This window comes from Streptomyces sp. NBC_00210, assembly GCF_045160975.1.
Classification (GTDB): Bacteria; Actinomycetota; Actinomycetes; order Streptomycetales; family Streptomycetaceae; genus Streptomyces.
This window is the reverse complement of the sequence record NZ_CP108120.1, coordinates 7240499-7297565: the sequence shown is the minus strand read 5'-3', so window position 1 is coordinate 7297565 and position 57067 is coordinate 7240499. Positions and strand designations below refer to the sequence as shown.

General features: G+C 70.3%; 53 protein-coding genes (2 of these 53 cut by a window edge). 10 read left to right on the top strand and 43 right to left on the bottom strand.

What is annotated here, in order from left to right; genetic code table 11:
- Positions 1 to 143 carry the 3' end of an MFS transporter gene (locus tag OG729_RS33115; protein WP_405809588.1) on the top strand. Its footprint begins 1069 nt before the window's first position, so only the last 143 of its 1212 coding nucleotides appear in the window; its start codon lies off the left edge, out of view; it ends in the stop codon at positions 141 to 143.
- 77 nt (positions 144 to 220) lie between these two features.
- Here the strand turns inward: OG729_RS33115 and OG729_RS33110 are convergent, their stop codons facing one another.
- Entirely contained in the window at positions 221 to 1507 is a 1287-nt protein-coding gene (locus tag OG729_RS33110; RefSeq protein ID WP_405809586.1) for an alginate lyase family protein, read from the bottom strand.
- A 129-nt stretch (positions 1508 to 1636) separates the two neighbouring features.
- Between OG729_RS33110 and OG729_RS33105 the strand changes: the two genes are divergently transcribed.
- Positions 1637 to 2341: a DUF5995 family protein gene (locus OG729_RS33105; protein WP_405809585.1), complete on the top strand. Its 705-nt coding sequence runs from the start codon at positions 1637 to 1639 to the stop codon at positions 2339 to 2341.
- A gap of 84 nt (positions 2342 to 2425) precedes the next feature.
- On the opposite strand, the gene OG729_RS33100 is transcribed toward OG729_RS33105, so the two are convergent.
- Together OG729_RS33100 and OG729_RS33095 are read right to left on the bottom strand one after the other, a co-directional pair.
- On the bottom strand, positions 2426 to 4120 hold the full coding sequence (locus tag OG729_RS33100) for an NAD(P)/FAD-dependent oxidoreductase (protein ID WP_360883543.1): 1695 nt from the start codon (positions 4118 to 4120) through the stop codon (positions 2426 to 2428).
- Positions 4121 to 4202: 82 nt separating this feature from the next.
- Complete coding sequence (locus tag OG729_RS33095) at positions 4203 to 5000, bottom strand: carbon-nitrogen hydrolase family protein (RefSeq protein ID WP_405809583.1); 798 nt, start codon at positions 4998 to 5000, stop codon at positions 4203 to 4205.
- A 308-nt stretch (positions 5001 to 5308) separates the two neighbouring features.
- Here OG729_RS33095 and OG729_RS33090 point away from each other — a divergent pair, with 308 nt between their 5' ends.
- Positions 5309 to 5863: a Repetin gene (locus tag OG729_RS33090; RefSeq protein ID WP_360883536.1), complete on the top strand. Its 555-nt coding sequence runs from the start codon at positions 5309 to 5311 to the stop codon at positions 5861 to 5863.
- A gap of 19 nt (positions 5864 to 5882) precedes the next feature.
- Here OG729_RS33090 and OG729_RS33085 read toward each other — a convergent pair whose 3' ends face one another.
- The 5 genes from OG729_RS33085 to OG729_RS33065 form a co-directional block, all read right to left on the bottom strand.
- Entirely contained in the window at positions 5883 to 6338 is a 456-nt protein-coding gene (locus OG729_RS33085; protein ID WP_360883533.1) for an Lrp/AsnC family transcriptional regulator, read from the bottom strand.
- A gap of 10 nt (positions 6339 to 6348) precedes the next feature.
- Positions 6349 to 7827 carry an amino acid permease gene (locus OG729_RS33080; RefSeq protein WP_360883530.1) on the bottom strand — a complete coding sequence of 493 codons (1479 nt, stop codon included), beginning with the start codon at positions 7825 to 7827 and terminating at the stop codon, positions 6349 to 6351.
- Between the two features lie 242 nt (positions 7828 to 8069).
- Entirely contained in the window at positions 8070 to 8438 is a 369-nt protein-coding gene (locus tag OG729_RS33075) for a DUF742 domain-containing protein (protein WP_360883527.1), read from the bottom strand.
- Positions 8435 to 8863, bottom strand: coding sequence for a roadblock/LC7 domain-containing protein (locus OG729_RS33070; RefSeq protein WP_360883524.1), 429 nt, complete (start codon positions 8861 to 8863; stop codon positions 8435 to 8437). Before OG729_RS33070 ends, OG729_RS33075 begins: the two co-directional genes overlap by 4 nt.
- Positions 8856 to 11162 carry a nitrate- and nitrite sensing domain-containing protein gene (locus OG729_RS33065; protein ID WP_405809581.1) on the bottom strand — a complete coding sequence of 769 codons (2307 nt, stop codon included), beginning with the start codon at positions 11160 to 11162 and terminating at the stop codon, positions 8856 to 8858. Before OG729_RS33065 ends, OG729_RS33070 begins: the two co-directional genes overlap by 8 nt.
- Before the next feature lie 221 nt (positions 11163 to 11383).
- Here OG729_RS33065 and OG729_RS33060 point away from each other — a divergent pair, with 221 nt between their 5' ends.
- Both OG729_RS33060 and OG729_RS33055 read left to right on the top strand, forming a co-directional pair.
- Positions 11384 to 12439: a GDSL-type esterase/lipase family protein gene (locus OG729_RS33060; protein WP_405809579.1), complete on the top strand. Its 1056-nt coding sequence runs from the start codon at positions 11384 to 11386 to the stop codon at positions 12437 to 12439.
- Positions 12440 to 12485: 46 nt separating this feature from the next.
- Positions 12486 to 12887, top strand: coding sequence for an ATP-binding protein (locus tag OG729_RS33055; RefSeq protein ID WP_360882202.1), 402 nt, complete (start codon positions 12486 to 12488; stop codon positions 12885 to 12887).
- Positions 12888 to 12966: 79 nt separating this feature from the next.
- Here OG729_RS33055 and OG729_RS33050 read toward each other — a convergent pair whose 3' ends face one another.
- The 4 genes from OG729_RS33050 to rpe all read right to left on the bottom strand — a co-directional run bounded on the left by OG729_RS33050 (position 12967) and on the right by rpe (position 17547).
- Complete coding sequence (locus tag OG729_RS33050; protein ID WP_360882204.1) at positions 12967 to 13842, bottom strand: RNA polymerase sigma factor SigF; 876 nt, start codon at positions 13840 to 13842, stop codon at positions 12967 to 12969.
- A gap of 189 nt (positions 13843 to 14031) precedes the next feature.
- Positions 14032 to 15474 carry a GuaB1 family IMP dehydrogenase-related protein gene (locus OG729_RS33045; RefSeq protein WP_405809576.1) on the bottom strand — a complete coding sequence of 481 codons (1443 nt, stop codon included), beginning with the start codon at positions 15472 to 15474 and terminating at the stop codon, positions 14032 to 14034.
- Between the two features lie 276 nt (positions 15475 to 15750).
- Positions 15751 to 16785 carry a sugar-binding domain-containing protein gene (locus tag OG729_RS33040; RefSeq protein WP_360882208.1) on the bottom strand — a complete coding sequence of 345 codons (1035 nt, stop codon included), beginning with the start codon at positions 16783 to 16785 and terminating at the stop codon, positions 15751 to 15753.
- A gap of 75 nt (positions 16786 to 16860) precedes the next feature.
- A complete protein-coding gene (gene rpe / locus OG729_RS33035) occupies positions 16861 to 17547 on the bottom strand; it encodes a ribulose-phosphate 3-epimerase (protein ID WP_405809574.1) in 687 nt (228 codons plus the stop codon).
- A gap of 135 nt (positions 17548 to 17682) precedes the next feature.
- On the opposite strand from rpe, the gene OG729_RS33030 reads away from it, so the two are divergent.
- Together OG729_RS33030 and OG729_RS33025 are read left to right on the top strand one after the other, a co-directional pair.
- Positions 17683 to 19935 carry an MMPL family transporter gene (locus OG729_RS33030; protein ID WP_405809572.1) on the top strand — a complete coding sequence of 751 codons (2253 nt, stop codon included), beginning with the start codon at positions 17683 to 17685 and terminating at the stop codon, positions 19933 to 19935.
- 346 nt (positions 19936 to 20281) lie between these two features.
- Positions 20282 to 21508, top strand: a complete 1227-nt coding sequence (locus OG729_RS33025; protein ID WP_360882214.1) for a branched-chain amino acid ABC transporter substrate-binding protein — start codon at positions 20282 to 20284, stop codon at positions 21506 to 21508.
- A gap of 170 nt (positions 21509 to 21678) precedes the next feature.
- On the opposite strand, the gene OG729_RS33020 is transcribed toward OG729_RS33025, so the two are convergent.
- From OG729_RS33020 to OG729_RS33010, 3 genes are all read right to left on the bottom strand, one after another.
- Positions 21679 to 22377 carry an alpha/beta hydrolase gene (locus tag OG729_RS33020; protein WP_360882216.1) on the bottom strand — a complete coding sequence of 233 codons (699 nt, stop codon included), beginning with the start codon at positions 22375 to 22377 and terminating at the stop codon, positions 21679 to 21681.
- A gap of 143 nt (positions 22378 to 22520) precedes the next feature.
- Positions 22521 to 24752 carry a catalase/peroxidase HPI gene (katG, locus tag OG729_RS33015; RefSeq protein ID WP_360882218.1) on the bottom strand — a complete coding sequence of 744 codons (2232 nt, stop codon included), beginning with the start codon at positions 24750 to 24752 and terminating at the stop codon, positions 22521 to 22523.
- 33 nt (positions 24753 to 24785) lie between these two features.
- Positions 24786 to 24926: a hypothetical protein gene (locus tag OG729_RS33010; RefSeq protein WP_405809569.1), complete on the bottom strand. Its 141-nt coding sequence runs from the start codon at positions 24924 to 24926 to the stop codon at positions 24786 to 24788.
- Between the two features lie 159 nt (positions 24927 to 25085).
- Here OG729_RS33010 and OG729_RS33005 point away from each other — a divergent pair, with 159 nt between their 5' ends.
- On the top strand, positions 25086 to 25496 hold the full coding sequence (locus tag OG729_RS33005) for a Fur family transcriptional regulator (protein ID WP_360882220.1): 411 nt from the start codon (positions 25086 to 25088) through the stop codon (positions 25494 to 25496).
- Positions 25497 to 25553: 57 nt separating this feature from the next.
- On the opposite strand, the gene OG729_RS33000 is transcribed toward OG729_RS33005, so the two are convergent.
- Entirely contained in the window at positions 25554 to 26987 is a 1434-nt protein-coding gene (locus OG729_RS33000; protein ID WP_405809567.1) for an RsmB/NOP family class I SAM-dependent RNA methyltransferase, read from the bottom strand.
- Between the two features lie 34 nt (positions 26988 to 27021).
- Positions 27022 to 27966 (bottom strand): methionyl-tRNA formyltransferase, encoded by a 945-nt coding sequence (fmt, locus tag OG729_RS32995; RefSeq protein WP_405809566.1) that lies wholly within the window; start codon positions 27964 to 27966, stop codon positions 27022 to 27024.
- A gap of 250 nt (positions 27967 to 28216) precedes the next feature.
- On the opposite strand from fmt, the gene OG729_RS32990 reads away from it, so the two are divergent.
- On the top strand, positions 28217 to 28753 hold the full coding sequence (locus OG729_RS32990; protein WP_405809564.1) for a hypothetical protein: 537 nt from the start codon (positions 28217 to 28219) through the stop codon (positions 28751 to 28753).
- A gap of 185 nt (positions 28754 to 28938) precedes the next feature.
- Here OG729_RS32990 and OG729_RS32985 read toward each other — a convergent pair whose 3' ends face one another.
- The 14 genes from OG729_RS32985 to pyrR all read right to left on the bottom strand — a co-directional run bounded on the left by OG729_RS32985 (position 28939) and on the right by pyrR (position 45630).
- Positions 28939 to 31083 (bottom strand): primosomal protein N', encoded by a 2145-nt coding sequence (locus OG729_RS32985; protein ID WP_405809563.1) that lies wholly within the window; start codon positions 31081 to 31083, stop codon positions 28939 to 28941.
- A 146-nt stretch (positions 31084 to 31229) separates the two neighbouring features.
- Positions 31230 to 32438, bottom strand: coding sequence for a methionine adenosyltransferase (metK, locus tag OG729_RS32980; protein ID WP_360882230.1), 1209 nt, complete (start codon positions 32436 to 32438; stop codon positions 31230 to 31232).
- 253 nt (positions 32439 to 32691) lie between these two features.
- Complete coding sequence (gene coaBC, locus OG729_RS32975) at positions 32692 to 33894, bottom strand: bifunctional phosphopantothenoylcysteine decarboxylase/phosphopantothenate--cysteine ligase CoaBC (RefSeq protein WP_405809562.1); 1203 nt, start codon at positions 33892 to 33894, stop codon at positions 32692 to 32694.
- A 91-nt stretch (positions 33895 to 33985) separates the two neighbouring features.
- Positions 33986 to 34258 (bottom strand): DNA-directed RNA polymerase subunit omega, encoded by a 273-nt coding sequence (rpoZ, locus tag OG729_RS32970; RefSeq protein WP_005319902.1) that lies wholly within the window; start codon positions 34256 to 34258, stop codon positions 33986 to 33988.
- A 53-nt stretch (positions 34259 to 34311) separates the two neighbouring features.
- Positions 34312 to 34884: a guanylate kinase gene (gene gmk / locus OG729_RS32965; protein WP_405809560.1), complete on the bottom strand. Its 573-nt coding sequence runs from the start codon at positions 34882 to 34884 to the stop codon at positions 34312 to 34314.
- A 38-nt stretch (positions 34885 to 34922) separates the two neighbouring features.
- Positions 34923 to 35246, bottom strand: coding sequence for an integration host factor (locus OG729_RS32960; protein ID WP_005319887.1), 324 nt, complete (start codon positions 35244 to 35246; stop codon positions 34923 to 34925).
- A gap of 290 nt (positions 35247 to 35536) precedes the next feature.
- The gene (gene pyrF / locus OG729_RS32955; RefSeq protein WP_405809558.1) at positions 35537 to 36385 is read right to left on the bottom strand and encodes an orotidine-5'-phosphate decarboxylase; all 849 of its coding nucleotides are present in this window, start codon (positions 36383 to 36385) and stop codon (positions 35537 to 35539) included.
- 92 nt (positions 36386 to 36477) lie between these two features.
- Positions 36478 to 37587: a quinone-dependent dihydroorotate dehydrogenase gene (locus OG729_RS32950; RefSeq protein WP_405809557.1), complete on the bottom strand. Its 1110-nt coding sequence runs from the start codon at positions 37585 to 37587 to the stop codon at positions 36478 to 36480.
- A gap of 55 nt (positions 37588 to 37642) precedes the next feature.
- Positions 37643 to 40951, bottom strand: coding sequence for a carbamoyl-phosphate synthase large subunit (gene carB / locus OG729_RS32945; RefSeq protein WP_405809555.1), 3309 nt, complete (start codon positions 40949 to 40951; stop codon positions 37643 to 37645).
- Positions 40944 to 42080 carry a glutamine-hydrolyzing carbamoyl-phosphate synthase small subunit gene (carA, locus tag OG729_RS32940; RefSeq protein ID WP_360882242.1) on the bottom strand — a complete coding sequence of 379 codons (1137 nt, stop codon included), beginning with the start codon at positions 42078 to 42080 and terminating at the stop codon, positions 40944 to 40946. The genes carB and carA overlap by 8 nt, the downstream gene beginning before the upstream one ends.
- A complete protein-coding gene (locus OG729_RS32935; RefSeq protein ID WP_360882245.1) occupies positions 42077 to 42640 on the bottom strand; it encodes a hypothetical protein in 564 nt (187 codons plus the stop codon). The genes carA and OG729_RS32935 overlap by 4 nt, the downstream gene beginning before the upstream one ends.
- Positions 42637 to 43923, bottom strand: coding sequence for a dihydroorotase (locus OG729_RS32930; RefSeq protein ID WP_405809553.1), 1287 nt, complete (start codon positions 43921 to 43923; stop codon positions 42637 to 42639). The genes OG729_RS32935 and OG729_RS32930 overlap by 4 nt, the downstream gene beginning before the upstream one ends.
- Positions 43924 to 43925: 2 nt before the next feature.
- Positions 43926 to 44906: an aspartate carbamoyltransferase catalytic subunit gene (locus OG729_RS32925; protein WP_360882249.1), complete on the bottom strand. Its 981-nt coding sequence runs from the start codon at positions 44904 to 44906 to the stop codon at positions 43926 to 43928.
- 145 nt (positions 44907 to 45051) lie between these two features.
- Complete coding sequence (gene pyrR / locus OG729_RS32920; RefSeq protein WP_360882251.1) at positions 45052 to 45630, bottom strand: bifunctional pyr operon transcriptional regulator/uracil phosphoribosyltransferase PyrR; 579 nt, start codon at positions 45628 to 45630, stop codon at positions 45052 to 45054.
- Between the two features lie 222 nt (positions 45631 to 45852).
- Between pyrR and bldD the strand changes: the two genes are divergently transcribed.
- Positions 45853 to 46353 carry a transcriptional regulator BldD gene (gene bldD, locus OG729_RS32915; protein ID WP_266489365.1) on the top strand — a complete coding sequence of 167 codons (501 nt, stop codon included), beginning with the start codon at positions 45853 to 45855 and terminating at the stop codon, positions 46351 to 46353.
- 189 nt (positions 46354 to 46542) lie between these two features.
- On the opposite strand, the gene nusB is transcribed toward bldD, so the two are convergent.
- The 12 genes from nusB to alaS all read right to left on the bottom strand — a co-directional run.
- Positions 46543 to 46971, bottom strand: coding sequence for a transcription antitermination factor NusB (nusB, locus tag OG729_RS32910; RefSeq protein ID WP_355836572.1), 429 nt, complete (start codon positions 46969 to 46971; stop codon positions 46543 to 46545).
- Between the two features lie 2 nt (positions 46972 to 46973).
- Positions 46974 to 47540, bottom strand: a complete 567-nt coding sequence (efp, locus tag OG729_RS32905) for an elongation factor P (RefSeq protein ID WP_360882253.1) — start codon at positions 47538 to 47540, stop codon at positions 46974 to 46976.
- A 60-nt stretch (positions 47541 to 47600) separates the two neighbouring features.
- Positions 47601 to 48707: an aminopeptidase P family protein gene (locus tag OG729_RS32900; RefSeq protein WP_360882255.1), complete on the bottom strand. Its 1107-nt coding sequence runs from the start codon at positions 48705 to 48707 to the stop codon at positions 47601 to 47603.
- A gap of 69 nt (positions 48708 to 48776) precedes the next feature.
- Complete coding sequence (locus OG729_RS32895; protein WP_405809552.1) at positions 48777 to 49886, bottom strand: AAA family ATPase; 1110 nt, start codon at positions 49884 to 49886, stop codon at positions 48777 to 48779.
- A gap of 123 nt (positions 49887 to 50009) precedes the next feature.
- A complete protein-coding gene (gene aroQ, locus OG729_RS32890) occupies positions 50010 to 50450 on the bottom strand; it encodes a type II 3-dehydroquinate dehydratase (RefSeq protein ID WP_405809550.1) in 441 nt (146 codons plus the stop codon).
- The gene (aroB, locus tag OG729_RS32885) at positions 50447 to 51562 is read right to left on the bottom strand and encodes a 3-dehydroquinate synthase (RefSeq protein ID WP_360882261.1); all 1116 of its coding nucleotides are present in this window, start codon (positions 51560 to 51562) and stop codon (positions 50447 to 50449) included. The genes aroQ and aroB overlap by 4 nt, the downstream gene beginning before the upstream one ends.
- Entirely contained in the window at positions 51559 to 52077 is a 519-nt protein-coding gene (locus OG729_RS32880) for a shikimate kinase (RefSeq protein WP_360882263.1), read from the bottom strand. Before OG729_RS32880 ends, aroB begins: the two co-directional genes overlap by 4 nt.
- Positions 52074 to 53258: a chorismate synthase gene (gene aroC, locus OG729_RS32875; RefSeq protein WP_405809549.1), complete on the bottom strand. Its 1185-nt coding sequence runs from the start codon at positions 53256 to 53258 to the stop codon at positions 52074 to 52076. The genes OG729_RS32880 and aroC overlap by 4 nt, the downstream gene beginning before the upstream one ends.
- 233 nt (positions 53259 to 53491) lie before the next feature.
- Complete coding sequence (locus OG729_RS32870; RefSeq protein WP_405809547.1) at positions 53492 to 54322, bottom strand: shikimate dehydrogenase; 831 nt, start codon at positions 54320 to 54322, stop codon at positions 53492 to 53494.
- On the bottom strand, positions 54319 to 56001 hold the full coding sequence (gene mltG / locus OG729_RS32865) for an endolytic transglycosylase MltG (protein WP_405809546.1): 1683 nt from the start codon (positions 55999 to 56001) through the stop codon (positions 54319 to 54321). Before mltG ends, OG729_RS32870 begins: the two co-directional genes overlap by 4 nt.
- 116 nt (positions 56002 to 56117) lie before the next feature.
- Positions 56118 to 56570: a Holliday junction resolvase RuvX gene (ruvX, locus tag OG729_RS32860; protein ID WP_360882271.1), complete on the bottom strand. Its 453-nt coding sequence runs from the start codon at positions 56568 to 56570 to the stop codon at positions 56118 to 56120.
- A gap of 94 nt (positions 56571 to 56664) precedes the next feature.
- Positions 56665 to 57067, bottom strand: partial view of an alanine--tRNA ligase gene (gene alaS / locus OG729_RS32855; protein ID WP_360882273.1) — the final stretch only. 2282 nt of this gene lie beyond the right edge of the window; 403 of the gene's 2685 nt are visible here — the last part of the coding sequence; its start codon lies beyond the right edge, outside the window — the gene reads right to left on this strand; the stop codon is at positions 56665 to 56667.

Genomic DNA, 57067 nt, shown 5'->3' with positions numbered 1-57067 from the left:
ACGCGACGAGTCTGGTGGTGTCGTTCGGCCTGGTTACGGCGCTCGCCTGCGGGCTGGTGGTAGGGGCGGGGGTGCTGCGGTCGAGAGGCGGCGGGAGCGTGAAGTCGGGCGCGGCGGAGGCGGTTGCGGAGCCGCGGCGCTGAGCGCCCTTCCCACAACTGAGCTCCGCCCCAGACCTCGCGCCTCAGACGTCGGCGAGGCTTGTTTCCGAGGGTTTGGGTCAGCCCGCGATCGAGTCGAGCTGTTCCGCCGCCGGGCGCAACGCCCACACATCACCCCCGGGTGGCGCCTCCAAGCGCAAAACCGCCGCCCGCGCCCCGACGTCGCCCGCGTCCGCCGCCGCGTGGACCACGTCGCTCGCCGCGTACCGGTAGAACTCCAGCTCCGGATGCGGCCACGCAGCCGAACCCGTCGCCGCCGGGAGCAGGTAATCCACCGCCTTGAACAGGCTCTGCCCCCGCGGCCCGCGATAGGCCCACAGGTCCACGCCCGCGTGCGACCCGATCGCCGCCAGCCGGGTGTACGCGACCAGATCGAAGGTCGAGTAGTGCCAGCTGCGGGTCCGCGCGAGCTCCTGCGGCTGGCTGCCGTCCGCGGCGATCTGCGGGTCGATCCGCTTGGCGCGCGCGTCGAGGACGACCTTGCGCGCGAGTTCCTTGTCCCCGGTGGCCAGCGCGAGCGCGGCGACCTGCATGTCGTGGAACGTTCCATGGTTGTTCTTCGCCGCCGCCTCCTCCTTGCCGAAGCGCGAGTTCACCAGCCAGTCCAGGAAGGCGGTGTTCCATGCCCGTATCCCGGCCCGGTCGCCCTTCGACCAGCCGGGCGCCCCGGTGTCGAGGATCGCGATGGCGTCCAGGACGCTGGTGTACTGCTGCGAGAAGTCGATGATGCCGATCGCCCGGCCGTCGTACTTGCAGGGGATGAACTGCCCGTGGTTCAGATTGGGATTCATCCGGGTCGCCGGATCCACGAACCAGGTGCGCAGGATCTTCGACGCGTGCGCGGCGTACTGCTTCTTGCCCGTGTAGTACCAGGCGAGGCTCAACGTGGTCACCGAGTTCACGACCTTGCCGATATCGGGGCGGTCGGTGCCGGTGTCGACCTCGGGATTGCGCTCGCCGTCACGCTGAACGTACGGACAACCCCAGGGATTCTCCGGCGTCTTGGGCTGGGAGGGCCACCAGTAGGGCGCCTGGCTCAGATAGTCGTGCATGTCGCCGCTCGGCGCCGGCTTGGGCTTGTCCACAACGGTCCAGGGCCCCTGCCCGAGCCAGCCGTCCGCGCGGACGACCAGACTTCTGGCCGCCTTCCGCAGTGCCGGATCGCCGTGGCCGAGCCGCACCTTGGCCTGCTGGAGCCGACTTCCGTCGATCACCACCGTCTTCGGCACCCGGTGCGAGCCGGACGCGGCGGCGGCCTGGGACGATGCGATCGGCAGCAGGACGGCGACACAGGCGGCCGCGGCGGTGAGCAGAACTCCCGGGCGCCGTCGGGGTCTTCCGGTCATCGAGCACTCCCATCAGATATGTGAACGGGATTCATGAACGAGACCGTGCGAGCGTAGACCACTCCCCCGTTCCGGGGAAGCCCCGGCCCGTCACCGCGTCATCGGGCGGTCGGCTGGGACGCTGCCTGAATGGCACAGACGGAACAGTTCGACACACGGGCCGACCACCGCCCGGCCCCGGTCGGCTCCGTGGTGGAACGCATGCGCTCATTGCGCGCGAACTGGCCGGCGACGGACGGGATCGCGGTCTTCAACCGGGTCTATCTGGCGGTGACGGAGGAGATCGGCCGGCGCATCGACGGTGGCGACTTCGCCGACCGGCGGGCCGCCGTCACACTCGATGTCCTCTTCGCCCGGCGCTACCTCACGGCCGTGGACACGGCGGCCGCCGGACGCCGCCCGCCGGCCTGCTGGCGGCCGCTGTTCCAGTACCGGCGCCATCCCGGCGTACGGCCCCTGCAGTTCGCGCTCGCCGGGATCAACGCCCATATCGGGCACGATCTGGCGCTCGCCGTGGTGGACACCTGTCGTGCGCTGGGCTGCGAACCGGCCGATCTGGAGGGAGAGTTCGACCGCGTCGGCGACATCCTCACGCTCCTCGAGGAGCGCATCCGCGAGGATCTGATGCCGGGCCCCGACCTGCTGGAGATCGCCGATCCGCTCACGCATCTGCTCGGCTCCTGGAGCCTTGAGCGGGCCCGCGACGGAGCCTGGTCGGCGGCGCGGCTGCTCTGGGGAGTGCGCAAACTCCCGGATCTGGCCCAGGAGTTCACGCAGCGCCTCGACGCCGGCGTCGGCCTCGTCGGGCGCTGCCTGCTCACGCCCTGGCCGTAAACCGCGCTGACGCGCGGCCGGCGTCTGAGCAGTTGAACACCGTCCGGGAGCGGCCGGATCGCGGCCGGCCCCGGACGGTTGGTCTCAGTCCTCCGGCAGCTCGACCGGGGCAAGCTCGTCGTACAGGTCACCGGGGCCGGGGTTGCTCGGGTCGGTTGTACCGCCGAGGTGGGCCATCACGCCCCACACCGCGTTCAGCGCGGTCTGCACGGCGCCCTCGGCCCAGCCCGCCGTCCAGGAGATGTCGTCACCCGCGAGGAAGATGCCGCGCTTGTCCTCGGGCAGCCGGTCCTGCATGAAGTGGGTGAACAGCCGCCGCTGGTAGCGGTAGTGACCGGGCAGGTTCGCCTTGAACGCACCCATGAAGTAGGGCTCGTTCTCCCAGGACACGGTGACCGGGTTGCCGATGATGTGGCTGCGGATGTCGACCTTCGGGTAGATCTCGCCGAGCGACTTGAGCATGACCTCCATCCGCTCGTTCGCGGACAGCGGCAGCCACTTGAGGCTGTCGTCACACCAGGTGTACGAGAGGCAGATGACGGCCGGCTTGTCAGGACCGTTGTCCAGCAGATACGTGCCGCGCGTCATACGGTCGGTCAGCGTCATCGACATGACGTCCCGGCCGGTGTGCTCGTCCTTGTCCAGCCAGAAGGGCCGGTCGACCGGGACGAAGAGCTTGGACGACTCCATGTAGTGGGTCCGCTCCATCGCCGTCCAGTGGTCGATGGGGAAGAGCGAGTCGTCACAGGCGATCTTGGAGAGCAGCATCCAGGACTGCGCGGTGAAGATGGCCGCCTGGTAGGTACGGATGTCGCCGGCGGCGTCGGTGACGGTGATCCGGTTGCCCGCGGTGCGGTGCAGCCGGGTCACGGCCGGCTTCGGCTCACCGTCGTGCAGGGAGGACAGCGAGGTGCCCTGCGCCCAGTGCACGATCTTCTCCGGCTCGCGCTCCCAGAGCCGCAGCGGCAGCTGCTGGCTGCCCTCGACGATGCCGCGGTGGTGGTCGTCCGCCTCGGAGTAGACGACGCGCAGGATCTCCAGGATGGAGTTGGGGAAGTCGGTGTCCCAGCCGCCGGTGCCGAAGCCGACCTGACCGAAGATCTCGCGGTGCCGGAAGGACTTGAACGCCTCGGACTCGCAGAGGAAGCCGTAGAACGTCTGGTTGTCGAGCTTCTCGACCAGCTTCGCCCAGATCTCGCGGATGCGCGGCACATCGCGCTCACGCATGGCGCGGTTCATGTCGGAGAAGTCTGCGCCCTCTTCGAGGCAGGCGTTCCACGCGTCCATCACATCGCGGTAGACCTGCGGCAGGTCGTCGATGGTCTCCGCGTAGTGCGACTCGCCCTTGAGGTCGACGACGGTCGACGGGGTGATGGGGGCGAGCGGGTTGGGGAAGGGCTGTGTGGTCAGGCCGACCAGGTCGATGTAGTGCTGCAGCGCGGTGGAGGAGGGCGGGAAGCGCATGGCGCCCATCTCGGCGCTCAGCTCGCCGTCACAGCCGTCGAAGCCGACAGTGCGCAGCCGGCCGCCGATCTGGTCGGCCTCGTAGACGACGGGCTTGAGGCCCATCTTCATCAGCTCGTACGCGGCGACGATGCCGGAGAGACCACCGCCGATGACCGCGACCTCGGTGCCGTGTTCCGTCGCCGGTATCTGGCCCAGGCCGGCCGGGTGGGCGAGGAAGTCGTCGTACGCGTACGGAAAGTCCGGACCGAACATGGTGATCGGCGGCTGCTCATCGGTGTGCTGGACAGCAGTGGTGGGCAACGTGGACGTCATGGGGTACGGACTCCTTGCGACAAAGCGTGTGCGGCGAGCGGGGAGGGCTTCCGGGCGGGGAGGGTTTCCGGGCGGGGAGGGTTCAGATCAGGGACGCGTACAGCCCGGGGCGGCGGTCATGCAGATACGGATTGGTCTTGCGCGAGGCGCTCAGCAGGGCGAGGTCCACCTCGCCGACGACCAGCTCCTCGCCGCGGCCTGCCCGGACGCGGGTCGTTCCGTCGGGGCTCGCCAGACAACTGAGGCCGACGAACTCGAACTCCCCTTCCGGGCCCGTCCGGTTGACGTACGCGATGTACATCTGGTTCTCGAAGGCCCGCACCGGCACGACGGACTCGGCGACGAACTGGAAGGGGTGCATCTGCGCGGTGGGCACCAGCAGCAGATCGGTGCCCGCGAGTGCATGCGCCCGTACGTTCTCCGGGAACTCCACGTCGTAGCAGATCAGCATGCCGATCCTGACCCCGTCCAGCTCCGCCTGGACGACGGGCTGCTCCCCCGGGGTGAACCACTGCTGCTCGAAGCAGCCGAAGAGATGAGTCTTGCGGTAGTTGGCGAGGCTCACGCCGTCGGGGCCGATCAGCTGCCCGGCGTTGAAGATCTTCTCGCCGTCCCGCTCGGGGTATCCGTACATCACCGCGATGCCGTGGCGGCCGGCGATCTCCGCGACGGCCCGGGCTCCGGGGCCGTCGGCGGGCTCGGCCAGCACCGGCACCTCGTCGCCGATCGCGTACCCGGTCAGAAACATCTCGGGGCAGATCAGTAGCCGGGCGCCGGCGGCAGCGGCATTGCTCGCGGCATCGTCGAGCACCTTGAGGTTCTCGGCGACCGAGCCCGGTCGGCCGGAACTCTGGAGCAGTGCGGTGCGCAGCGGCGGCATGGGCTGACCTCGGCGGTGTGCAGGGGTGGGGAAGACATTTACGACGGTACGTTCGGGCGTCTGCCCGGACAAGGCGCGAGCGTTGCGCGCCGATGGTCGATCCATTGCGCAATCAGAGGCACTGCCGGTGATTCGTTGCGCGCTGCTCCGTCAGACCACGGTCGTACGCCCCTGCGGCTGCGGTGGCAGACGGTCCGGGGGCTCCCCCGCCGGACGGCGGAGGGCCCCTGCCGCCTCTGGCGCGATGTGCGCGGACCCTCTCACCGGAAGAGTGATGGGCGTTGGATCACCTGCCGAAAGGGCCTGTCATGAGCCGCATCGCTCACCGTCGTACGAAGATCGCCGCCATCGGGGCGGCGCTGCTGATCACCGCCGGAGCCGCGGGCTCCGCCGTCGCCTCGGGGGATGGCCACGGCGGGGTCCGCGAGGCTGCCGCGCTCACCGGCTCGGCGAAGCTGTACCGATCGCTCGGCGACGACATCACCTTCTCCTTCGACGCGCATCTGGCCGCGAAGGACAACGACGATCCGGCCAAGGCCACCGGCACCTTCCGCTTCAGCCACTATCTGAACGGCAAGGGCGCCTGGGCCGAGGCCAAGGTCGACTGCCTGCTGACCGGCGGCAAGGTGGCCGTGGTGAGCGGCGTGATCACCGACACGGATCTGCCGGGCGCAAAGGGCAACCGGGTCGGCATCACCGTCCACGACTTCGGCAACAAGGACCGGCTGGGCTACAGCTGGGCCTCCACGGGCAGCCCGGTGGAGACCAAGGATCTGCCCAAGTGCGTGGGCTCGGCACCCTTCGAGAAGGTCAGGGCGGGGACGGGCGACTTCTCGGTGCTGCCCTGGAACCCGAAGCTCTGACGCCTCGGGTTCCCTCGGATCAGGCGGGCGCGCCCGACGAGAACCGCCGTAGCAGTGGCGAGAGCACCAGTACCGACTTGGTGCGCACCACGAACGGCTCGCCCGCGATCCGCTCGAGCACCCGCTCGAAGTGGCGCATGTCGGAGGCGAATACCTGGACGATCGCGTCCGCCTCACCGGTGACGGTGGAGGCGGACACGACCTCTGGGTAGCGCTCCATGCCGCGGCGGATGTCGCCCGGCGACGTGTTGTGGCGGCAGTAGATCTCGACGTAGCCCTCGGTCTCCCAGCCGAGGGCCGCCGGGTCCACCCGAACGGTGAATCCGGTGATGGCGCCTTCGGCGCGCAGTCGGTCGACCCGCCGCTTGACGGCGGGCGCGGATAGGCCGACCTCGGAGCCGATGTCCGCATAGGAGCGGCGGGCGTCCTCGGCGAGGGCGTGGACGATGCGTTCGTCGAGATCGTTCAGTCGCACTGCGGGTGGATCACTTCTCTGCCGTGGCCAGTCGGGAGCGGCGCATGCCGTAACCGAAGTAGAACACGAGGCCGACGATCATCCAGCCGCCGAAGACCATCCAGGTGGTGCTCGGCATCGTGTACATCAGGTAGGCGCAGAAGAGGAAGCCGAGGATCGGGGTGACGGGGAAGAGCATCACCTTGAACGTGCGGTTCATGTCGGGGCGCCTGTAGCGCAGGATCACCACGGCGACGTTGACCAGTGCAAAGGCGAAGAGGGTGCCGATGCTGGTGGCGTTGGCCAGTTCGCCCAGCGGGATGAAGGCCGCGAGGGCACCGCAGAAGATCGAGACGATGACGGTGTTGGCGCGCGGGGCACCGGTACGCGGGTTCACCTTGGCGAACAGCTTGGGGACCAGGCCGTCACGGGACATGGCGAACAGGATGCGGGTCTGGCCGTAGAGCACGGCGAAGACCACGGAGGCGATGGCGACGACCGCGCCCGCGGCGAGCACCACGCCCCAGACGCTCTGGCCCGTGACGTCCTTCATGATCTGGGCCAGGGCAGCCTCGGTGCCCTCGAAGTCCTGCCACGGCATGGCGCCGACGGCGACGAGCGCGACCAGGCAGTACAGCACGGTGACGATCAGCAGCGACAGCATGATCGCGCGCGGCAGGTCCCGCTTGGGGTTCTTGGCCTCTTCACCGGCGGTGGAGGCCGCGTCGAAGCCGATGTACGAGAAGAAGAGGCTGGCCGCGGCGGCGCTGATCCCGGTGACGCCGAGCGGGGCGAGCGGGGTGTAGTTGCCGGCCTTGATGCCCATGAAGCCGATGCCGATGAAGAGCAGCAGCGTCACGATCTTCACGCCGACCATGATCGAGTTGATCCGGGCGCTCTCCTTGGCGCCGCCCATCAGGAAGACCATGGCGAGCAGCACGACGACCAGCGCCGGCAGGTTGATGAAGCCGCCCTCGCCCAGCGGAGCGGAGATCGCCGCGGGGATGGTCACGCCGATGGTGCCGTCGAGCAGCTCGTTGAGGTATTCGCCCCAGCCGACGGCCACGGCCGCGACCGAGACGCCGTACTCCAGGATCAGACACCAGCCGCAGATCCAGGCGACGACCTCGCCCATGGTGGCGTACGAGTAGGAGTACGAAGAGCCGGAGACCGGTATGGAACCGGCCAGTTCGGCATAGGAGAGCGCCGAGAACAGGGCGGTCAGGCCTGCGATGACGAACGAGATGGCGACGGCCGGGCCGGCCAGCGGCGTGGCCTCGCCGAGTACGACGAAGATGCCGGTGCCCAGGGTGGCGCCGATGCTGATCATCGTGAGCTGCCACATGGTGAGCGAGCGGCGCAGTGTGCCGCCCTCACCCTGGCCGCCCTCGGCGACCAGGGCCTCGACGGGCTTGCGCCGCATCAGCCGGGCGCCGAAGCCTTGGCTCGCGCCCTGGCTCGGGGCGGTGGCCTGCTCGGTCGTGGGTGGGGCTTCGCCGTGGTCCAGCACTGCGGGGCTCCTTCATGGCTGCGGGTCGGCGACGGGTGACCGGCTGCGGCCCAGAGGCATGACGGATGTGCCCGTGCATGAGGGGACCGCCGAGCAGACGGTCACCGCCACTCCAGGTTCGGGGCCTGAGCCTATGAGCCGTCGGCTACAGCCCGTAATGCATCGTTGTTGCGCATCCGCGGACGATCATTGCGCGCTGACGGGCGCCACGGGGAAACATTGCGCTCGGATGAACGAGACCCTCACAGCTCCCGAAGACGATCCACGATTTCGCGCAGCAGGTCGGGATCGTCGAGGCCCTCGTGGGTGACCGGGGCGCTGACCTTGACGAGGCCCGCGTCGACGAGGTCGGCGAGGAGGACGCGTACGACGGTCAGCGGCAGGTCCGCGTCGGCGGCGACCTCGGCAACGGGGCGCGGTTCACGGCGCACCAGCTCCAGCAGCGACCTGCGGGCATGGTCGAGCCGTGGCTCGGGATCGACCGTATCGAGGGCCGTGACCTGGGACATCAGATCGATGTGGTGCTCGGAGGCGGGACGGGTCCGGCCCCGGGTGACGGTGTACGGCCGTACCAGGGGCCCGGTCTCGTCCTCGTACCAGTGCTCGCTCACGGGTCGGGCGTGGTTGCCTCGGCGGCCGACCGCGTCGGGACGGCCATATGCCGTCCCACTCGCTTGACCAGCAGCGCCATTTCGTGGGCGAGCTGTCCGACGTCGGTCTCGATGTCGGACAGCACCGCGAGCCGGCTGCCGTCACCGGCCGGGGTGATGAAGAGGAAGGCGTTGTCGAGCATGACCATGGTCTGCCGGACGTTCCCGGCCTGGAAGCGGTCGCCCGTCTCCTTGGCGAGGCTGTGGAAGCCCGCACACACGGCGGACAGATGCTCAATGTCCCGGCGGACCATGCCCCGGGAGGCACAGTTGACCAGGCCGTCCGCCGTCAGCAGCACCGCTTGGCGGACGTGGTCGGTTCTGGCCAGCAAATCGTCGAGGAGCCAGCCGAGGCCCGACTGGTCGCCGGTGTTTTCGTCAGCCATCGTCGGCCGTCCCTTCATCTGTCGTACGGGGGCGCGGTGCGGAACCCGCCGACTCGGAGCCGACCGTATCGCCCTTGCGGCCGCGGTCGAGACCCCGTTGGAAAGCCCCGAAGATCGAGCGCATCTCTTCCGCGGACACCTCGCGTTCGGAGCCTTCCGGATCGGTGGCGGGCGCATCGCGCAGCGGGGCGGCGAGCGAGGCCTGGCGCACCCGGGTCGGCAGCCCGTGGACCGGCGGCCCCGTCCCGTCCGACGGCGCCGGTGGGGGCTCCTCGGCGGCGCGGTCGTGCACCGGCGGCACGGCCTCGAGCGCCCGCGGGGCGGGCACGGCCCGCACGGGCCTCGGCTTCTTTTCCGGTTCCGCGGCCGGCGGCTGGTCGACCGGCGCGAGGATCGTGTGCGGCAGCAGCACCACGGCCGTGATGCCGCCGTACGGGGACCTGGTGAGCGTGACCCCGATGCCGTGCCGTTCGGCGAGCCGGCCGACGACATAGAGACCGAGGCGCTCGTCCTGCGCCGGGTCGAAGTCACGGGGACGGGCCAGCGTCCCGTGCGCCTGCTCCAGTTCGTCCGCGTCCATGCCGAGACCGCGGTCGTCGATCTCCAGCACAAAGCCGTTACGGACCTGCCCGGTGCGCATGGTCACCTGGGTGTGCGGCGGGGAGAACACGGCAGCGTTCTCGACCAGTTCGGCGACGAGATGGACCACGTCGGCGACTGCCTCCGCGCTGATGCCGACCGACTGCATCGGCGGCACCACGACACGGGTGTAGTCCTCGATCTCGCCGACCGCCGCCGCCACGATGTCGACGACAGGCACCGGCTTGCGCCAACGGCGTCCGGGCGTGGCACCGGAGAGGATGATGAGCCCCTCCGCATGGCGGCGCATCCGGGTCGTCAGATGGTCGATCCGGAACAGGTCCTCGAGCGTGTCCGGATCGCTGGTGCGCCGCTCCAGCGTGTCGACCAGCTTCGACTGGCGGTGGACCAGCGCCTGGTTGCGGCGGGCGATATTGAGCAGTACGGCGAAGACGCCGCGGCGTAGTGTCGCCTGCTTGACGGCGGCCTCGACGGCAGCCAGGCGAGCCGTGTTGAGGGCCTGTCCGACCTGGCCGATCTCATCGATGCCGTGGGACTCGTCGCCGAAGTCCAGCGGCGGGGCGGCCGCGGCGGCGTCGACCTCCTCGCCCGCGCCGAGCCGCTCCATCACCTGGGGCAGCTGGCGGGTGGCCAGCAGTTCGGCGGCGTCGCGCAGCTCCTCCAGGCGGCGCGAGATGCGCCGCCCCGCGACCACCGAGAACCGGATCGACAGACCGACCGCGATCAGTCCGACCACACCGACGACCCCGGCCTTGACCATCTCGCGGTAGGCGAAGGCCCGGCCGCGGTCGGCGGTGTTGAGCGCCGACCGGGTGCACAGCAGCATGTAGCGCTTCACCGCGCGGTCCGTCGTGCTGCGCCAGGAGTCCGCGGCCATGGCCCTGCCCGCACCGGACGCGCCCGCCCGCAGCAGGGCGTCCTCGCCCGCGGTCAGCGACCGGTACTCCGTGCTCTGCTCGAAGTCCGTGAACAGCTGCCGGGAGTCGTCCGGGAGGTCGGCGACGTACGTACGGTGGAAGACCCGCCGGTCCTCGATGGTGGCCGTGAGGGTGTCGTACTGGCGGTCACTGAGCTTCCCGGCGGCGCGCGCCCCGGCGACGAGTGCGTCCTCGTGCGAGACGAACTCCCTCACTCGCACCAGCTCGACGACGACCTGCGCCTCACGGGCCATCTGACCGGCCTGCAGCGCCGTGAGCGTGGACTGCACGTCGAAGGTCGGCTCGACCATTGCGGTGTACGCCTCGACGGCCTCGTCCCAGGAGATCGTGCGGGTCATCACCCTGTCCCGCAGGTCCTCGAGCCCGTCGACGGCGCCGGCCATCGCATCGAGAGACTGCCGCTGACGGTCGGACAGATCCTGGCGCCGTTCCTGGTTGCCGATCGCCTCGCGCATGGCACGCACGGCCCGGTCCGTCGAGCGCTGCTGCGCGGTGAGGGCGGCGACGGCGACCGGGCTCTGTTTGCGTCCCGCGCCCAGATACTGGGCGGAGATCCGTCGTTCGATCTGGATCTGGCCGACGGCCGTGTCGACCGGGGTGCCGAAACTCTCGTACACACCCTGTACGCGAATCAGGGCCCGCAGGTCGCCGGTCACCGACACCATGGCGAACGTCCACAGCGCCATCAGTGCGATGACGGGTACGACCGTCAGGGTCACGATCCGCCCACGGATCGTGGGTCGGCGCAGTCGCCGGCGCATGGTCTCCCCAGAGAGCAAATAGGACAACTGATTGCGATGGTTACCGTCGGGTAGGGGCAGTCAAGTTACGGGAAGTGGCATGGACAGCGCAATGTTCCTGCAGGTAACCGACCCACCCCGGGAGGGCTTCCCCTTCAGTCCCGGCCCAACGACTGTGCCTACCCCGGGGACAACCCCCGGACACCCTGGCCAGACCGACCGTCCTCGCGAGGTGAAGCTCTGTGAACTGGCTCGACCCCAGACCCTTTCTGCGCGGTGTGGCCTGGCTCGACGACGGGCGCCCGGTGCGCGCCGACCCGGCGGATCTGGCCCGGCTGCCCTGGGACACCGCCGAACGTGCTGCCCTGCCCATCGGTGTCCGGCTGGAGTTCACCGCCGAGGGCGCTCAGGCGGTCGAGCTCCGCTACCGGGCCTCGGTACCGCGTGCGACCGACGCTCTGCGGGCGCTCGCCCACTGCTTCGCCCTCTGGCAGGGCGGCAGCTGTGTCTCCGAGACGATCACCGAGCCGGCCGAGGAGGCGGTCGTCACCATCCCGCTCCCCACCGCATCGGACGCGCCGTTCACGATCCATCCGCCGGAAGCCCAGTCCCCCGTGATCCTGGGCCTGCGCGCCGTCGGCGGCTCCCTCACGCCCGCACCCCGCCAGCCTCGCTGGCTGGTCCACGGCGACTCCATCACCGAGGGCTGGTGGTCCACCCGCCCCGCCCACTCCTGGCCCGCCACCACCGGCCGGATACTCGGCTTGGACACGGTCAACCTCGGCTACGCGGGCACGGCCAGGGGCGAACTGCCCATCGCGGAGCAGCTCTCGGACCTGCCCGCCGATGTGATCACCCTCGCCTTCGGCACCAACTGCTGGACGGGCATTCCCTTCTCGGCACCGCTGCTGTACGAGACGACGCGCGCGTTCCTCGCTCTCGTACGGCAGGGGCATCCGGACACCCCGCTGCTCCTGGTCTCGCCCGTGCTGCGCCCCGAGGCCGAGGAGAGTCCGAACCGGCTGGGCGCCACGCTCGCCGAGCTGCGTACAGCCATGGAGCAGGCGGTACGAGACCGCATGGACGGGAGGTCCAGCGGGTCCGGCGGGTCCAGCCGGCCCGGCGGGTCCAGCGGGTCCGGCGGGTCGAGCAGTCCGGGCGACAAGCGGCTCGCGCTGCTGCCGGGACGGGATCTGATCGGCCCCGGGCAGCTGGCCGACGGCGTGCACCCCGATGACAACGGCCATGCCGCGATCGCGGCCGCGGTGGCCGGGGCGCTCCGTACGAAACTTTTGTAAGGGCACCGGCTGATAGAAGTGCGACAAGTGGGGTAAGCGAGCGGAGATGAACGCAGAACCGCATGTGGTGATCGACCACTCACCCCACAGGGACAGCGCGGGGGCCCGAGGAGCCACCGCGGAGTTTCTGCTGCAGCACTGTCCCTGGGCCGACCTGGACGCGGTGCTGCTGGTCGTCTCCGAACTGGTCGCCAATGCGGCGCGGCACACCGCCGGCTGGTGGCGGCTGCATCTGACGGCGGGACAGGACAAACTGGTGGTGGAGATGGACGACTCCAGCCCGCTGCCGCCCGTGCCGCGCGAGCCCGACTTCACCGGGGGCGGCGGCTTCGGCTGGCACATGGTGCTCAAACTCGCCGGGCAGGTCGAGGTCTCCCTGCTGCCGAACGGCAAGCGTGTGCAGGCGACCTGGATGCGGCCGGCCGTAGACGCAGTACAGGCAGGCTGACCGAAGCTCACCATGAGCTCATGAGCTCATGCCGAAGCGGCGCCCCGGTCGGCCGGGACGCCGCTTCTCCCGTGGGGGGTCACTCCACGACGAGCAGGCCCTCGCGCAGCCGCGAGGTGATGCGCGTCAGCAGCCGGGACACATGCATCTGCGAGACGCCCAGCTCCACGCCGATCTCCGACTGGGTCATCTCCTCGCCGAAGCGCATCCGCAGGATCCTCTTGTCCCGGTCGTCGAGCTCCTGGATGAGCGGCTTGAGCGCCTGGACGTTCTCCGCTGTCTCCAGATCGGCGTCGGGCGCACCCAGCCGGTCCGACAGCGGCACCGGCGCATGGTCGGAGGCGTCGTCGACGGGCATGTCGATCGAGCCGGCCGTATAGCCGTTGCTCGCGACCACGCCCTCGATGACCTCCTCCTCGCCCAGCCCGAGGTGCTCGGCAAGCTCGGCGGTGTTCGGCGAGCGGTCCAGCTCCTGCGAGAGCTCGTCGGTCGCCTTGGCCAGGTCTATCCTCAACTCCTGAAGCCTGCGCGGCACATGGACGGCCCAGCTCGTGTCGCGGAAGAACCGCTTGATCTCGCCGACGATGTACGGGACGGCGAACGTCGCGAACTCCACCTCGCGGCTCAGCTCGAACCGGTCGATCGCCTTGATCAGCCCGATGGTGCCGACCTGGACGATGTCCTCCATCTGCTCGGCCCGGTTTCGGAACCGGCCTGCCGCGTACCTGACCAGGGCCAGGTTCAGTTCTATGAGCGTGTTCCGAACGTACTGGTGCTCCTGCGTACCTTCCTCCAGCGAGGCCAGCCGCACGAAGAAGACCTTCGAGATCTGGCGTGCGTCGCTGGGGGCAACCGCCCCAGGATTCGGCACGTCCGGAAGATCCAGCTCCGCCATGTTCGGGCGCTGTGTTCCAGGCTGTGTGAGTTCGGTCGCGACCGTGCTCGCCGTGGACACTTCGTCCTCCCCTGCTCGTGGACAATGCAGGGCGCGTATACCCCGGCTCACTCGACACATGCCTGCGGATTCGACGAGTTGACAGGAAACGCGACGGAGAGGGCGCGGCAAACGCCGCGTCCGGCCGCCGCGACGATCGCGACGGCCGGACGCGGGTGGTTCGTACCGCGCGGGCCCTAGGGGCAGGCCCTAACTCCAACTGGCGTGCAGCGGCTTGCCCTCGGCGTAACCGGCGGCGCTCTGGATGCCGACGATCGCCTTCTCGGCGAACTCCTCGAGGGAGCCGGCGCCCGCATAGGTGCAGGAGGAGCGGACGCCCGCGATGATCGAGTCGATCAGGTCCTCGACGCCCGGGCGGGCCGGGTCGAGGTACATGCGCGAGGTGGAGATGCCCTCCTCGAACAGCGCCTTGCGGGCGCGGTCGTACGCCGACTCCTCGCTCGTACGGTTCTTGACGGCGCGGGCCGACGCCATGCCGAACGACTCCTTGTACAGCCGGCCGTCGGCGTCCTGGTGCAGGTCGCCCGGCGACTCGTACGTGCCCGCGAACCAGGAGCCGACCATGACGTTCGACGCACCGGCGGCGAGCGCCATGGCGACGTCGCGCGGGTGGCGCACACCGCCGTCGGCCCAGACGTGCTTGCCGTACTTCTTCGCCTCGGCGGCGCACTCCAGCACGGCCGAGAACTGCGGGCGGCCCACGCCCGTCATCATGCGGGTGGTGCACATGGCACCGGGTCCCACACCGACCTTGATGATGTCCGCGCCGGCCTCGACGAGGTCGCGCACACCCTCGGCGGCGACGATGTTGCCCGCGACGATCGGCACCTGCGGGTCGAGCCCGCGGACCGCCTTGATCGCGCTGATCATCGACTCCTGGTGACCGTGCGCGGTGTCGACGACGAGGATGTCGACACCGGCGTCGAGGAGCTGCTTGGCCTTGCCCGCCACATCGCCGTTGATGCCGACCGCGGCGGCGATGCGCAGCCTGCCCTGGGCGTCGACCGCGGGGCTGTAGAGGGTCGCACGCAGCGCGCCCTTGCGGGTGAGGATGCCGGCCAGGCGGCCGTCCTTGTCCACGGCAGGGGCGTAGCGGCGGTTCGCGCCGTCGAGCTTGTTGAAGGCGTCGCGCGGGTCGATGTCCGCGTCGAGCAGCAGCAGGTCCTTCGACATGATCTCGGACAGCTGGGTGAAGCGGTCGACCCCGGACAGGTCGGCGTCGGTGACGACGCCGATCGGCCGCTGGTCCGCATCGACGACGACGCCCGCGTCGTGCGCCCGCTTCGGCAGCAGGAAAAGCGCGTCGGCGACGGTCTGGCTGGGGGCCAGCACGATCGGGGTGTCGAGCACCAGATGGCGCGTCTTCACCCAGGAGATGACATCGGTGACGACCTCGATCGGGATGTCCTGCGGGATGACGACAAGGCCGCCGCGGCGGGCGAGCGTCTCGGCCATCCGACGCCCCGCGATGGCGGTCATGTTCGCCACGACCAGCGGGATGGTGGTGCCGGTGCCGTCGGGCGAGGAGAGATCCACACCCTGGCGGGAGCCGACGGCGGAGCGGCTCGGCACCATGAATACGTCGTCATACGTGAGGTCGTACGGCGGCTTCAGGTCATTGAGGAAACGCACGTGCTGAACATCCCAGTCGATCGGAGTTGGCCCCCGGGCATTTCAGCCGGGGAAATCGCACGTACTTCATTGTCCCATGCGGGTGCCCATACGAGGCCCGGGAGAAAGCTCCAGCGCCTGGGCGTGCCGTCGAGCAGATCCTCCAAAGAGCCCACCCCCGGCCGGGCTCACCGCCGATATCCGCCTCGCCCCGCATCCCGCCCCGAGCCGCCGCGGTCCGCTCCAGCCCCGTCCGTGTCCCGCCCCGCGCCCAGCGCCCGGTTCGGACCGTCGCGCTCAGTCGTCCGGGTCGGCCCGGTCCAGCGCCGGCCGCGGGCCGGGGTGCGCCACAAGCAGCGCGTCGGCCGCCGCCGTGTCCGTCACCAGGCTGGTGACAAGACCGGACCGCAGTACGGCCCCGATCGCCTCCGCCTTGCGCTGGCCGCCCGCGATCGCCACCACCTCGGGGATCCGCCGCAGCCGGTCCGCCTCCACCGTGATGCACCGCTCGCCCAGGTCACGCCCCACCCGCCGCCCCTCCGCGTCGAAGAGGTGCGCGGACATCTCGGCGGCGACGCCGAGCGAGGCGTAGTGCGCGCGCTCCTCGTCGGTGAGCATGTCGTGCACGGTCGAGATGCCCGGCTCCCAGGAGCCGATGGAGACGCAGGCGACCGTGACCTTGTCGAAGTACTCGAAGGCGCGCGCGATCCCGGTCTGGTTGCGCAGCGCAGCCGCGGTGGCCGGGTCGGGCAGCAGCATGGGCGCGTAGATCGGGTGGGCCTCGCCGCCGGAGACCTGGGCGGCCCGGCGCACGGCCTCGACCGAGCCGCGCTCCGCGGTCCCGGCGTCGTACACGCCCGTGAGCTGGACGACCGTGCACGGCGGCAGCCGGTCGAGCGCGGCGGCCATATGGATCGTGGACCGGCCCCAGGCCAGCCCCAGCACGTCCCCCTCGTTGACCAGCTCGCCCAGCAGATCGGCGGCCACCTCGCCGAGGTTCTCGGGGTCGGGCGACTCGTCGGCGCCCTCCGCCGGAGACTCGACGACGACCGCGTGCCGCAGCCCGTAGCGGGCGCGGAGCGCGTCGGAGCGCTCGGCGTCCAGCTCTGCGGGAACACGGATCTCGATCCGTACGAGATCACGCTCGAGCGCCGTCTCCAGGACCCGCGCGACCTTGAAGCGGCTTACGCCGAACTCCTCCGCGATCTGGATCTTGGATTTGCCCTCGAGGTAGAAGCGGCGAGCCATGGCCGCCGCCTGCACCAGCTCCGCGGGTCCCATCCGCATGGCTGACCGGCCCGTCGACACCGCGATCTCCTCACTGCTGTACACACTCCGGATCCGTCATCCTGTCAGATCCGACGGTTCTTGATCAGCCCTGATGGGCTGAGTTCACTTGCTTGTGGCTCAGTGGTTGCAAGCCCAGGCCGCAGAGGCAATCACCTGCTCCGCCTTCGTACGCAGCGAGCGCACCGCCTGCGCCGGGTCCTGGGCTCCGTAGACCGCCGAACCGGCGACGAACACATCCGCGCCCGCCTCCGCGCACCGTTCGATGGTCGAATCCGAGACGCCGCCGTCGACCTGGAGCCACAGCTCGAGGCCGTGCTTGGCGATGAGTTCCCTGGTGCGGCGGATCTTCGGCAGCATGATGTCGAGAAATGCCTGGCCGCCGAAGCCCGGCTCCACGGTCATGATCAGCAGCATGTCGAGCTCGGGGAGCAGGTCCTCGTACGGCTCGATGGGTGTGGCGGGCTTGAGCGCCATCGAGGCACGGGCTCCCTTGGCCCGGATCTCGCGCGCCAGACGCACGGGCGCGGCCGCGGCCTCGACATGGAAGGTGACGGATCCGGCCCCCGCTTCGACGTACTGCGGGGCCCACCGATCGGGGTCATCGATCATCAGATGGCAGTCCAGCGGGGTGTCCGTCGCCCTGCTGAGGGATTCCACGATCGGCACGCCCAGGGTGAGGTTGGGCACGAAGTGGTTGTCCATGACATCGACATGGAGCCAGTCGGCGCCTTGGACTGCCTTCGCCTCGTCCGCCAGGCGGGAGAAATCGGCGGAGAGGATACTGGGACTGATCTGAACGGCCATGGGCCAAGCCTGCCATGTTCCGGGGCTCTTCCCCTCCCCGGTACGGCCTCCGGTACGGACCTGGGGGTCCCCGGATCAGTACACTCCGTGCAATCCTGGCGTTTCGGCCCACCACGACGGGCAATTGGGGGCGTCATGCCGGACGCACACAAGGGAAAAGAACGGCCCCGGACAGGCGTCGCATGGCTGGTCTGCGGTCGGCGCAGCAAGTGGGTCGTGGTGGCGATCTGGCTGGCTGTGATGATGCTCGCCTTCCCCCTGGCCCAGAAACTCACCGACGCGCAGGACAATGACGCCGCATCGTGGCTGCCCGGCAGTGCGGAGTCCACGCAAGTCCTCCAGGAGTCCAAGGGGTTCAGGCCTGAGATCATCCCCGCGGTCGTCGTCTACGCGCGCCCGAGCGGTCTTACCGCGGCCGACCAGCAGCGCATCGCCGAGGACGTCTCAGCGATCAGGGAGCTGCGGGACCACGGTCTGCGCGGCGACGAGGTACGCGGCCCGATTCTGGACCGTCCTGAGAACCCGCGGGCCGCCCAGGTCTTCGTACCCATCACGATGGACGAGAAGGGCTGGGAGCGGATCGCGCCCGCCGTCGGCTCCATCCGGGACGAGACCGGCGAGGGCGGGGCCGGTCTCACGGTGCACATCACCGGTCCGGGCGGCACAGCCGCCGACTTCTCCGAGGCGTTCGAGGGCATCGACTCGACTCTGCTGTTCGCCGCGCTCGGCGTGGTGATCGTGATGCTGCTGATCACCTACCGAAGTCCCACCCTCCTGCTGGTCCCGGTGATCGGGGTGGTCGGCGCGCTCGCCGCCGCGCAGGCGCTCATCTATCTGCTGGCGCAGCACGCCGATCTGACCGTCAACGGGCAGAGCGCGGGCATCCTGACTGTCCTCGTCTTCGGTGCGGGCACGGACTACGCCCTGCTGCTGGTCGCCCGCTACCGCGAGGAGCTGCGCCGCCACGAGGACCGGCACGAGGCGATGGCCCTGGCACTGCACCGCGCGGGACCCGCGGTGCTGGCCAGCGGCGCGACGGTCGTGCTCGGCATGCTCGTCCTGCTGGCGGCCGAGATGAACTCGACCAGCGGGCTCGGCCCGGTCGCCGCGATCGGCGTCGCGGTCGCCCTGGTGGCCATGCTGACGCTCTTCCCCGCGCTGCTGGTGATCTTCGGCCGGTGGATCTTCTGGCCCGCGATCCCGCACTTCGGCTCGTCCGAACCCACCGAGCGGGGCTTCTGGGCGCGTACGGGAGCACGCATCGCCCGCCGCCCTCGTGCGACCTGGGCCGTCACCGCGCTCATCCTGGCCGCCTTCGCCATGGGGCTGACCCAGCTGCGGGCCGAGGGCATCAGCAACGCCGACTCGTTCACCGGCAAACCCGACTCGATCGTCGGGCAGCAGGTCCAGGCCCGGTATTTCCCGGCGGGCAGCGGCGACCCGCTGGTGATCGTCAGCAATGCGGCACAGGCCCGTCAGGTCGGTGAGACCGTCGCCGCGACGAGTGGCGTGGTACCGCGGTCGATCGCCGTGCCGCCCGGCACCAGGCCCGTGAACGACGGCCGGGTGCTGTTCGAGGCGACGATGACGGACCCGGCGGACAGCACGGCTGCCAAGAACACCGTCGAGCGGGTACGGGACGCGGTGCACCCGGTCCCGGACGCCGACGCCCAGGTGGGCGGCGGCACGGCCGCCCTGCTCGACATGGAGGCCGCAACCACTCACGACAACATGCTGGTCATTCCCCTGGTCCTGGCGGTGGTGCTGCTGGTGCTCACGGTGCTGCTGCGGGCCGTGGTCGCCCCGCTGTTGCTGGTCGCGACAGTGGTGCTGTCCTTCGCCTCGGCCCTGGGCCTGAGCGCGCTCGCCTTCCGGTACTTCTTCGACTACGCGGGCGAGACGACGGACTTCCCGCTCTTCGTCTTCGTCTTCCTGGTGGCGCTGGGCATCGACTACAACATCTTCCTGTCCACACGCATCCGCGAGGAGGCGGCCCACCAGGGCACGAGGGCGGGCGTGCTCACGGGTCTGGCGGCGACGGGCGCGGTCATCACCTCGGCGGGCCTGGTCCTGGCGGGCACCTTCGCGGCGCTGGGCACGCTGCCGATGGTGGCCTTCGCGGAGATCGGCTTCGCGGTGGCGCTGGGCGTCCTGCTCGACACGCTTGTCGTACGGTCCGTGCTGGTCACGGCCCTGTTCCTCGATGCGGGTCCAAAGGTGTGGTGGCCACACCGGCTGCCCCGCGATGAGCCCACGGCGAGTGGTCCGGCACCGGTCGCAGCGGGGGCGGCGCGCAGCCCGTCGGCGGCCGATCCGGCGCCGGACAGCGGCGCCGGCCGGGGACCGAGCGACCCGACCGACGGTACGACGCCGGGCGACGGCCCCTGACGGACCGCTTCCTGTGGCCGGGCAGCCCGCCGGCCGCTTGGGCCCGAGCAGGTAGCCCGTCGTCCGCGTACGCACCATCGCAGCCCGTCGTCCGTGTGCGCCCGAGCGGGTAGCCCGTCGTCCGCGTACGCCCGAGCGGGGCCCGCAAGCGCCGCACGGTGACCGCGGAACCGGCCTGCTCAAGGGAAGTCATCCGCCTGAGCGGCGCCATAACAAGAGAATCACATCGGTTCGTGTCCTCTGCTCGCTTCGGGTGGGCGCCATCTAGAGTCACGCCAGCCGCCGCGCCAGAGGACCGATCTTCGGCCCCAGCGCGGTCAGCGACTCGAAGGGGAAAGGACCGATCGTGCGCAACCGTTCTCTCATAGCTGTCACCGCCGCGCTCGCCGCCGGAGCACTCTCGCTCACGGCGTGCGGCTCCCGTGACACAGGCAAGGCCAACGACGCCTCCGGCGACGGCTCCACCGTCGTCACCATCGGTTTCGACGCGCCGTTGACCGGCGAGCTCTCCGCTCTCGGCCTCGGCATGAAGAACTCGGTCGACCTCGCGGTCAAGCAGGCCAACAAGAACAAGGAGGTGCCGGGCGTCACCTTCAAGATCCAGGCTCTCGACGACCAGGCACAGCCCTCCTCCGGCCAGCAGAACGCCACCAAGCTCGTCGCCGACAAGAGCGTTCTCGGAGTGGTCGGCCCGCTGAACTCCTCCGTGGCCCAGTCCATGCAGAAGGTATTCGACGCCGCCCAGGTGTCCGAGGTCTCGGTGAACACCAACCCCGCCCTCACCCAGGGCGACAAGTGGGACAAGGGCGACAAGGCCCGGCCGTTCAAGACGTACTTCCGGACCGCGACCACGGACGCCATCCAGGGCCCGTTCGCCGCCGAGTATCTGTACAACACGGCCAAGAAGAAGAAGGTCTTCGTCGTCGACGACAAGAAGACCTACGGCGCCGGTCTGGCCGCGACCTTCTCCGCCCACTTCAAGAAGCTCGGCGGCACGGTCGTCGGCACCGATCACGTCAACCCGGAGGCCAAGGACTTCGGCTCCGTCGCGACGGAGATCAAGAACTCGGGGGCGGACGTCGTCTACTACGGCGGTGAGTACCCGGTGGCCGGCCCGCTCAGCGCGCAGGTCAAGAAGTCGGGCGCCACGATCCCGCTCATCGGTGGCGACGCGATCTACAGCGACGAGTACCTCAAGCTCACCGGCGCCCGCGGCGACGGCGACCTGGCCACGTCCGTCGGCGCACCTGTCGAGGGCCTGCCCTCCGCCAAGAAGTTCATCGAGGACTACAAGGCGGCCGGGTACAAGGAGGCCTACGGAGCCTACGGCGGCTTCTCCTACGACTCGGCCTGGGCGATCATCCAGGCGGTGAAGGTCGTGGCCAAGGACGGCAAGCTGCCTTCCGACGCCCGCGCCAAGGTCACCGAGGCCCTGCAGAAGGTCTCCTTCGACGGAGTCATGGGCAAGGTCTCCTTCGACGAATACGGCGACGCCACCAACAAGCAGCTCACCGTCTACAAGGTCACGGGCGGTGCCTGGAAGCCGGAGACCACCGGCACGTTCGGAGGCTGACTCGACCGCGCGCGCTCCTTCCGGGCGCGCGGCCGATGATCATCCACCGCAGCGGCGGTACGAGGCCGGGCTGGCCTCTTCTGTACACAGGGAGCAGCCCGGCCCCCGCCGCTGCTCCGCCCTCGCCACCGGGCGTCCGAGCCACCACGCACGGCGCGCTCGGACTGCGGTCACTCCCCGGCCGCGTCGAGCAGGATCCGCGCCAGTTCGCCCGGTTGGGAGAACATCGGCCAGTGGCCGGTGTTCATCTCGACGAGCCGCCAGTGCTCGCTGGTCAGCAGCTCGGCCACGTCGTCGCTCGGCTCGGCACCGTCGAGCAGGCACTTGATGTACGTCGCCGGAAGCCCGCCGAGTGGCCGTGCCAGCACGGCCGGCTCGGCAAGCGAGGCACCCGGGTGCGGCGTCGAGCCGCCCACGATCCGTGCGATCTGCTCATTGGTAAGGCCCTGACCGTCGTAGTCGGCCGCGGTGAGCGGTGCCCAGAATCCGCCGTTCCCGGCGATCGAGGCCTCCAGCTTCGCCGGGCCCTCCCACCATCCGGAGACGAACGACCCGCCGTCGGCCGGCACATTGGAATCGACGAAGACCACGCGGGCCAGCCGCTCGCCGATCCGCTCGGCGGCCTGACCGACCGGGATGCCCGAATAGCTGTGCCCGACCAGGACGACGTCGCGCAGCTGTCGGCTTTCGACCTCGTCAACGATGTCCTGGACGTGGGTCTGCTGCCCGGCCGGCACGCCCTGCTTCTCAGCGAGGCCGGACAGCGTCAACGGGTGGGCGCCGTGGCCGGCCGCGCGCAGCTGAGGCACCACCTCGTCCCACGCCCACGACCCGAGCCACGCGCCTGCAACAAGTACGAATTCCGTCATGGCGGCAACGTAGCGGAGCGGTCCGACAACCGCGCTCCGGGTCGGCGGCGAGCCACTCGGCCTCGGCGGATCACGGCGCCGGCACCTTCCACGGACTGAGGACGTCCAGGTCGGCCGGCGCGGGCCGACCCGGACGTCATTGATCAGACCAGGTCGAACCGGTCGAGGTTCATCACCTTGTCCCACGCCGCGACGAAGTCGTTCACGAACTTCCCCTTCGCGTCATCGCTCGCGTAGACCTCCGCGAGCGCGCGCAGTTCGGAGTTCGACCCGAAGACGAGGTCGGCACGGGTGCCGGTCCACTTGACCTCGCCCGTGGCCGCGTCGCGGCCCTCGAACGTGTTCTGGTCCTCGGACGTCGCCTTCCACGTCGTGCCCAGGTCGAGCAGGTTGACGAAGAAGTCGTTGGTCAGAGACCCGGGGGCCGTGGTGAAGGCGCCGAGCGGCGACTGCTGGTAGTTCGCGACCAGCACGCGGAGGCCACCGACGAGGACCGTCAGCTCGGGGGCGCTCAGGGTCAGCAGGTTCGCCTTGTCGAGCAGCAGGTACTCGGCCGGCAGCCTGTTGCCCTTGCCGAGGTAGTTGCGGAACCCGTCGGCGGTCGGCTCGAGCGCGGCGAAGGACTCCACGTCCGTCTGCTCCTGCGACGCGTCCGCGCGGCCCGGCGTGAAGGGGACCTCGACGTCGAAGCCGGCGTCCTTGGCGGCCTGCTCGACGGCCGCACCACCGGCGAGCACGATCAGGTCGGCGAGCGAGATCTGCTTGCCGCCGGTCTGAGCCGCGTTGAAGGACTCCTGGATGCCCTCCAGCGTGCGCAGCACCGTCGCCAGCCGGTCGGGCTCGTTGACCTCCCACCCGCTCTGCGGCTGGAGGCGGATGCGCGCGCCGTTGGCGCCGCCGCGCTTGTCGCTGCCGCGGAAGGACGAGGCCGACGCCCACGCGGTGGACACGAGCTGGGACACCGACAGACCCGAGGCCAGGATCTGGCTCTTGAGGGAGGCGATGTCCTCGGCACCGACGAGCTCGTGCGTCACGGCGGGGAGGGGGTCCTGCCACAGCAGCGTCTCGGTCGGTACCTCGGAGCCGAGGTAGCGCACGATCGGGCCCATGTCACGGTGGGTCAGCTTGAACCACGCGCGGGCGAAGGCGTCCGCGAACGCGTCGGGGTTCTCGAGGAAGCGCCGCGAGATCTGCTCGTAGGCCGGGTCGAACCGGAGCGAGAGGTCGGTCGTGAGCATCGTCGGGGCGTGGCTCTTCGACGCATCGTGGGCGTCGGGCACGGTGCCCGCCCCGGCGCCCTCCTTCGGCCGCCACTGGTTCGCACCGGCGGGGCTCTGGAACAGCTCCCACTCGTAGCCGAAGAGGATCTCGAAGAAGCTGTTGTCCCAGGTGATCGGGGTGTTGGTCCAGATGCCCTCGAGACCGCTGGTGATCGCGTCGCCCCCCTTGCCGGTGCCGAAGGAGTTCTTCCAGCCGAGGCCCTGCTCCTCGATCGAGGCGCCCTCGGGGTCGGCGCCCACACTCTCCGCCGGGCCAGCGCCGTGGGTCTTGCCGAAGGTGTGGCCGCCCGCGATCAGGGCGACCGTCTCCTCGTCGTTCATCGCCATCCGGCGGAACGTCTCACGGATGTCGCGGGCCGCGGCGAGCGGGTCCGGGTTGCCGTTCGGGCCCTCCGGGTTGACGTAGATGAGGCCCATCTGGACCGCGCCGAGGGGGTTCTCCAGGTCCCGGTCACCGGTGTAGCGCTCGTCGCCGAGCCAGGTGGTCTCGGGACCCCAGTAGACGTCCTCGTCGGGCTCCCAGACGTCGGCACGACCGCCGCCGAAGCCGAAGGTCTCGAAGCCCATCGACTCCAGGGCGACATTGCCGGCGAGGATCATGAGGTCGGCCCACGAGAGGCTCTGGCCGTACTTCTTCTTGACCGGCCACAGCAGGCGGCGGGCCTTGTCGAGGTTCCCGTTGTCCGGCCAGCTGTTGAGAGGGGCGAAGCGCTGCTGGCCGGCCCCGCCGCCGCCGCGGCCGTCACTGATCCGGTAGGTGCCCGCGCTGTGCCACGCCATGCGGATCATGAACGGGCCGTAGTTGCCGAAGTCGGCGGGCCACCAGTCCTGCGAGGTCGTCAGCACCTCCGCGATGTCCTGCTTCACCGCCGGGAGGTCGAGGGTCTTGAACGCCTCCGCGTAGTCGAACTCCTCGCCGAGGGGGTTGGCCACGGCGGGGTTCTTGGCGAGGATCTTCAGGTTGAGCCGCTCCGGCCACCACTGGCGGTTGCCGCCGCCCTGAGTCGGGTGCGGGGCGCGCCCGTGCGCGACCGGGCAGCCACCTGCACCCTCCGTTTTCGCGTCTGTGACGATTGCATCGTGGTTCTCGGACATGGGAATCCTTCCGGACTGGGCGGATCACGTTGCTCAGGAACTGTGGGCGGCGGAGCAGTCGGGGCACAGGCCCCAGTAGGTGACGGTCTCGAGCAGCGCGACGCGGGCGGCCGTCACCCGCAGGCCGGTACCGCGCAGTTCCTCGGCGGTGGTCCCGTCACGTCTCTGTGTCATGCCGTACTGGAGTCTTCCTGTCCCTTGGCTATTGCCGGAACCGATCCTACGATGGACAGTGTCCAAGTCAATAAGCGTGCCAAACCCATATCCAATAAGAACCCGGATGTCCACCGGTAAACTTCGGGTATCACACCGAGCCTGAATAGGTGAACCGATATGAGTGACCTGCTGGAGCGACTGCGAGGACGTGGCTGGCGAATGACCTCCCAGCGCCGTGTCGTTGCGGAGGTCCTCGACGGCGACCACGTGCATCTCACGGCCGACGAGGTGCACGCCCGCGCGGCGGAGCGGCTGCCCGAGATCTCCCGGGCGACCGTCTACAACGCCCTGGGCGAACTGGTCTCCCTCGGTGAGGTCATAGAGGTCTCCACCGAAGGCCGCGCCAAGCGCTACGACCCCAACGCACACCACCCGCACCAGCACCTGGTGTGCTCCCACTGCGGCACCATCCGCGACGTCCACCCGACCGGCAATCCGCTGGCCGCCCTTCCGGCGGAGGAACGGTTCGGTTTCACGGTGTCCGAGGTCGAGGTCACCTACCGCGGGCTGTGCCCATCCTGCGCCTGAGCGTGCTTCAGACGGCTGGGCAGTCTCACTGAGACCGACTCCACGACGGGAGTCGCGTCAGGCCGTGCGGCGCAGCAGGGCCAAGTACATCGCGTCCGTGCCGTGCAGATGCGGCCACAGCTGCACGTCCGGCCCGTCGCCGAGTGCCGGAACGCCCGGCATCAGGGGCCTCGCGTCCAGCCACTCCGCCTCCATGGGCGGGCCGCCGCGGCCCTTCAGGACGTCGTCCACGACCACCCGGGTCTCGGCGAGATGCGGCGAGCAGGTCGCGTATCCGACCACTCCCCCGACCCGTACGGCCTTCAACGCCTCGCGCAGCAGCCCCCGTTGGAGCGGAGCGAAACCCTCCAGGTCCTCGGGACGCCGGCGCCAGCGGGCCTCAGGACGTCGGCGCAGCGCGCCCAGACCCGAGCACGGGACGTCGACGAGCACCCGGTCGAAGGAGCCGGGACGCCACGGCGGCCGGGTGCCGTCCGCGGCGATGACCTGGTACGGGCCGGGGTTGCCCGCCAGCGCCCGCTCGACCAGCCGCGCGCGGTGCGGCTGCTTCTCGGAGGCCAGCAGGGACGCGCCCCGCTCCGCGGCGAGCGCGGCGAGCAGCGCGGCCTTGCCGCCGGGGCCCGCGCAGCCGTCCAGCCAGCGCTCGTCGGAACCCTCCAGCGGTGCATTGGCCAGGGCGATCGCCACGAGCTGGCTCCCCTCGTCCTGCACGCCGGCCCGCCCCTCCCGTACGGCCTCGATCGCGCCGGGCTCGCCACCCTCGGCCAGCCGCACCGCATACGGCGACCAGCGCCCCGGCAGCCCGGACTCCTCGCCCAGCACATCGAACAGCTCGTCGGTCGTGGAGCGTCCCGGCCGGGCGACGAGCGTCACCTCGGGCCGCTCGTTGTCGGCATCCAGCAGGTCCTCGATCCCCGCGCGCCCGCCGCCCAGCGAGTCCCACAATGCGGAGACGACCCACCGCGGATGCGAGTGCACGATGGCCAGATGGTCCTCGGCGTCCTCGTCGTACGGCGGTGCCACCCGCTCCAGCCAGGTGTCCAGATCGTCCTGCGCGATCTTGCGCAGCACCGCGTTGACGAACTTCGCCCGTCCGTCGCCGAGCACCACCCGCGCCAGCTCCACGCTCGCCGACACCGCGGCATGCGTCGGGATCCGCGTCCCCAGCAGCTGGTGCGCGCCGAGCGCGAGCACATCGAGCACCGGCGGGTCGACCTCGCGCAGCGGCCGGTCGATGCACGCCGCGATGATCGCGTCGTACGTGCCCTGACGGCGCAGCGTCCCGTACACCAGCTCGGTGGCGAGCGCCGCGTCGCGCGCGTCGAAGTCGTCCTTCTCCCGTGCCTTCTTCAGCAGGGGCGGCAGAACGAGATTGGCGTACGCATCCCTGTCGTCGACGGCCCGCAGCACCTCGAAGGCAAGCATCCGCACAGGATCCTTCTTGGGGCGGCGGTACGGCTTGTGGGGACGGCGACGTGCCTGCTCGTTCAAAGGTGCTCCGCGTTTGAGAGTGGGACGAACCCTCTCAGCGTACGTCCGGCGCGCCCACCCTCTCGCCCGGGGCGATCCGCACCCCGCGCGCCCAGTCGGCGGCGCGCATCGGCTTCTTGCCCTGCGGCTGGACCCAAAGCAGCTCGACGGCGTGCGATCCGGTGCCGACGTACACATTGTTCTTGCCGACGGAGAGCTCGCCGGGCGCGAGATCCGTACGGTCGGGAAGCAGCTGTACGGAGATGAGCTTGAGCCGCTCCGCGCGGAAGACCGTCCACGCACCGGGCGCAGGGGTGCAGCCGCGGACGACGCGGTCGACGCGGAGCGCCGGGGCGTGCCAGTCGACGTGGGCGTGCTCGACGGAGATCTTCGGCGCGACCGAGACGCCCTCGGTCGGCTGCGGAACGGCCTTGAGCGTGCCGTCCTCGATGCCGTCCATCGTCGCCGAGAGCAGCCCGGCGCCGGCGAAGGCGAGCCGGGTGAGCAGGTCACCCGCGGTGTCCGTGGGCCGCACATGCTCGGTGATCACGCCGTACACGGGGCCGGAGTCGAGACCTTCCTCGATCTGGAAGGTCGCGGCGCCCGTCATCTCGTCCCCGGCGAGGATCGCGTGCTGCACGGGCGCGGCGCCGCGCCAGGCGGGGAGCAGCGAGAAGTGCAGATTGACCCAGCCGCGGGCGGGCACATCGAGGGCCACCTTGGGCAGCAGCGCGCCGTAGGCGACGACCGGGCAGCAGTCCGGCGCGATCTCGCGCAGCCGGGCCAGGAACGCCTCGTCGCCCGGCTTGACCGGCTTGAGCACCTCGATCCCGGCCTCCTCGGCGCGCTGGGCGACCGGGCTGGCCACCAGATGGCGGCCGCGTCCGGCGGGCGCGTCGGGCCGGGTGACGACGGCGGCCACTTCATGCCGGTCGGAGGCGATCAGGGCGTCCAGGGCGGGTACGGCGACCTCGGGGGTGCCTGCGAAGACGAGCTTCATCGGTGGCTGACTGCCTGTCTGTCTCGGGTCGGTGGCGGGCAACGCACCAGTCTATTGGCCGGGGGGACGGTGCACAGGCCGGGGCAAACAGCGGGGCGTACGGATGACCGCGCGCCCCTGGCATATGCGCAAACGCCCCAGGAGCGTGACCACATTGCCGGGTGGAGCGTTGGTCAAGAGAGATTGACCGAAGCGGGCCGCCCCGGTTGCGGCCCGGACCCTTTTCAACGCCGGTTCGAGAGGCTTGTCAATGGCCGACCACGCAACCCACGACGCCCAAGCCCGGGCAAGCCTGCACCTGTTGGTGCGCGACATCGAGCGGGTCCGCCGACAGGTGGACGCACTGCGCACGCTCACTGCCCAGTTGGGAAACGTCTACCGCCCTCGCCGCTCCGGCCCGTCCACGGGCTTCGTCGTCTACGGCAGAGCCCCGGCCCCGACCGTCCGTCTCGCGCAGGAGCTGCGGGACAGCGTCGAGACACTGGTGACGGCGGCGGTGGACTTCGACCGTTCGCTGGGCTTCTCGTGGGACGCGGTGGGCTCGGCGCTCGGGGTCACCAAGCAGGCGGTGCACCGCCGTTACGGCGCGCGGCGGGCCGCGCAGCAGTCGGGCTCCGCGGATGTGGACCGGGGCACGGAGACGTCGACGACCCGCACGCTGCCGGTGGTCCCGGGCCTGCCCGCCGTCCCCGCCGCCCGCACCATGTCGCCGCAGCAGACGATCGCCGGCCAATCCCTCCGCGAGGAGGCCCGCCCGAGCGCCTTCCCCGGCCCGCGCAACGGCTGAGCTTCCCCCGGCTGCCCCCGCCCGTTGACGGGTGGGGGCAGCCGCCATGTGTACGAGACGCCGGGGCTCCGCGCCGGACCCTGCGGGATGACCTCGCACCCGCCTTGCCGCGCGCGGCGGGCCTCGCACCGCGCGCAGCCGCCCGCCCATCCCCGACGGCGCACCGCGAGCCGCGGCGCGGGCCGTCAGCCGATGTCGGGCGGATCGATCCTGATCCGCACCGGATCCACACCCCCGCGCGCCATCCTCGCCGCCTGCGCCGACTTCAGCGCCACCGCCAGCGCCGCCCCGCTGCCCGGCGGCACCCTCAGCAGCGCCCGCTCCCATGTCTCGCCCACCGGGGGATCGCCCGGCCGCCGCGGCCTGCCCGGGTCCGTGGCCGGCAGCGGCACGGGACCCAGCACCTCCACGTCTCCCGGCAGTTGGGCCGCTGCCACAAAGGCGGCGATCGTCTCCGCCCGACCCGTCACCGACGCCATCCGCGACACCGGCGGGAACCCGAGCTGCGCCCGCTCTGCCAGCTCGCGCTGCGCGTGCCCGACCGGGTCCCAGCGCACCAGCGCCTGCACGGGCCGCAGCGTCGGCTCGGCGACGATCACCACGGTGCCGCCCTCGCTCTGACCCCGTACCAGGGCCGCGGCGTCCATCCAGCGGCGCAGCGCGTCCTCGCCCGATCGCAGATCGGGTCGTCCGAGCATCGCCCAGCCGTCGAGGAGCAGCGCCGCCGCGTATCCGCCCTCGGCGACCGGCTCCGCGCCGGGGGTGCTCACCACCAGCGCGGGCCGTCCCGGTACGGAATCCAGCACATGGTCCCGGCCGGACGTCCGGACCTGGACCGCGGGAAAGGCCCGGCCGAGCTCCTCCGCCGTACGCCGTGCGCCCACGACCTGGGCGCGAAGTCGCGTACTCCCGCACTCCACGCAGTGCCAGTCCGGCGCACCACGACCGCACCAACCGCACTTCAGATCGCGCTCGTCGGGCGCTTCCAGCGGCCCCGCACAGTGCCGGCATCGCGCGGGCGCTCGGCACCGCTCGCAGGCGAGCCTGGGCACATAGCCCCGCCGGGGCACCTGGACCAGCACGGGTCCGCTCTTCAGCCCGTCCCGCACGGTCTGCCAGGCGATACTCGGCAGCCGGGCCGCCCGTGCGGCCTCGTCGCGCGCCAGGTCCTGGTCCCCGACCGTACGCACCAGGGGCGCGGCGCCGCGGACCTGCTCGCGGTCGGCGATCAGCGGCAGCGCCCAGCCACTCTCCACCAGCTGGGCCGCCTCGACCGTGCAGCTCGTACTCCCCAGCAGGAAGCCGCACTTGTCGTGCGCGGCCCTGAGCTCAAGCACCTCGCGGACGTGCGGGAACGGTGCGTTCTCGTCGCTGTGGCTGGAATCGCCGTCGTCCCAGACCGCGACCAGCCCGAGGTCCTGTACGGGGGCGAACATCGCGGCCCTGGTCCCGACGACGGCCCGCACCGACCCGCGTCGCACGGCGAGCCACTGCCGGTACCGCTTCTCGGGACCGGACTCCGCCGTCAGCAGGGCATGCCGCCCCTCTCCCAGCAGCGCGGTGAGCGCGGTGTCGACCCGGGCCGCCCGCCGCCCGTCGGGCACGACGACCAGCGCGCCGCGCCCCGAGGCAAGTGTCGCGGCGACGGCCCGCGCCAGCTCGTCAGGCCAGTGCGGCCCGGGCAGCGCGGTCCACACGGCTCGCGGCGCACCCCCGCCCGCCAGCGCCTCCAAAAACGCCGCCCCCCGCCCGTACCGCCCCCAGCTGGCGACCTCGGGCGCGGCGGGCGACGGCAGCGGCTCCGGCGACGGCTTCGCCTCGGCCCGTCCGTTCCTCGGCGGGATGGCGAGCTGCAGCACATCCGCCAGGCTGCCCGCATACCGGTCGGCTACGGCGCGCGCGAGGGCCAGCATCTGAGGGCTGAGCACCGGCTCGGGCGAGACGACATACGCGAGCGCAGCGAGCGCTCCCCCGTAGTCGCTCTCGGCCCGACGCTCGATGAGGAACCCGTCGATCAAGCCGCCCCCTTCACGCCTCCCCTCGCGCACCCGATGCGCCCCGGCCCCGAACCGCACGCGTACCCGCACCCCGGGCTGGGCATCCGCGTCGAGCTCCTCGGGCACGGCGTAGTCGAAGTACTGATCGAGATGGAGCACGCCCTTGTTGACCATCACCCGGGCCACGGGCAGCTCCTTGGCGAGCGCGGCCCCCCGCCAGGTCCGCGGTTTGGCCTTCGGTACCTGGGCCTTGCGCACGGTCTCCCGTATCAGCGCAAGCTGCTCGGGCCCACCGGCGGCGGGCTCTTCGGGCTGCTTGTTGTCGCTGCTCACAGCCAAATTCCTACCAGACGTCACTGACAGTCCCACCGGCCTGGATACGCCCGTCGCATGCCCGGGACCTGCCTGCGTACGCAGGACGACGGACGCAGGACGGCCCCGGACCTGCCGGTCCGGGGCCGTCACCTGTGCGTCGTGGCCTACAGCCCCGCAGCCTTGCGCAGCGCCTCCACGCGGTCCGTGCGCTCCCACGTGAAGTCCGCCAGCTCGCGGCCGAAGTGACCGTACGCCGCCGTCTGCGCGTAGATCGGGCGCAGCAGCTCCAGGTCGCGGATGATCGCGGCCGGGCGCAGGTCGAAGACCTCGGAGATGGCCTGCTCGATCTTCTCGACCTCGATCGTCTCGGTGCCGAAGGTCTCGACGAAGAGGCCGACCGGCTCGGCCTTGCCGATCGCATAGGCGACCTGGACCTCGCAGCGGGCCGCGAGGCCTGCCGCGACGATGTTCTTCGCGACCCAGCGCATCGCGTACGCCGCCGAGCGGTCCACCTTGGACGGGTCCTTGCCGGAGAACGCGCCGCCGCCGTGGCGGGCCATGCCGCCGTAGGTGTCGATGATGATCTTGCGGCCGGTCAGGCCGGCGTCACCCATCGGGCCGCCGATCTCGAAGCGGCCGGTCGGGTTGACCAGCAGCCGGTAGCCGTCGGTGTCCAGCTTGATTCCGTCGTCGACGAGCTGCTTGAGCACGTGCTCGACGACGAACTCACGGATGTCCGGGGCGAGCAGCGAGTCCAGGTCGATGTCGGACGCGTGCTGAGAGGAGACGACCACGGTGTCCAGGCGCACCGCCTTGTCGCCGTCGTACTCGATGGTGACCTGGGTCTTGCCGTCGGGGCGCAGGTACGGGATGGTCCCGTTCTTGCGGACCTCGGAGAGGCGGCGGGAGAGCCGGTGCGCCACGTAGATCGGCAGCGGCATCAGCTCGGGCGTCTCGTCGCAGGCGTAGCCGAACATCAGGCCCTGGTCGCCGGCACCCTGCTTGTCGAGCTCGTCCTCGTCGCCCTCGACCCGCTTCTCGTACGCGGTGTCGACACCCTGCGCGATGTCCGGCGACTGCGCGCCGATGGAGACCGAGACGCCACAGGACGCGCCGTCGAAGCCCTTCTTCGAGGAGTCGTAGCCGATCTCGAGGATCTTGTTGCGCACGAGCGTGGGGATGTCGGCGTACGCCTTGGTGGTCACCTCGCCGGCGACGTGCACCAGACCCGTAGTGATCAAGGTCTCCACGGCGACCCGGGACGTCGGGTCCTCCCGCAGAAGGGCGTCGAGAATCGTGTCGCTGATCTGGTCAGCGATCTTGTCGGGGTGACCCTCGGTCACAGACTCCGAGGTGAACAGTCGACGGGACACAATGCTCCCTGGGGTTGCAGCGGCTGCTGGCTGATCATTGGCGGACCGGCCGGGGGCTGCGCCCCGCGACGTTCCACGGCCAGCTTATCTGCCGCCCTCCCACAGCGGTCCACCCGTCTCGCTCCGTGGGAGCCCCGTGACCTGTGCTCCGGTGCAGAACAGACCCGGAATCCTGGAACGAGAGCCCTCACTCTCGCATAGATATGTCGCATTTCACTGAATTTCTTCCGGCCACTGAGGCGAAACCAAGAATTCACCCGAACCGTGGGCCGACCAGGTCCCAGACCGTGTCCGCGAGGGACTCCTTCGGCCCGTACGGCACGTGCGTCTCGCTGCCGTCCGCGGCGAGTACCACGGCCTCGTTCTCCTCGGATCCGAAGGTCTTGCGCTCCCCCACCTCGTTGACGACCAGCAGGTCGCATCCCTTGCGGCGCAGCTTTTCGCGGCCGTTGGCGAGCACGTCGTCCGTCTCGGCGGCGAATCCGACGATCACCTGGCCGGGGCGGGCCCGCTCGGCGGAGATCTCGGCGAGGATGTCGGGGTTGCGGACCAGTTCGACGGGCGCCGGCTCCTGACCGTCCTTCTTCTTGATCTTGCCCGTGGCGTACGCGGCGGGGCGGAAGTCCGCGACGGCTGCGGCCATCACCACGGCGTCGGCGTCCGCCGCGGCCTTGAGCACGGCCTCGCGCAGCTGGACGGCCGTGCCGACGTGGACGACGTCGACACCCGCCGGGTCCGGCAGCCCGGTGTTGGCCTCGACGAGCGTGACGCGGGCGCCGCGGGCCGCGGCGGTGCGGGCCAGCGCGTACCCCTGCTTGCCGGAGGAGCGGTTGCCCAGGTAGCGCACCGGGTCCAGCGGCTCGCGCGTGCCGCCCGCGCTGACGACCACATGGCGGCCCGCGAGGTCCGGGGCGGCCACGCCGCGGGCGAGCACCCGGCGGCAGACCTCGAAGATCTCGCCGGGCTCGGGCAGCCGCCCCTTGCCGGTGTCGACGCCGGTGAGCCGGCCGACCGCGGGATCGATGACGACGGCGCCGCGGCGGCGCAGGGTCGCGACGTTCTCCTGGGTGGCGGGGTGCTCCCACATCTCGGTGTGCATCGCGGGCGCGAAGACGACCGGACAGCGGGCCGTGAGGAGCGTGTTGGTGAGCAGGTCGTCGGCGAGGCCGTGCGCCGCCTTGGCGAGCATGTCGGCGGTCGCGGGTGCGACGACCACGAGATCCGCGCCCTGCCCGATCCGTACATGCGGAACCTCGTGCACATCGGACCAGACCTCGGTCGACACGGGGTGGCCGGAGAGCGCCGACCAGGTCGCGGCGCCGACGAAGTGCAGCGCCGACTGGGTCGGCACCACGCGTACGTCGTGTCCCGACTCGGTGAGCCTGCGCAGCAGCTCGCACGCCTTGTACGCGGCGATGCCCCCGCTGACCCCCAGAACGACCTTCGGCTTGTCCACAGGATCTCCCCGCACTCGACTCGGTACCTATGACACACCACAGGCCCGGCAGTCTCGCCGCCGGGCCTGGGATGAAGTGCTGATATGCGCCTTACTGAGCCGGGCCCTCAATGGCCTCGGAGGTCAGCAGACCCGCATTGATCTCGCGCAGGGCGATCGAGAGCGGCTTCTCGTGCACGTGGGTGTCAACGAGCGGACCGACGTACTCGAGCAGACCCTCGCCGAGCTGCGAGTAGTACGCATTGATCTGACGCGCGCGCTTGGCGGCGTAGATCACAAGGCTGTACTTCGAGTCAGTGGCCTCGAGCAGCTCGTCGATCGGCGGGTTGATGATGCCCTCGGGCGCGGTGATGGAAGAGGACACGCTCTACCTTCCGAAGATGGGAAAAAGATCAAACAGTGCTGGGGATCTGAGGCTCAGTCCCCAGGAGACACCGCCATCAAGGCTAGCAGCTCGCGCGCCACGTCCTCGACGGAGGTGTTGACCAGGGTGATGTCGAACTCCGACTCGGCGGCCAGCTCGACCTTGGCGACCTCCAGCCGGCGCTGGATGACCTCCGGGGACTCGGTGCCGCGGCCGGTGAGCCGGCGGACCAGTTCCTCCCAGCTCGGCGGAGCCAGGAAGACCAGCTGGGAGTCCGGCATGGACTCCTTCACCTGCCGGGCGCCCTGAAGGTCGATCTCCAGCAGCACGGGCTCGCCCGCCTCGATGTGCTCGAGGACCGCACGGCGCGGCGTGCCGTAGCGGTTGCCCGCGAACTCGGCCCACTCCAGCAGCTCGCCATTGGCGATCAGCTTGTCGAACTCCTCGTCGGTGACGAAGAAGTAGTGAACGCCCTGGCGCTCGCCGGGGCGCGGCTTTCGTGTGGTCGCCGACACCGAGAGCCATACCTCGGGATGGGCCTTGCGCATATGGGCGACGACCGTGCTCTTGCCGACCCCTGAGGGGCCGGAGAGCACGGTCAGCCGCGGACGTACCTCTGCTGCCATGCAGCGATTATCCAGGTTCTCAGGAGTGCCCGAGAACGTCAGGCGGCGCCGCCGCCGAACTCGCGCTCCAGGGAGGCGATCTGGTTCGAGCCGAGACCGCGCACACGACGGCTCTCGGAGATGCCGAGCCTCTCCATGATCTGCTTGGCGCGGACCTTGCCCACGCCCGGCAGGGACTCAAGGAGAGCGGAGACCTTCATCTTGCCGATGACGTCGTTCTCCTGGCCCTGCTTGATGACCTCGTGGAGCGAGGCGCCGGAGTGCTTGAGTCGATTCTTGACCTCGGCCCGCTCCCGGCGAGCCGCGGCGGCCTTTTCGAGCGCGGCTGCGCGCTGTTCAGGGGTAAGGGGCGGAAGAGCCACGCCTACGTCACCTCGGATGTCGAACTTGTCGGATACGGACCGGTGAGGAACCTAGTCGCCCCTCACCTGGCGAGCAACGAGCAACGCACTGCACGTTCACTCTTCGACGGAGACTAGCGGCCGCGGCCGCTCCAGTCAGCGAGAACAGACGAAAAGTCCTGGTCAGCATAGACCGACCAGGACATTTAGGGCATAACGACTGGGATTTCGGCCAAGAATCTGTCAATGCGGTCGTTGGAGAGGTTTTCGAGGACCCCCGTCGGCGCGGCGAGAACCCCCTGCCCGGGGTGTCAGGCTCCCGAAACCGCCGCGCGGACCTCGTCCGCGTACCGCGCGGCGGCCTCGCGCAGCGCCGCCGCGTCCGGGCCGTGCTTCAGCACGCCTCGGCTGACGTTCGGTACGACGTTTCGCAGGGCTGTGCCGAAGACACCCGGCAGATCGGCCGGGGTCGCACCCTGCGCGCCGATGCCGGGGGCCAGCAGCGGGCCGTTGATGTCCAGGTCGAACGACGACAGGTCGCCGAGCGTCGCGCCGACGACCGCGCCGAAGGAGCCCATGGGGGTCTCGCCGGCGTTCTCGTCGGCGAGGTGGCGGAGCATCGTCGCGCCGATGGTGCGGCCGTCCTCGCGCACCGCACGCTGGACCTCGGCGCCCTCCGGGTTGGAGGTGAGGGCCAGCACGAACAGGCCCGCCCCGCTCTCGCGCGCCAGGTCGACCGCGGGCTTCAACGAGCCGTAGCCGAGGTACGGCGAGACCGTCAGCGCGTCCGAGAACAGCGGCGAGTCCTTGCGCAGGAAGGTCTCGGCGTACGCCGCCATGGTGGAGCCGATGTCGCCGCGCTTGGCGTCCATGACGACCAGCGCGCCCGCGTCCCGCAGGTCGACGACTGCCTGCTCCAGGACGGCGATGCCGCGCGAGCCGAAGCGCTCGAAGAAGGCGCTCTGCGGCTTGACGACGGCGACGTGGCCGGCCAGGGCGTCGACGACCGTTCGCGTGAAGGTCTCAAGACCGTGGATGTCGTCGTTCAGGCCCCAGGCGGAGAGCAGGGACGCGTGCGGGTCGATGCCGACGCAGAGCGGACCGCGGGTGTCCATGGCGTGGCGCAGGCGCGCGCCGAAGGACTCGGTGGTGTCGGTCATGGCAGTTCCTCCGTGGATGATCGCGCAGGCGCGCGGCGAAGCGGCTGTGCGGCGGGCGTCCGGCGGCGGCCGCCGGACGCCTCCGGGTGCTCTCACGCGTGGTTCTTCGGGGCGGCCGCCCCCACCGCCTCGGCGAGGGTGGCGTACGGGCCGGCCGCGAGCCGCGCGGCCAGCCCCTTGTGGATGGCACGGGCGTAGAACGGGCCCTCGTAGATGAAGGCGCTGTAGCCCTGGACGAGCGTGGCGCCCGCCAGGATGCGCTGCCAGGCGTCCTCGGCGTTCTCGATGCCCCCGACGCCCACCAGCGTGATCCGGTCACCCACGCGCGCGTACAGCCTGCGCAGGACCGCCAGCGAGCGGTCCTTGACCGGCGCGCCGGACAGTCCGCCGGTCTCCTTGACCAGTGCCGGGTCGGACTTCAGGCCGAGGCCGTCGCGGGCGATGGTGGTGTTGGTGGCGATGATGCCGTCCAGGCCGAGTTCGAGGGCCAGGTCGGCCACCGCGTCGACGTCCTCGTCCGCCAGGTCGGGGGCGATCTTGACGAGCAGCGGGACGCGGCGGCCCGCCACGCTGCGGTCGGCCGCCTCGCGCACGGCGGTCAGCAGCGGGCGCAGCGATTCGGTCGCCTGGAGATTGCGCAGGCCGGGCGTGTTCGGCGAGGAGACGTTCACGACGAGGTAGTCGGCGTGGCGGGCGAGCCGCTCGGTCGACTTCACATAGTCGGCGGCGGCCTCGGCCTCCGGCACGACCTTGGTCTTGCCGATGTTGACGCCCACGACGGTCTTGAACACCGGCACGCGCGCCTTCAGGCGCTCGGCGACGGCCGCGGAGCCCTCGTTGTTGAAGCCCATGCGGTTGATCAGCGCACGGTCCGGTACGAGACGGAAGAGGCGCTTCTTGGGATTGCCGGGCTGCGCTTCGCCGGTGACCGTACCGATCTCGATGTGGTCGAAGCCGAGCATCGACATGCCGTCGATGGCGACGGCGTTCTTGTCGAAGCCGGCGGCGAGCCCGAAGGGGCCGTGCATACGGAGGCCGAGCGCCTCCGTACGCAGTTCCTTGTAGCGAGGCGCGAGAACGGCCGCGACGAGGGTGCGCAGTACGGGGATGCGGGCCGCGAGCCGGATCCAGCGGAAGGCCAGATAGTGGGCCTGCTCCGGGTCCATCCGCTTGAAGACGAGGTTGAAGAAGAGCTTGTACATGCTGGTGTCCTCACGAAGAGGGGGACACCGTTTCCGGTGTCCCCCTCGCCGTTTGCTAGTCGCGGGCCGCGGTCAGGTGTTCCGCGTGTTCCTGGAGTGAACGGACGCCCACATCACCGCGGTTGAGCGCGTCGATGCCCTGGACGGCCGCGGCGAGCGCCTGCACCGTGGTCAGGCACGGTACGGAGCGGGCCACCGCCGCCGTACGGATCTCGTAGCCGTCGAGGCGGCCACCCGTTCCGTACGGGGTGTTGACGATGAGATCCACATCGCCGTCGTGGATCAGCTGGACGATGGTCCGCTCACCGTTCGGGCCCTGGCCCTCGCTCTGCTTGCGCACGATCGTGGCGTTGATGCCGTTGCGCTTGAGCACCTCGGCCGTGCCGGACGTGGCGAGCAGCTCGAAGCCGTGCGCGACCAGCTCGCGCGCCGGGAAGATCATCGAGCGCTTGTCGCGGTTGGCGACGGAGATGAACGCCCGGCCCTTGGTGGGCAGCGGGCCGTAGGCACCCGCCTGCGACTTGGCGTACGCCGTCCCGAAGACCGAGTCGATGCCCATGACCTCGCCGGTGGAGCGCATCTCCGGGCCGAGCACGGTGTCCACACCGCGACCGTGGATGTCGCGGAAGCGCGACCACGGCATCACGGCCTCCTTGACGGAGATCGGCGCGTCCATCGGGAGCGTGCCGCCGTCGCCGTTCGCCGGCAGCAGGCCCTCGGTGCGCAGCTCGGCGATGGTCGCGCCCAGCGAAATGCGGGCGGCGGCCTTCGCGAGCGGCACGGCGGTCGCCTTCGAGGTGAAGGGGACGGTCCGCGAGGCACGCGGGTTGGCCTCGAGGACGTACAGGATGTCGCCCGCCAGCGCGAACTGGATGTTGATCAGTCCGCGGACGCCCACGCCCTTCGCGATGGCCTCCGTCGAGGCCCGCAGCCGCTTGATGTCGAAGCCGCCGAGGGTGATCGGGGGCAGCGCGCACGCCGAGTCGCCGGAGTGGATACCGGCCTCCTCGATGTGCTCCATGACGCCGCCGAGGTAGAGCTCGGTGCCGTCGTACAGGGCGTCCACGTCGATCTCGATCGCGTCGTCGAGGAAGCGGTCGACCAGGACCGGCCGGGTGGGGCTGATCTCGGTGGACTCGGCGATGTACGCCTCAAGACGCGCCTCGTCGTACACGATCTCCATGCCGCGCCCGCCGAGCACGTAGGAGGGGCGTACGAGGACGGGGTAGCCGATCTCGTCGGCGATGGCCTTGGCCCCGGCGAAGGTGGTCGCGGTGCCGTGCTTGGGGGCCGGGAGACCGGCGTCGGCGAGCACCTGGCCGAAGGCGCCGCGGTCCTCGGCGGAGTGGATGGCCTCGGGCGAGGTGCCGACGATCGGCACGCCGTTGTCCTTGAGCGCCTGCGCGAGACCCAGCGGGGTCTGGCCGCCGAGCTGGACGATGACGCCGGCGATGGGCCCGGCCAGCGACTCGACGTGCACGATCTCCAGTACGTCCTCCAGCGTGAGCGGCTCGAAGTAGAGCCGGTCGGAGGTGTCGTAGTCGGTGGAGACGGTCTCGGGGTTGCAGTTGACCATCACGGTCTCGTAGCCCGCGTCGCTCAGCGCGAAGGAGGCGTGGACACAGGAGTAGTCGAACTCGATGCCCTGGCCGATGCGGTTCGGGCCGGAGCCGAGAATGATCACGGCCGGCTTCTCGCGCGGCGCGACCTCGCTCTCCTCGTCGTACGAGGAGTAGAAGTACGGGGTCTTGGCGGCGAATTCGGCGGCGCAGGTGTCGACCGTCTTGTAGACCGGGCGGATGCCCAGCGCATGCCGCACCTCGCGTACGACGTCCTCGCGCAGCCCGCGGATCTCGGCGATCTGGGCGTCGGAGAAACCGTGGCGCTTGGCGTCCGAGAGCAGCTCGGGGTCGAGCTTCTCGGCGGCGGCGAGCTCGTCCGCGTGCTCCTTGATCAGGAAGAGCTGGTCCACGAACCACGGGTCGATCTTGGTCGCCTCGAAGACCTCCTCGGGAGTGGCGCCCGCGCGGATGGCCTGCATGACGGTGTTGATCCGGCCGTCGGTGGGGACCTTGGCGGTCTCCAGCAGCCCCGCCTTGTCGCCGGGCTCTGAGGTGAAGGAGAACTGGCTGCCCTTCTTCTCCAGCGAGCGCAGCGCCTTGTTCAGCGCCTCGGTGAAGTTCCGGCCGATCGCCATGGCCTCGCCCACCGACTTCATGGTGGTGGTGAGGGTGGCGTCGGCGGAGGGGAACTTCTCGAAGGCGAACCGCGGCACCTTGACCACGACGTAGTCGAGCGTGGGCTCGAAGGACGCCGGGGTCTTCTCGGTGATGTCGTTGGGGATCTCGTCGAGGGTGTAGCCGACGGCGAGCCTGGCGGCGATCTTCGCGATCGGGAAGCCGGTCGCCTTCGACGCGAGCGCCGAGGAGCGCGAGACGCGCGGGTTCATCTCGATGACGATGATCCGGCCGTCGTCGGGGTTGACGGCGAACTGGATGTTGCAGCCGCCCGTGTCCACGCCGACCTCGCGGATGATCGCGATGCCGACGTCACGCAGCCGCTGGTACTCACGGTCGGTCAGCGTCATCGCCGGGGCGACGGTGATCGAGTCGCCGGTGTGCACGCCCATCGGGTCGAAGTTCTCGATGGAGCAGACGACCACGACGTTGTCGTGCTTGTCGCGCATCAGCTCCAGCTCGTACTCCTTCCAGCCGAGGATGGACTCCTCGAGGAGCACCTCGGTGGTCGGCGAGAGCGTGAGGCCCTGGCCGGCGATGCGGCGCAGCTCGTCCTCGTTGTGCGCGAAGCCGGAGCCGGCGCCGCCCATCGTGAACGAGGGCCGTACGACCACGGGGTAGCCGCCGAGCTCGTCGACGCCCCCCAGGACGTCGTCCATGGAGTGGCAGATGACGGAGCGGGCGGACTCGCCGTGACCGATCTTGGCGTTGACGGCCTCGACGACGCCCTTGAACAGGTCGCGGTCCTCGCCCTTGTTGATCGCCTCGACATTGGCGCCGATGAGCTCGACACCGTACTTGTCCAGCACACCCTGCTCGTGCATGGAGATCGCGGTGTTGAGCGCGGTCTGGCCGCCGAGGGTGGGCAGCAGCGCGTCGGGGCGCTCCTTGGCGATGATCTTCTCGACGAACTCCGGGGTGATCGGCTCGACGTAGGTGGCGTCGGCGATCTCCGGGTCGGTCATGATCGTCGCCGGGTTGGAGTTCACCAGGATGACGCGCAGACCCTCGGACTTGAGGACCCGGCAGGCCTGGGTGCCGGAGTAGTCGAACTCGGCTGCCTGGCCGATGACGATCGGGCCGGAGCCGATGACCAGGACGGACTGGATATCGGAGCGCTTAGGCACGCTGGCCCTCCATCAGGGTTACGAAGCGGTCGAAGAGGTACGCGGCGTCGTGCGGGCCCGCGGCCGCCTCGGGGTGGTACTGGACGCTGAAGGCCGGCTGGTCGAGCAGCTGAAGGCCCTCGACCACGTTGTCGTTGAGGCAGACGTGGGAGACCTCGGCGCGGCCGTAAGGGGTGTCGGAAACCTTGTCGAGCGGCGCGTCGACGGCGAATCCGTGGTTGTGCGCGGTGACCTCGACCTTGCCGGTGGAGCGGTCCTGCACGGGCTGGTTGATGCCGCGGTGGCCGTACTTCAGCTTGTACGTGCCGAAGCCGAGCGAGCGGCCGAGCAGCTGGTTGCCGAAGCAGATGCCGAAGAGTGGCGTCCTGCGCTCGAGAACGCCCTTGACGACGGTCAGGTCGGCGGTGGCGGGGTCGCCGGGACCGTTGGAGAGGAAGACGCCGTCGGGGTTGACCGCGTACACCTCGTCGACCGTGGCGGTGGCGGGCAGGACGTGCACCTCGATGCCGCGCTCGGCCATCCGGTGCGGGGTCATACCCTTGATGCCGAGGTCTATTGCGGCCACGGTGAACTTCTTCGCACCGATCGCGGGCACGACGTACGCCTCGGTGGTGGCGACCTCGGCGGACAGGTTCGCGCCCTTCATCTGGGGGGCTTCCTGCACCCGGGCGAGCAGGGTCGCCTCGTCGGCGAGAGCCTCGCCGGAGAAGATGCCGACGCGCATCGCGCCGCGCTCGCGCAGGTGCCTCGTCAGCGCGCGGGTGTCGATGCCGCTGATACCGACGACGCCCTGGGCGACGAGTTCGTCGTCGAGCGTGCGCTGCGAGCGCCAGTTGGACGGGACGCGGGCGGGGTCCCGTACGACGTACCCGGCGACCCAGATCTTCTTGGACTCGTCGTCCTCGTCGTTGACGCCGGTGTTGCCGATGTGCGGGGCGGTCATCACGACGACCTGGCGGTGGTACGACGGGTCGGTGAGCGTCTCCTGGTAGCCGGTCATGCCGGTGTTGAACACCGCCTCGCCGAAGGTCTCCCCCACGGCCCCGTAGGCGCGGCCGCGGAAGGTGCGGCCGTCCTCCAGGACGAGTACGGCGGGAGCTTTGGCGGCTCCCCGAGTGGAGGTCGTCATCGTGCGGTGCCTTCCGTCGTGTTGATCATGCTGTTGATGGTGTCGACCCAGGCGGCCTGTTCGGCCGCCTGGTCGGAGCGGAAGCCGGAGTCGATCAGCCTTTCGCCGTGCGCCCAGGTGACGATCAGGAGCCCGCCCTCGGTGAGGACCTTGCCTGCGATGCCCTTGTCCAGCCTGGCCTCGCGCAGGGCCGCCTTCGGGACGAAGAAGTCGTTCGCCCCGGGGCGTACGACCTCAAGACCCGCGTCCGTGAGGCTGAGCTCGACCCGGCTCCGCACGCCCAGGCCGTGGGCCACGATCCGGTCCAGCCACTGCCCCGCGGTCGTGGAGCCGTGGTAGCGGCCGGTCAGCTTCAGTGTCGGCTCGCCCGGCGACTCGGGCACGGTGTGCAGCTCGGGGAGGTCGGACTGGAGGCTGCCGCGCCACTTCCATCCCTGGCGCATCAGCCAGTAGACGAAGGCGACGAAGAGCAGCAGTCCGACCACCCAGCCGATGCGGCCGGACCAGTTGGTCACCTCCGCCGACTTCTCCTCGGCGGCCAGGATGATGAGAGTTGTCACGCGAGCTTCCCGTCGACGACCGTGGCACGGCCCCGCAGGAAGGTGTGGGTGACGCGACCCGGCAGCTCACGGCCCTCGTAGGGGGTGTTGCGGCTGCGGGATGCGAAGCCCGCGGGGTCCACGAGTCCACGGTATGCCGGATCGACGAGCGTGAGGTTTGCGGGCTCACCTGCCGAGACGGGGCGGCCGTGGCCCTCGAGGCGGCCGATCTGCGCCGGGCGGAAGGACATCCGGTCCGCGACGCCCGCCCAGTCGATCAGGCCGGTGTCGACCATCGTCTGCTGGACGACGGAGAGCGCGGTCTCCAGACCCACCATGCCCATGGCGGCCGCGGCCCACTCGCAGTCCTTGTCCTCGTGCGGGTGCGGGGCGTGGTCGGTGGCGACGCAGTCGATGGTGCCGTCGGCAAGGGCCTCACGCAGGGCCAGCACGTCGGCCTCGGTGCGTAGCGGCGGGTTGACCTTGTAGACGGGGTTGTACGTACGCACAAGCTCGTCGGTGAGGAGCAGGTGGTGCGGGGTCACCTCGGCGGTGACGTTCCAGCCCTTGGACTTGGCCCAGCGGACGATCTCGACCGAGCCCGCGGTGGAGAGGTGGCAGATGTGGACGCGGGAGCCGACGTGGGCGGCGAGGAGGACGTCGCGGGCGATGATCGACTCCTCGGCGACGGCCGGCCAGCCGCCCAGGCCCAGCTCGGCGGAGACGACGCCCTCGTTCATCTGGGCGCCCGCGGTGAGGCGGGGCTCCTGGGCGTGCTGGGCGACGACGCCGTCGAAGGCCTTCACATACTCCAGGGCGCGGCGCATGATCACGGCGTCGTCGACGCACTTGCCGTCGTCGGAAAAGACCTTCACACCGGCGGCGGAGTCGTGCATCGCACCGAGCTCGGCGAGCTGCTTGCCCTCCAGGCCGACGGTGACGGCGCCGACGGGCTGCACGTCGCAGTAGCCGGACTCCTTGCCGAGGCGGTAGACCTGCTCGACGACACCGGCGGTGTCGGCGACCGGGAAGGTGTTGGCCATGGCGTGCACGGCGGTGAAGCCGCCGACGGCAGCCGCCTTGGTGCCGGTGAGGACGGTCTCGGAGTCCTCGCGGCCCGGCTCACGGAGGTGGGTGTGCAGGTCGACCAGGCCGGGGAGGAGGATCTGGCCCTCGGCCTCGATCACCGTCGCGCCCTCGGCGGGAAGGCCCGTACCCACCTGGGCGATGGTCTCGCCGTCGATCAGGACGTCCTGGACCTCGCCGCCCAGCACCTTCGCACCACGGATCAGGATCTTGCTCATCGTTACTTGGTCTCCTCGGTACGGGTGTGGCTGACGGCGGGCTCATTGCCGCCCAGAAGCAGGTACAGGACGGCCATGCGGGTCGAGACGCCGTTGGCGACCTGCTCGACGGCCGTGCAACGGTCGGAGTCGGCGACCTGGGCGGTGATCTCCATGCCGCGGTTCATCGGTCCCGGGTGCATGACGATGGCGTGTTCGGGCATCCGGGCCATGCGGTCACCGTCCAGGCCGTAGCGGCGCGAGTACTCACGCTCGGTCGGGAAGAAGGCGGCGTTCATCCGCTCGCGCTGCACGCGCAGCATCATCACCGCGTCGGACTTCGGCAGCACCTCGTCGAGGTCGTACGACACCTCGCACGGCCAGTGCTCGACGCCGATCGGCACCAGTGTCGGCGGGGCGACCAGGGTGACCTCGGCGCCGAGGGTGTTCAGCAGCAGGACATTGGAGCGGGCCACCCGGCTGTGCAGGATGTCGCCGACGATGGTGATCCGGCGGCCGTCCAGACCGCGCCCTATGCCGGCGTCGGCCCCGACCAGCCTGCGGCGCATGGTGAAGGCGTCGAGCAGCGCCTGGGTGGGGTGCTCGTGGGTCCCGTCGCCAGCGTTGACGACCGCCCCGTCGATCCAGCCGGAGGTGGCGAGCCGGTAGGGGGCTCCGGAGGCGCCGTGCCGGATGACGACGGCGTCCGCGCCCATCGCCTCCAGGGTCAGCGCGGTGTCCTTCAGCGACTCGCCCTTGGAGACCGACGACCCCTTGGCTGAGAAGTTGATGACATCCGCGGAGAGCCGCTTGGCGGCGGCCTCGAAGGAGATCCGGGTCCGCGTCGAGTCCTCGAAGAAGAGGTTGACGACGGTGCGGCCGCGCAGGGTCGGCAGTTTCTTGATCGGCCGGTCGGCGACCCGGGCCATCTCCTCGGCGGTGTCGAGGATCAGCACGGCGTCGTCGCGGGTGAGGTCGGCGGCCGAGATGAGGTGGCGCTTCATCTGGGTGTTCTCCAGGTCTGTGGAGGTCGGGGGTCCGGGGCCCGCGGCGTCGGCCGCTGGTGTGGCAGCTCCCGGAAGGCCCGGCAGGCATGCGGACGGGCAGGCTCGGTCGTACGGCGGATCACCGGTCGTACGAGGGGTGTTGCTACTGCTCGCCCGCCGGGGCGGTCTCTCGCAGACCGAGCAGCACGGTGTCGCGACCGTCCTCCTCGGCGAGCTGGACCTTGACCGTCTCCCGCAGCGACGTGGGGAGGTTCTTGCCGACATAGTCGGCGCGGATCGGGAGTTCACGGTGGCCGCGGTCGACGAGGACCGCGAGCTGCACGGCGCGGGGCCGGCCGATGTCGCCGAGCGCGTCGAGCGCGGCGCGGATCGTGCGGCCTGAGAAGAGCACGTCGTCGACCAGGACGACCAGCCGGCCGTCGACGCCGTCACCGGGGATCTCGGTGCGGCCCAGCGCGCGGGGAGCCCGCATGCGCAGGTCGTCGCGGTACATGGTGATGTCGAGCGAGCCGACCGGGATCTTGCGGCTGGTGATCTCTTCGAGCTTGTCGGCCAGCCGGCGGGCGAGGAAGACTCCGCGGGTCGGAATGCCGAGAAGCACCACGTCGTCGGCGCCCTTGGCGCGTTCGACGATCTCGTGGGCGATGCGGGTCAGAACCCGCGCGATGTCGGGCGCCTCCAGAACGGGGCGTGCCACATCAGGGCTGTGCTGTGCGTCCATATGAAACGGACCTCCTTCTCCGCCTCACGGGACGGACCTTAAAGGACGTCTAAATTGCGCCACCTACGGTACCAGGGCCGGGCCGGGGCGCCGGTCGCGGCCCTGACAACAGACCGGTCGGACCATTTCGGCTTGACGCATCCAAGTAACGCTGCGTAACCTCACAGTGAGTTACCAACCGCGCGGCGGAGCCGCACGTTGTCCCAGCGTCCGGGGAGCTATATGTCCAGCGAATACGCAAAACAGCTCGGGGCCAAGCTCCGCGCCATCCGCACCCAGCAGGGGCTTTCCCTCCACGGCGTCGAAGAGAAGTCCCAGGGCCGCTGGAAGGCCGTCGTGGTCGGCTCGTACGAGCGTGGCGACCGCGCGGTGACCGTGCAGCGCCTCGCCGAGCTTGCGGACTTCTACGGCGTCCCGGTGCAGGAACTGCTTCCTGGCACCACGCCGGGCGGGGCCGCCGAGCCGCCGCCGAAGCTCGTCCTCGACCTGGAGCGGCTTGCCCATGTGCCGCAGGAGAAGGCGGGCCCGCTGCAGCGTTATGCCGCCACGATCCAGTCCCAGCGCGGCGACTACAACGGCAAGGTGCTGTCGATCCGCCAGGACGACCTGCGCACGCTTGCCGTGATCTACGACCAGTCGCCTTCGGTCCTGACCGAGCAGCTCATCAGCTGGGGCGTGCTGGACGCGGACGCGCGGCGCGCGGTGACCCACGAAGAGGGCTGACACCACTCCAGGAGAAACGTCACGTCGGAGGGCGGACCCGCTATGTGCGGGTCCGCCCTCCGATGCGTTGGTGAGCCCCTGAGGGCTTCGTCCCCATAACCCCTGTGTGCTCAAACGCCGGACGGACTGAAGGTCAGTCCGCCCGGCGATCGAGGGCAAAAAGGCTTCGGGGCGGAGCCCCGACGGCCGCTAGTCGCGGCGCAGGCTCGGCTTGAGGTCCTTGAAGCGGCCGAGCAGGCCGTTCACGAACGACGGGGACTCGTCGGTGGAGAACTCCTTGGCGAGCTGCACCGCCTCGTCGATCACCACCGCGTCGGGGGTCTCGTCGACCCACACGAGTTCGTACGCACCGAGCCGGATGATGTTGCGGTCGACGACCGGCATCCGGTCCAGGGTCCAGCCGACCGCATAGGTGGCGATGAGGTCGTCGATCCGGTCCGCGTACTGCGCGTACCCCTCGACGAGCTCCATCGTGTACTCGCCGACCGGCGGCTGCCGGTCGTCGGTCCGTGAGTGCCGTACCCAGTCCGCGAGGACCGTCTGCACGGACGCCCCGCGCTGGTCGGCCTCGAAGAGGATCTGGAAGGCACGCTTACGGGCCTTGTTCCGGGCAGCCACGGTTAGCTGTTCACCCGGCCGAGGTACTCGCCGGAGCGGGTGTCGACCTTGATCTTCTCACCGGTGGTGATGAAGAGCGGGACACCGATCTCGAAGCCGGTCTCCAGCGTGGCGGGCTTGGTGCCACCCGTGGAGCGGTCGCCCTGGACACCGGGGTCGGTGTGCTGGATGGTCAGCTCGACGGCGGCGGGCAGCTCGACGTAGAGCACCTCGCCCTCGTGCTGAGCGACGCTGGCGGTGAAGCCCTCGATCAGGAAGTTGGCGGCGTTGCCCACGGCCTTGCGGTCGATGTGCAGCTGGTCGTACGTCTGCATGTCCATGAAGACGAAGTACTCGCCGTCCATGTACGAGAACTGCATGTCGCGGCGGTCAACGGTGGCCGTCTCGACCTTCACGCCGGCGTTGAACGTCTTGTCGACGACCTTGCCGGAGAGCACGTTCTTGAGCTTGGTGCGCACAAAGGCGGGGCCCTTGCCGGGCTTGACGTGCTGGAACTCGACGACGGACCAGAGCTGGCCTCCGTCGAGCTTGAGCACCATGCCGTTCTTGAGGTCGTTCGTGGAAGCCACGGTTGCGGAATCTCCTGGACTGACGCTGGTGGACGACCGAGGAAGCGCGCTGCAGCGGAGCTAGAGCGCGAGCAGCTCCTTGGTCGTGATGGTGAGTAGCTCGGGTCCGCCGTCCGCCTCCTGGCGCACGACGAGCGTGTCATCGATCCGGACCCCGCCCCGTCCCGGGATGTGGACCCCCGGTTCGACGGTGACCGGCACGCAAGCGTCCAGTTTACCCATGGCCGCAGGCGCCAGCTGCGGGTCCTCGTCGATTTCGAGCCCGACGCCGTGCCCGGTGAGCGGTGCGAGGCCCTCACCATGGCCCGCCGCGTCCAGGACCTGGCGGGCCGCACGGTCCACGTCGCGATACGCGGCGCCCGGTGCGAGGGACTGGCGGCCGGCCCGCTGAGCGGCGAAGACAAGGTCGTACAGCTCGATCTGCCAGTCCGCGGGAGTCGTGCCGATGACGAACGTACGCCCGATCTCGCACCGGTAGCCGCGGTAGTTCGCGCCGACGCAGACCGAGAGGAAGTCACCCTCCTCGACGCGGCGGTCGGTGGGACGGTGCCCGCCGCGGCCCGAGTTGGGCCCGGTGGCCACCGAGGTCGCGAAGGCAGGTCCGTCGGCCCCGTGGTCGACGAGCCGCCGCTCCAGCTCCAGGGCGAGATGCCGCTCCGTGCGGCCCACCAGAATCGACTCCAGCAGCTCGCCGAGGGCCTGGTCGGTGATCTCGGCCGCGATCCGCAGGCAGGCGATCTCCTCCTCGTCCTTGACGATCCGCTGCTGCTCCACGGCGAGACCGAGGTCGGCGAGGCGCAGCAGGGGCGCGACCGAGCCGATCGCCCGGTGCCTGGCGACCGTCAGATGGTGCTCCTCGACGGCGAGCGACTCCACGCCTGCGGTGCGCGCCACCTCGACGGCCGCGACCGCGGGATCACCGGCCGAGGTGGACAGCACGGTCAGCCGCAGCTGTTCGTCCAGGCGGCCGTCCGCGGGATCGCCGGTGGGCGTACGGGGGCAGAGCAGGATGTCTTCGCCGGAGCCGAGCAGCAGGACGGCGCCGTGCGGCGCGCCGCCGGCGAGATAGCGCACATTGGCGGGACGGGAGATCAGGACTCCGGCGCTGCCGGTCGCTGCGCACCGGTCGCGCAGTCGGCTGCGGCGGACCCCAAACACCTCTGACATGTTCCGAGCCTACGAGCGCAGGCGCGGCCCGGCCCGGTCAGCGCGTCCGACCGGGGGTGGGCCCGCGGGCTACCAGTTCGGCGGGCTGGCGATGGACCGGGCCAGCACCTCGTCCAGGACGCGTGCCGTGGTCTCCACGTCGTACTTCGAGTTGTCGATGATGGGCAGTCCCGATCCGTACCAGCCGGCCATCCGGCCGTGGATGCTGGCGACTTCCTCGTCCGAGAGACGGCGGTTGCCGCTCCGCTCGGCGTTGCGCTCCAGCACGATCTCAAGGCCCGGGAGCAGGACGACGGGCAGCAGTCCGGGGCCGACATGTCGCTTCCAGCCGCCGAGGCCGACGACCGGGCGGTCGGGGAAGACGGCGTCGTCGAGGATGCAGGAGATGCCGTTGGCCAGGAAGTTGCGGGCGGCGAAGCCGCAGGTGCGGCGGGCCAGGCGGTACTGGGCCTCGGAGTGGTCGTTCCAGCCGGACTGGGGGTCGGCGAAGCCGGAGCAGACCCATTCGCGTACGTCGTCGAGGCTGATGTGCGCGGTGGGGACGCGGCGGCCGGCGGCCCAGTGTCTGGCCACGGTGGTCTTGCCCGCACCGGCCGGGCCGATCAGCAGGACGGCGAGGGTGGCCGCGCCGGTGCCGCTGTCGGCCGGTGGCGTGGGGGTCCCCCCAGGCGAAGCTATGGGGGAGGGTATGGGAACCGGTCCGCCGGGCGGCAGCGGGATGTGCCCCGTCGTTTCGCGGGAGGGCGGCTGCGCGGAGGCGTGCCGGGGGGAGGGATCGGTCCAGCCGGGGGCGGGGTGCCCGCCACGGGGCTGCGGCGGTCCGGCGGGCGGCTGGCCCTGCGGGTGCGGAGGTCCGGCGGGCGGGCGGCCCTGCGGAGGCCCCGAGGGGTGCGGGCCACCGGGCTGCGGGCCCTGGGGCGGCGGCGGTCCGGCGGGCGGACCAGGCGGGGGTCCGGCGGGAGCCGCGGGGTGCGGAGGGCCGGCAGGAGCCGCGGGATGCGGCGGTCCGGCGGGCGGTCGGCCTTGCGGGTGCGACGGGCCGGCAGGCGGCTGAGGCGGTGGTGGGCCCCCGGGTGCTCCCGGCGGCGGCCCGGGGTGCTGGGCGCTGTGTGTCCATCCGGTCTGTCCGTGCCCCGGTCCCTGGGGCGGCGGCAGCGGAGCCCCCACTGCGTGCTGCATCCGGTGCCACTCCGATTCGTACGACTGACGCTGGTCAGGCGGCTGTTCGGCCGCCGTGCTACCGAACGGTACCTCCCCCGGCCGCCACTTGGGGAACGGCCGGGGACGGTCCAAAGTGCCCTGTCAGGCAGTCAATTCTTCGGCCAGGGCGTGCAGCGCGAGTCGGTACGAGCCGATGCCGAAGCCCGCAATCGTGCCGCTGGCAATCGCCGCGACGACCGATGTGTGCCGAAATGCCTCTCGTGCGTACGGATTCGAGATGTGCACCTCGATCAGCGGCGCGGTCCGCTGGGCGGCCGCATCACGCATCCCGTACGAATAGTGCGTGAAGGCACCGGGGTTGAGAACGACCGGAATTGAGCCGTCCGCGGCCTCGTGCAGCCAGCGGATCATCTCGCCCTCGTCGTTCGTCTCCCGTACGTCGACGTCGAAGCCCAGCTCCTTGCCGAGCGCCTGGCACGCCTCCACCAGACCGGCGTAGGAGGTCGCGCCGTAGACGTCGGGCTCCCGGGAGCCGAGCCGCCCCAGGTTGGGGCCGTTGAGGACCAGTACCTGACGGGTCATGCGGACACCTCTCCGAACGCGGCCAGCAGGACGGCCGGATCCGGGCCCTCGAGCACGGTCGGCTTGGCGAGTCCGTCGAGCACGATGAACCGGAGCAGATTGCCGCGCGACTTCTTGTCGACCTTCATGGTCTCCAGAAGCTTGGGCCACTGGTCGCCGCGGTAGGTGAGCGGCAGTCCGACCGACTCGAGGACCGAACGGTGCCGGTCGGCGGTCGCGTCGTCCAACCGCCCCGCGAGACGGCCGAGTTCGGCGGCGAAGACCATGCCGACCGAGACCGCCGCGCCATGACGCCACTTGTAGCGCTCGTTCTTCTCGATCGCGTGGGCGAGGGTGTGGCCGTAGTTGAGGATCTCGCGAAGTCCGGATTCCTTCAGGTCGTTGGAGACGACCTCCGCCTTGACCCGGATGGAGCGCTCGATCAGCTCGGCCGTGTGCGGCCCGGCCGGTGTGCGAGCGCCCTCGGGGTCCGCCTCGACCAGGTCGAGGATGGCCGGGTCGGCGATGAAGCCCGCCTTGATGATCTCGGCCATGCCACTGACGTAGTCGTGGACGGGGAGCGAGTCCAGCGCGCTGAGGTCGCACAGCACCCCGGCCGGCGGGTGGAAGGCCCCGACGAGGTTCTTGCCCTCGGCGGTGTTGATACCCGTCTTGCCGCCGACGGCCGCGTCGACCATGGCGAGCACCGTGGTCGGCACGGCGATCCAGCGCACTCCGCGCAGCCAGGTCGCGGCGACGAACCCGGCCAGGTCGGTGGTGGCCCCGCCACCGACCCCGACGATGACATCGCTGCGGGTGAAGCCGGTCTGGCCGAGCGCCTTCCAGCAGTACGCAGCGACCTCGACGGTCTTGGCCTCCTCGGCGTTGGGCACCTGGATGGCCACGGCCTCGTACCCCTGGTCGGCGAGGTCCTGGCGGACCGCCTCGCCGGTCTCGGCAAGCGCCTCGGGGTGGATCACTGCGACGCGCCCCCTACCTCCGGCGGGGGGACCCCCAGCACGGCCGATGAGCCCCGGCAGCTCGCCGAGGAGCTGTCGGCCGACCAGTACCTCGTACGGTTCGGAGCCTTCCGTACCGCCGACCTGGATACGGGTCACAGCCTGGTCCGTCATGCCTGCTTCTCCAGCTTGAGGGCGTCGAGGATCGCTTGGGCGACCTCTTCGGGGGTGCGGTCGTCGGTGGCCACCACAGCGCGGGCCACCTCCGTGTACAGCGGGCGGCGTGCGTCCATCAGCTCGCGCCACTGGCGCCGCGGATTGACGGCGAGCAGCGGCCGCGCCTGGTTGAGGCCGACCCGCCTGACCGCCTCCTCCACGTCCAGCGAGAGATAGGCGACGGGCAGCCCGGTCAGCAGCTTTCGGGTCGAGTCGTCGAGGATCGCGCCACCGCCGAGGGCGAGCACGCCCCGGTGCTCGGCGACCGCGTCCTGTACGGCCTGCCGCTCGAGCTCACGGAAGTACGGCTCGCCCTCGTCGACGAAGATGTCCGAGATCTCCCGACCCTGGGCCGCGACGATGTCGGCGTCGGTGTCCCGGTAGGGCACGCCGAGCCGCTGCGCGAGCAGCTCGCCCACGGTGGACTTGCCCGAGCCCATGGGCCCGACCAAGACGATCAGCGGGACGTTCACCGGATGTGGAGGTTGTCGAGGTACGACTGGACGTTGCGCCGGGTCTCGGTCACGCTGTCGCCGCCGAACTTCTCCCCGACCGCGTCCGCCAGCACCAGCGCGACCATCGCCTCCGCGACGATCCCTGCCGCCGGCACCGCGCACACGTCCGAGCGCTGGTGGTGAGCCTGAGCCACTTCGCCCGTGGCCACATCCACCGTGGCCAGAGCACGCGGCACCGTCGCGATCGGCTTCATCGCCGCCCGTACGCGCAGCAGCTCACCCGTCGACATACCGCCCTCGGTGCCGCCGGAACGGCCCGACGCGCGCCGGATGCCGTCCTCGCCCGGCACGATCTCGTCGTGCGCCTTCGAACCCGGCACCCGCGCCAGCTCGAACCCGTCCCCGACCTCGACACCCTTGATCGCCTGGATGCCCATCAGGGCGGCGGCGAGTCGCGCGTCGAGACGACGGTCCCAGTGCACATGAGAGCCCAGCCCCACCGGTACTCCGTACGCGAGGACCTCCACCACACCGCCCAGGGTGTCGCCGTCCTTGTGCGCCTGGTCGATCTCCGCGACCATCGCCTTCGACGCGTCCGCGTCAAGGCAGCGCACCGGATCCGCGTCCAGCTGCTCGACATCAGCAGGGGTCGGGTACACGCCGTACGGAGCCTTCGCCGACGCCAGCTCGATGACGTGGGAGACGATCTCGATCCCGGCGGTCTCCTTCAGGTACGAGCGGGCCACCGCGCCGAGTGCGACGCGCGCCGCCGTCTCGCGGGCGCTCGCCCGCTCCAGGATCGGCCGGGCCTCGTCCAGCGCGTACTTCTGCATGCCTGCCAGGTCCGCATGCCCGGGACGCGGCCGGGTCAGCGGCGCGTTACGCGCCAGCTGAGCGAGCTCGTCGGGATCGACCGGGTCCGCGGCCATGACCTTGTCCCACTTCGGCCACTCCGTGTTGCCCACCATGACCGCAACCGGCGAGCCCATCGTCAGTCCGTGCCGCACCCCGCCCAGGAAGGTGACCTCGTCGCGCTCGAACTTCATCCGTGCGCCGCGCCCATAGCCCAGGCGCCGCCGGGCCAGGTGGTCCGCCACCATCTCCGTGGTGATGGGCACACCGGCGGGAAGACCCTCCAGCGTCGCCACCAGTGCGGGTCCGTGCGACTCCCCCGCCGTCAGCCAACGCAACCTGCTCAACGGTGCTCCTCCTGCTCGCGCCTGGAACTGCGACGGCGCGACCGGGTGCGCGGCCCTGGCCCGCCACTCCCGATCCTCCCACGTCCGTGGCCGTGACCCGGTCTGCGGTCCAGCAACCGGACGCCCGCGCGGTCAGTCCCCGTCGCCGTCGGGACGCCTCGGTGGCGCGTACGAACCGAGATAGTCGGCACCGCGGCCCTGTCCGTACTGCGGTTCGTTGCGATCCAGGGATCCTAACGGGCGGCGAGCGCCTGCTCCCCGGCGGCCCGCATGGCCGCCAGCGGGGCGGGTGCGCGGCCCGTCATCTGCTCGACCTGGAGTACGGCCTGGTGAACGAGGAGATCGAGGCCGCCGACGACGGCTGCGCCCCGTGCCGACCACGCGGCGGCCAACGCCGTCGGCCACGGCTCGTACAGCACGTCGAAGAGCGTCCCCGGCCGCTCGGGCACCTCGGCCGCGAGGTCGTCCGTGGCGCCTGCCGGGGTGGTGGCGATGACCAGTGGCGCCCGCAGCGCCAGGTCCGCCTCGGCCCAGTCGGCGATATGCACCTCGACGCCGAGCCGCTTGCCCCAACCGCGCATTTCGTCGGCCCTGGCCGCACTGCGGACATACGCGGTGACCGGTCCCGTACAGATCCGCGAAAGCGCGGCGAGCGCGGACGAAGCCGTCGCTCCGGCGCCCAGCACGGCGGCCGAGTCGACCTTGTCGACTCCTCGCTCGCGCAGCGCGGCGATCATGCCGGGGATATCGGTGTTGTCGCCGATGCGGCGGCCGTCATCGGTGAAGACGACGGTGTTGACGGCCTCCACCGAGGCCGCGGTGTCGCTGATGCCGTCGAGCAGCGGCAGGATCGCGCGCTTGAGCGGCATGGTCAGCGAAAGACCGGCCCAGGAGCCGTCGAGCCCGTCCAGAAATCCGGGCAGCGCGGCCTCGTCCACCTCGAACCGGTCGTACGACCAGTGAGCGAGGCCGAGTTCCGCGTAAGCCGCGCGGTGCAGCACCGGGGAGAGCGAGTGGGCGATCGGCGATCCAAGAACCGCCGCCCGCCGCGTCGGAGTGCTCACTGGCCGTTCTTCTCCTGCTGTGCTTCGTACTTCTTGCGGTTGAGCTCGTGCTCCTCGTTGGTGACCGCGAAGACCGTCTTGTCCTCGGTGACCGACACGAAGTAGTACCACGGGCCGGGCGTGGGCTTCAGAGCCGAGTTGAAGGCGACCTGGCCCGGGTTCCCGATCGGTCCGGGCGGCAGCCCCTTGATGGCGTACGTGTTGTACGGATCCTTGATCTTCCGCAGATTGTCGACGGCGCCGAGATCCAGCTTGCTGTCGCTCTTGATGTAGTTGATCGTCGAGTCGAACTCCAGCCGCCCGACCGTCTCGGCGTTGTTCGGCTTGAGCCGGTTGTAGACGACCCGCGAGACCTTTTCGAAGTCGTGTTTGTACTTGCCCTCGGCCTGCACGAGGCTGGCGACGGTGAGCACCTGGAGCGGCGACTTCAGGCCCAGCCTGGCGGCCTCGGCCTTGAGGTCCGTCTTGCCGAACTCCTCGTTGGCGCGGGCCACCATCTTCGCCAGGACGGCCTCGGGCTTCATGCCCTTGGCGACGGGATAACTCGCCGGGAACAGGAAGCCTTCGAGCGGATCCTTGATGTCCGGGTTGTCATCAGCCCAGGACGGCAGGCCGAGCTTCTTGGCGTTTGCCTCGGCGGCGGCCTTGGTGGTGCCGGCCTTGACCTCGAGGCGCTTGTCGATCTGTTCGTAGACCCAGAGGTTGCGTTTGCCCTCGGGAATGATCAGGTTGTTGCGGCTGACCGGGTCGAGCATCAACGCGAAGGCGCTCGCTCCGGACATCTGCTTCTTCAGGAGGTAGACGCCCGCCTGTACCGACTTACCTTTGGGGTCGTTGTTTGCCGCCGCGACGAAGGCACCCGCGCTCTTGACGACGCCTGCTTCCTTGAGGATGGCACCGATCTCGCTCAGACCCGCACCTTTGGGGATCTCGACCTGCGCCGAGCCGGATCCCTTGCCCGTGTAGTCCTCGGGCGCACCGAACTGGCCCTGCCAGAACTGGTAGCCGAAGTAGCCGGCGCCGCCCAGGCCGCCCGTAAGGACGAGAGCGACGACCAGGCAGGCGCAGCCGTTCCTGCTCTTCTTCTTGGTCTTGCCGCGGCGCTCACGGCCGCCGCCCCGGCGCGACTCTTGCGGGTCGTCGTCGTACTCGCTGTCGTCGTCACGGCCGTCGTCGCCGGTGAAGAAGGGGTGGGTCTCCTCCTGCTGCGCCTCGGCCTCCCAGTCGGACTCCGGCTCCGGCGCGCGCCTGCCGGGGGGCTGCGGCGGCGGATAGGCCTCCGGCGTGGCGTAGTAGTCGGCTTCCTGCCGGCTGCCGTAGCCGGGCTGCTGGCCGCCGTAGGGATCGGCGGGATTCGCTCCGTACGGCATGGCGGCGTGCTGGCCCGTGTCCCAGCCGCCGTTGTACTGCTGCTGGGGGTATTGCTGCTGGGGGTATTGCTGCGGCTGCTGGGGATACTGCTGTGGCTGCTGGGCGTACTGCTGCTGATCGTTGTACTGCTGCTGGTACGGATCCTGGGTGCCGTACTGCTGCGGCTGCTGCGGGTACTGCTGCTGCGGCTGGCCGCCGTACGGACTCTGGCCGGCTGCGGCCTGCTGTCCTTCCCATCCCTGGTCCCCGTACAAAGGGTCCTCGGGATGCCACGGTTCGGAGCCGGGGCCCCGGCCATACTCAGTCATCGATCCCCTAGGGCCGCGAGGCAGGTATCGCACGGTCCCGCCTCTTTGCTGTGCGGCAGCTGTTCGAACATCGCCGCATCGCGCGGAACGTTACCGTATCGCGATCAGACAACCTGTTAGACGCCCTCACCCGGTGCCTCCCCAGACGCCCGTTCGGACTCCAGAGCGTTCTGGAGGATCACCACAGCGGCAGCCTGGTCGATGACGGAACGGCCCTTTTTGGACTTAACCCCCGAGGCACGCAGCCCCTGGCTGGCCGTCACTGTGGTCATCCTCTCGTCGACCAGTCGGACCGGCGTGGGGGCGATATTGCGGGCGAACTCCTGGGCGAAACCCCGGATCTTCACCGCGGCCGGGCCCTCCCCGCCGCTGAGCGAGCGGGGCAGGCCGACCACGACCTCGATCGGTTCGTACTCCTCGACGAGCTGCTTCAGCCGCCGGTGGGCGGCCGGGACATCGCGTCCCGGCACGGTCTCCACCGGAGTGGCGAGGACCCCGTCGGGGTCGCACGAGGCGACCCCGATACGGGCGTCCCCGACATCGAGCGCGAGGCGACGGCCCCTGCGCATCAGGCACCTTCCTGACTGTTCGCTTCTCCGACCGCGCAGCGCAGAGGTGCGGCCATCGTCGCTGCCTGCGGCCCGGCGGCTGCGCGGTCGTCGCTCACGAGATCTCGGTGATGAGACGCTCGACGGCGGCCACCGCGTCACCGATGGCGTCCGGATTCTGGCCGCCGCCCTGGGCGACGTCCGGCTTGCCGCCACCGCCGCCGCCGAGGGTCTTGGCTGCGGTACGGACCAGGTCACCGGCCTTGAGACCGCGCTCGCGGGCGGCCTCGTTGGTGGCGATGACGGTCAGCGGGCGGCCGCCCGCGACGGTGAACAGGGCCACGACGGCCGGGCGGTCACCCGCCCCCGACGATTGATTCAGCCGGCCGCGTACGTCGAGCACCAGCTTGCGCAGGTCGTCGGCGGAGGTGCCGTCCGGCACCTGACCGGTGACCAGCGCCACGCCCCGTACGTCCTTGGCGCCCGAGGCGAGACCGGCGGCGGCGGCGAGCACCTTC

What these genes read in the sequence shown, in the direction of transcription:
- carA (WP_360882242.1), bottom strand. Translation starts at nt 42,080, where the DNA reads ATGACGACCTCCACTCGGGGAGCCGCCAAAGCTCCCGCCGTACTCGTC.
- OG729_RS33090 (WP_360883536.1), top strand. Translation starts at nt 5,309, where the DNA reads ATGAGCCGCATCGCTCACCGTCGTACGAAGATCGCCGCCATCGGGGCG.
- OG729_RS33020 (WP_360882216.1), bottom strand. Translation starts at nt 22,377, where the DNA reads ATGACGGAATTCGTACTTGTTGCAGGCGCGTGGCTCGGGTCGTGGGCG.
- OG729_RS32990 (WP_405809564.1), top strand. Translation starts at nt 28,217, where the DNA reads ATGGCCGACCACGCAACCCACGACGCCCAAGCCCGGGCAAGCCTGCAC.
- bldD (WP_266489365.1), top strand. Translation starts at nt 45,853, where the DNA reads ATGTCCAGCGAATACGCAAAACAGCTCGGGGCCAAGCTCCGCGCCATC.
- aroQ (WP_405809550.1), bottom strand. Translation starts at nt 50,450, where the DNA reads ATGACCCGTCAGGTACTGGTCCTCAACGGCCCCAACCTGGGGCGGCTC.
- OG729_RS33065 (WP_405809581.1), bottom strand. Translation starts at nt 11,162, where the DNA reads ATGCGCCGGCGACTGCGCCGACCCACGATCCGTGGGCGGATCGTGACC.
- OG729_RS33100 (WP_360883543.1), bottom strand. Translation starts at nt 4,120, where the DNA reads ATGACGTCCACGTTGCCCACCACTGCTGTCCAGCACACCGATGAGCAG.
- ruvX (WP_360882271.1), bottom strand. Translation starts at nt 56,570, where the DNA reads ATGCGCAGGGGCCGTCGCCTCGCGCTCGATGTCGGGGACGCCCGTATC.
- OG729_RS32930 (WP_405809553.1), bottom strand. Translation starts at nt 43,923, where the DNA reads ATGAGCAAGATCCTGATCCGTGGTGCGAAGGTGCTGGGCGGCGAGGTC.
- pyrF (WP_405809558.1), bottom strand. Translation starts at nt 36,385, where the DNA reads ATGACCGACACCACCGAGTCCTTCGGCGCGCGCCTGCGCCACGCCATG.
- OG729_RS33010 (WP_405809569.1), bottom strand. Translation starts at nt 24,926, where the DNA reads ATGACACAGAGACGTGACGGGACCACCGCCGAGGAACTGCGCGGTACC.
- OG729_RS33030 (WP_405809572.1), top strand. Translation starts at nt 17,683, where the DNA reads ATGCCGGACGCACACAAGGGAAAAGAACGGCCCCGGACAGGCGTCGCA.
- mltG (WP_405809546.1), bottom strand. Translation starts at nt 56,001, where the DNA reads ATGACTGAGTATGGCCGGGGCCCCGGCTCCGAACCGTGGCATCCCGAG.
- fmt (WP_405809566.1), bottom strand. Translation starts at nt 27,966, where the DNA reads ATGAAGCTCGTCTTCGCAGGCACCCCCGAGGTCGCCGTACCCGCCCTG.
- rpe (WP_405809574.1), bottom strand. Translation starts at nt 17,547, where the DNA reads ATGGCCGTTCAGATCAGTCCCAGTATCCTCTCCGCCGATTTCTCCCGC.
- OG729_RS33095 (WP_405809583.1), bottom strand. Translation starts at nt 5,000, where the DNA reads ATGCCGCCGCTGCGCACCGCACTGCTCCAGAGTTCCGGCCGACCGGGC.
- OG729_RS33105 (WP_405809585.1), top strand. Translation starts at nt 1,637, where the DNA reads ATGGCACAGACGGAACAGTTCGACACACGGGCCGACCACCGCCCGGCC.
- OG729_RS32895 (WP_405809552.1), bottom strand. Translation starts at nt 49,886, where the DNA reads ATGCAGCACGCAGTGGGGGCTCCGCTGCCGCCGCCCCAGGGACCGGGG.
- aroB (WP_360882261.1), bottom strand. Translation starts at nt 51,562, where the DNA reads ATGACGGACCAGGCTGTGACCCGTATCCAGGTCGGCGGTACGGAAGGC.
- pyrR (WP_360882251.1), bottom strand. Translation starts at nt 45,630, where the DNA reads ATGGACGCACAGCACAGCCCTGATGTGGCACGCCCCGTTCTGGAGGCG.
- gmk (WP_405809560.1), bottom strand. Translation starts at nt 34,884, where the DNA reads ATGGCAGCAGAGGTACGTCCGCGGCTGACCGTGCTCTCCGGCCCCTCA.
- OG729_RS32925 (WP_360882249.1), bottom strand. Translation starts at nt 44,906, where the DNA reads ATGAAGCGCCACCTCATCTCGGCCGCCGACCTCACCCGCGACGACGCC.
- OG729_RS32950 (WP_405809557.1), bottom strand. Translation starts at nt 37,587, where the DNA reads ATGTACAAGCTCTTCTTCAACCTCGTCTTCAAGCGGATGGACCCGGAG.
- katG (WP_360882218.1), bottom strand. Translation starts at nt 24,752, where the DNA reads ATGTCCGAGAACCACGATGCAATCGTCACAGACGCGAAAACGGAGGGT.
- OG729_RS33055 (WP_360882202.1), top strand. Translation starts at nt 12,486, where the DNA reads ATGAACGCAGAACCGCATGTGGTGATCGACCACTCACCCCACAGGGAC.
- OG729_RS33070 (WP_360883524.1), bottom strand. Translation starts at nt 8,863, where the DNA reads ATGGCTGACGAAAACACCGGCGACCAGTCGGGCCTCGGCTGGCTCCTC.
- OG729_RS33005 (WP_360882220.1), top strand. Translation starts at nt 25,086, where the DNA reads ATGAGTGACCTGCTGGAGCGACTGCGAGGACGTGGCTGGCGAATGACC.
- OG729_RS32900 (WP_360882255.1), bottom strand. Translation starts at nt 48,707, where the DNA reads ATGTCAGAGGTGTTTGGGGTCCGCCGCAGCCGACTGCGCGACCGGTGC.
- OG729_RS33110 (WP_405809586.1), bottom strand. Translation starts at nt 1,507, where the DNA reads ATGACCGGAAGACCCCGACGGCGCCCGGGAGTTCTGCTCACCGCCGCG.